The organism is Exiguobacterium sp. FSL W8-0210, assembly GCF_038006045.1.
Taxonomy (GTDB): domain Bacteria; phylum Bacillota; class Bacilli; order Exiguobacteriales; family Exiguobacteriaceae; genus Exiguobacterium_A.
Genome location: NZ_JBBOUK010000001.1, coordinates 40,001 through 97,671 on the forward strand (window position 1 = coordinate 40,001; position 57,671 = coordinate 97,671).

47 protein-coding genes, 8 tRNA genes and 8 rRNA genes (2 of these 63 running past the window's edge) are annotated in these 57,671 nt (G+C 49.4%); 62 read left to right on the plus strand and 1 reads right to left on the minus strand.

From position 1 onward, the window contains the following. The 11 genes from MKY22_RS00230 to rsmI form a co-directional block, all read left to right on the plus strand. Positions 1-1,819: ribosomal RNA gene (locus tag MKY22_RS00230) — 23S ribosomal RNA — on the plus strand; it begins 1,095 nt to the left of the window's first position. A gap of 47 nt (positions 1,820-1,866) precedes the next feature. After that, positions 1,867-1,982: ribosomal RNA gene (rrf, locus tag MKY22_RS00235) — 5S ribosomal RNA — on the plus strand. 69 nt (positions 1,983-2,051) lie between these two features. Continuing rightward, a complete protein-coding gene (locus MKY22_RS00240; RefSeq protein ID WP_290779542.1) occupies positions 2,052-3,470 on the plus strand; it encodes an aminotransferase class I/II-fold pyridoxal phosphate-dependent enzyme in 1,419 nt (472 codons plus the stop codon). Then, positions 3,467-4,105 (plus strand): dTMP kinase, encoded by a 639-nt coding sequence (tmk, locus tag MKY22_RS00245; RefSeq protein ID WP_029343042.1) that lies wholly within the window; start codon positions 3,467-3,469, stop codon positions 4,103-4,105. Before MKY22_RS00240 ends, tmk begins: the two co-directional genes overlap by 4 nt. Then, positions 4,102-4,431: a cyclic-di-AMP receptor gene (locus tag MKY22_RS00250; protein ID WP_023466519.1), complete on the plus strand. Its 330-nt coding sequence runs from the start codon at positions 4,102-4,104 to the stop codon at positions 4,429-4,431. Before tmk ends, MKY22_RS00250 begins: the two co-directional genes overlap by 4 nt. Continuing rightward, the gene (locus tag MKY22_RS00255; RefSeq protein ID WP_290779549.1) at positions 4,431-5,423 is read left to right on the plus strand and encodes a DNA polymerase III subunit delta'; all 993 of its coding nucleotides are present in this window, start codon (positions 4,431-4,433) and stop codon (positions 5,421-5,423) included. Before MKY22_RS00250 ends, MKY22_RS00255 begins: the two co-directional genes overlap by 1 nt. 6 nt (positions 5,424-5,429) lie before the next feature. Then, a complete protein-coding gene (locus MKY22_RS00260) occupies positions 5,430-6,260 on the plus strand; it encodes a PSP1 domain-containing protein (protein WP_029343044.1) in 831 nt (276 codons plus the stop codon). 8 nt (positions 6,261-6,268) lie between these two features. Then, complete coding sequence (yabA, locus tag MKY22_RS00265; RefSeq protein WP_119182633.1) at positions 6,269-6,619, plus strand: DNA replication initiation control protein YabA; 351 nt, start codon at positions 6,269-6,271, stop codon at positions 6,617-6,619. A 51-nt stretch (positions 6,620-6,670) separates the two neighbouring features. Next, positions 6,671-7,408, plus strand: a complete 738-nt coding sequence (locus MKY22_RS00270; RefSeq protein WP_064301041.1) for a tRNA1(Val) (adenine(37)-N6)-methyltransferase — start codon at positions 6,671-6,673, stop codon at positions 7,406-7,408. After that, a complete protein-coding gene (locus MKY22_RS00275; RefSeq protein WP_035413209.1) occupies positions 7,401-7,655 on the plus strand; it encodes a GIY-YIG nuclease family protein in 255 nt (84 codons plus the stop codon). Before MKY22_RS00270 ends, MKY22_RS00275 begins: the two co-directional genes overlap by 8 nt. Then, positions 7,652-8,509 carry a 16S rRNA (cytidine(1402)-2'-O)-methyltransferase gene (gene rsmI / locus MKY22_RS00280; protein WP_290779553.1) on the plus strand — a complete coding sequence of 286 codons (858 nt, stop codon included), beginning with the start codon at positions 7,652-7,654 and terminating at the stop codon, positions 8,507-8,509. Before MKY22_RS00275 ends, rsmI begins: the two co-directional genes overlap by 4 nt. A gap of 35 nt (positions 8,510-8,544) precedes the next feature. Here rsmI and MKY22_RS00285 read toward each other — a convergent pair whose 3' ends face one another. Continuing rightward, positions 8,545-8,841 carry an AbrB/MazE/SpoVT family DNA-binding domain-containing protein gene (locus tag MKY22_RS00285; protein ID WP_023466531.1) on the minus strand — a complete coding sequence of 99 codons (297 nt, stop codon included), beginning with the start codon at positions 8,839-8,841 and terminating at the stop codon, positions 8,545-8,547. A gap of 324 nt (positions 8,842-9,165) precedes the next feature. Here MKY22_RS00285 and metG point away from each other — a divergent pair, with 324 nt between their 5' ends. From metG to clpC, 51 genes are all read left to right on the plus strand, one after another. Then, the gene (gene metG, locus MKY22_RS00290; RefSeq protein ID WP_290779556.1) at positions 9,166-11,145 is read left to right on the plus strand and encodes a methionine--tRNA ligase; all 1,980 of its coding nucleotides are present in this window, start codon (positions 9,166-9,168) and stop codon (positions 11,143-11,145) included. Positions 11,146-11,204: 59 nt separating this feature from the next. Then, complete coding sequence (locus tag MKY22_RS00295; protein WP_023466535.1) at positions 11,205-11,972, plus strand: TatD family hydrolase; 768 nt, start codon at positions 11,205-11,207, stop codon at positions 11,970-11,972. Beyond that, complete coding sequence (locus tag MKY22_RS00300) at positions 11,969-13,240, plus strand: 3D domain-containing protein (RefSeq protein ID WP_290779559.1); 1,272 nt, start codon at positions 11,969-11,971, stop codon at positions 13,238-13,240. The genes MKY22_RS00295 and MKY22_RS00300 overlap by 4 nt, the downstream gene beginning before the upstream one ends. Positions 13,241-13,306: 66 nt before the next feature. Next, positions 13,307-13,864: a ribonuclease M5 gene (gene rnmV / locus MKY22_RS00305; RefSeq protein ID WP_023466539.1), complete on the plus strand. Its 558-nt coding sequence runs from the start codon at positions 13,307-13,309 to the stop codon at positions 13,862-13,864. Next, the gene (rsmA, locus tag MKY22_RS00310; protein ID WP_341085804.1) at positions 13,861-14,739 is read left to right on the plus strand and encodes a 16S rRNA (adenine(1518)-N(6)/adenine(1519)-N(6))-dimethyltransferase RsmA; all 879 of its coding nucleotides are present in this window, start codon (positions 13,861-13,863) and stop codon (positions 14,737-14,739) included. Before rnmV ends, rsmA begins: the two co-directional genes overlap by 4 nt. A gap of 84 nt (positions 14,740-14,823) precedes the next feature. After that, a complete protein-coding gene (locus tag MKY22_RS00315; protein WP_012368950.1) occupies positions 14,824-15,063 on the plus strand; it encodes a Veg family protein in 240 nt (79 codons plus the stop codon). A gap of 95 nt (positions 15,064-15,158) precedes the next feature. Continuing rightward, on the plus strand, positions 15,159-16,019 hold the full coding sequence (gene ispE / locus MKY22_RS00320) for a 4-(cytidine 5'-diphospho)-2-C-methyl-D-erythritol kinase (RefSeq protein WP_023466542.1): 861 nt from the start codon (positions 15,159-15,161) through the stop codon (positions 16,017-16,019). Between the two features lie 69 nt (positions 16,020-16,088). Continuing rightward, positions 16,089-16,928, plus strand: a complete 840-nt coding sequence (purR, locus tag MKY22_RS00325; RefSeq protein ID WP_023466544.1) for a pur operon repressor — start codon at positions 16,089-16,091, stop codon at positions 16,926-16,928. Positions 16,929-17,086: 158 nt separating this feature from the next. Further along, positions 17,087-17,398, plus strand: coding sequence for a septation regulator SpoVG (gene spoVG / locus MKY22_RS00330; RefSeq protein WP_290779562.1), 312 nt, complete (start codon positions 17,087-17,089; stop codon positions 17,396-17,398). 167 nt (positions 17,399-17,565) lie between these two features. After that, positions 17,566-18,915 (plus strand): bifunctional UDP-N-acetylglucosamine diphosphorylase/glucosamine-1-phosphate N-acetyltransferase GlmU, encoded by a 1,350-nt coding sequence (glmU, locus tag MKY22_RS00335; protein WP_290779564.1) that lies wholly within the window; start codon positions 17,566-17,568, stop codon positions 18,913-18,915. Between the two features lie 55 nt (positions 18,916-18,970). Beyond that, positions 18,971-19,927 carry a ribose-phosphate diphosphokinase gene (locus MKY22_RS00340; protein ID WP_012368955.1) on the plus strand — a complete coding sequence of 319 codons (957 nt, stop codon included), beginning with the start codon at positions 18,971-18,973 and terminating at the stop codon, positions 19,925-19,927. A gap of 88 nt (positions 19,928-20,015) precedes the next feature. Next, the gene (gene pth / locus MKY22_RS00345; protein WP_023466549.1) at positions 20,016-20,573 is read left to right on the plus strand and encodes an aminoacyl-tRNA hydrolase; all 558 of its coding nucleotides are present in this window, start codon (positions 20,016-20,018) and stop codon (positions 20,571-20,573) included. Positions 20,574-20,629: 56 nt separating this feature from the next. Continuing rightward, a complete protein-coding gene (mfd, locus tag MKY22_RS00350; RefSeq protein ID WP_341085812.1) occupies positions 20,630-24,145 on the plus strand; it encodes a transcription-repair coupling factor in 3,516 nt (1,171 codons plus the stop codon). After that, positions 24,142-25,689, plus strand: coding sequence for a putative polysaccharide biosynthesis protein (locus MKY22_RS00355; RefSeq protein ID WP_056062004.1), 1,548 nt, complete (start codon positions 24,142-24,144; stop codon positions 25,687-25,689). Before mfd ends, MKY22_RS00355 begins: the two co-directional genes overlap by 4 nt. Beyond that, positions 25,686-27,116 (plus strand): nucleoside triphosphate pyrophosphohydrolase, encoded by a 1,431-nt coding sequence (gene mazG / locus MKY22_RS00360; RefSeq protein ID WP_290779574.1) that lies wholly within the window; start codon positions 25,686-25,688, stop codon positions 27,114-27,116. Before MKY22_RS00355 ends, mazG begins: the two co-directional genes overlap by 4 nt. Next, positions 27,113-27,385, plus strand: coding sequence for an RNA-binding S4 domain-containing protein (locus tag MKY22_RS00365; RefSeq protein WP_023466556.1), 273 nt, complete (start codon positions 27,113-27,115; stop codon positions 27,383-27,385). Before mazG ends, MKY22_RS00365 begins: the two co-directional genes overlap by 4 nt. Positions 27,386-27,451: 66 nt before the next feature. Beyond that, positions 27,452-27,829, plus strand: coding sequence for an FtsB family cell division protein (locus tag MKY22_RS00370; protein ID WP_035413247.1), 378 nt, complete (start codon positions 27,452-27,454; stop codon positions 27,827-27,829). An 83-nt stretch (positions 27,830-27,912) separates the two neighbouring features. Next, positions 27,913-28,428: a S1 domain-containing RNA-binding protein gene (locus MKY22_RS00375; protein WP_023466558.1), complete on the plus strand. Its 516-nt coding sequence runs from the start codon at positions 27,913-27,915 to the stop codon at positions 28,426-28,428. 153 nt (positions 28,429-28,581) lie between these two features. Next, positions 28,582-28,658: transfer RNA gene (locus tag MKY22_RS00380), tRNA-Met, on the plus strand. A gap of 9 nt (positions 28,659-28,667) precedes the next feature. Next, a tRNA-Glu gene (locus MKY22_RS00385) sits at positions 28,668-28,739 on the plus strand. A gap of 68 nt (positions 28,740-28,807) precedes the next feature. Next, complete coding sequence (tilS, locus tag MKY22_RS00390) at positions 28,808-30,040, plus strand: tRNA lysidine(34) synthetase TilS (protein WP_290779577.1); 1,233 nt, start codon at positions 28,808-28,810, stop codon at positions 30,038-30,040. Between the two features lie 33 nt (positions 30,041-30,073). Continuing rightward, a complete protein-coding gene (hpt, locus tag MKY22_RS00395; RefSeq protein ID WP_023466560.1) occupies positions 30,074-30,619 on the plus strand; it encodes a hypoxanthine phosphoribosyltransferase in 546 nt (181 codons plus the stop codon). A gap of 120 nt (positions 30,620-30,739) precedes the next feature. Further along, positions 30,740-32,743 (plus strand): ATP-dependent zinc metalloprotease FtsH, encoded by a 2,004-nt coding sequence (gene ftsH, locus MKY22_RS00400; RefSeq protein WP_223041102.1) that lies wholly within the window; start codon positions 30,740-30,742, stop codon positions 32,741-32,743. A gap of 180 nt (positions 32,744-32,923) precedes the next feature. Beyond that, entirely contained in the window at positions 32,924-33,685 is a 762-nt protein-coding gene (locus MKY22_RS00405) for a type III pantothenate kinase (RefSeq protein WP_029343061.1), read from the plus strand. Between the two features lie 10 nt (positions 33,686-33,695). Next, positions 33,696-34,619, plus strand: a complete 924-nt coding sequence (hslO, locus tag MKY22_RS00410; protein WP_023466563.1) for an Hsp33 family molecular chaperone HslO — start codon at positions 33,696-33,698, stop codon at positions 34,617-34,619. 12 nt (positions 34,620-34,631) lie between these two features. Beyond that, the gene (locus MKY22_RS00415; RefSeq protein WP_023466564.1) at positions 34,632-34,943 is read left to right on the plus strand and encodes a hypothetical protein; all 312 of its coding nucleotides are present in this window, start codon (positions 34,632-34,634) and stop codon (positions 34,941-34,943) included. An 80-nt stretch (positions 34,944-35,023) separates the two neighbouring features. After that, positions 35,024-35,968 carry a cysteine synthase A gene (cysK, locus tag MKY22_RS00420; protein WP_023466565.1) on the plus strand — a complete coding sequence of 315 codons (945 nt, stop codon included), beginning with the start codon at positions 35,024-35,026 and terminating at the stop codon, positions 35,966-35,968. Between the two features lie 87 nt (positions 35,969-36,055). Next, the gene (locus MKY22_RS00425) at positions 36,056-37,441 is read left to right on the plus strand and encodes an anthranilate synthase component I family protein (protein ID WP_290779587.1); all 1,386 of its coding nucleotides are present in this window, start codon (positions 36,056-36,058) and stop codon (positions 37,439-37,441) included. Next, positions 37,438-38,019 (plus strand): anthranilate synthase component II, encoded by a 582-nt coding sequence (locus tag MKY22_RS00430; RefSeq protein ID WP_341085823.1) that lies wholly within the window; start codon positions 37,438-37,440, stop codon positions 38,017-38,019. The genes MKY22_RS00425 and MKY22_RS00430 overlap by 4 nt, the downstream gene beginning before the upstream one ends. After that, on the plus strand, positions 38,003-38,842 hold the full coding sequence (locus MKY22_RS00435) for an aminotransferase class IV (RefSeq protein ID WP_341085824.1): 840 nt from the start codon (positions 38,003-38,005) through the stop codon (positions 38,840-38,842). The genes MKY22_RS00430 and MKY22_RS00435 overlap by 17 nt, the downstream gene beginning before the upstream one ends. Then, positions 38,839-39,624, plus strand: a complete 786-nt coding sequence (folP, locus tag MKY22_RS00440; protein ID WP_149426600.1) for a dihydropteroate synthase — start codon at positions 38,839-38,841, stop codon at positions 39,622-39,624. Before MKY22_RS00435 ends, folP begins: the two co-directional genes overlap by 4 nt. 2 nt (positions 39,625-39,626) lie before the next feature. After that, positions 39,627-39,998, plus strand: coding sequence for a dihydroneopterin aldolase (gene folB / locus MKY22_RS00445; RefSeq protein ID WP_023466572.1), 372 nt, complete (start codon positions 39,627-39,629; stop codon positions 39,996-39,998). Then, positions 39,995-40,510, plus strand: coding sequence for a 2-amino-4-hydroxy-6-hydroxymethyldihydropteridine diphosphokinase (folK, locus tag MKY22_RS00450; RefSeq protein ID WP_290779597.1), 516 nt, complete (start codon positions 39,995-39,997; stop codon positions 40,508-40,510). The genes folB and folK overlap by 4 nt, the downstream gene beginning before the upstream one ends. Next, the gene (gene dusB, locus MKY22_RS00455; RefSeq protein ID WP_341085830.1) at positions 40,510-41,502 is read left to right on the plus strand and encodes a tRNA dihydrouridine synthase DusB; all 993 of its coding nucleotides are present in this window, start codon (positions 40,510-40,512) and stop codon (positions 41,500-41,502) included. Before folK ends, dusB begins: the two co-directional genes overlap by 1 nt. Positions 41,503-41,664: 162 nt before the next feature. Further along, positions 41,665-43,146 (plus strand): lysine--tRNA ligase, encoded by a 1,482-nt coding sequence (gene lysS, locus MKY22_RS00460; RefSeq protein ID WP_087682563.1) that lies wholly within the window; start codon positions 41,665-41,667, stop codon positions 43,144-43,146. Between the two features lie 381 nt (positions 43,147-43,527). Next, positions 43,528-45,089 (plus strand): 16S ribosomal RNA (locus MKY22_RS00465). A 167-nt stretch (positions 45,090-45,256) separates the two neighbouring features. Next, positions 45,257-48,170 (plus strand): 23S ribosomal RNA (locus MKY22_RS00470). Between the two features lie 100 nt (positions 48,171-48,270). Beyond that, positions 48,271-48,386, plus strand: a 5S ribosomal RNA gene (gene rrf / locus MKY22_RS00475). A 9-nt stretch (positions 48,387-48,395) separates the two neighbouring features. Continuing rightward, positions 48,396-48,471 (plus strand) — tRNA-Val (locus MKY22_RS00480). Between the two features lie 14 nt (positions 48,472-48,485). Further along, positions 48,486-48,561, plus strand: a tRNA-Thr gene (locus MKY22_RS00485). Positions 48,562-48,623: 62 nt separating this feature from the next. Further along, positions 48,624-48,710, plus strand: a tRNA-Leu gene (locus tag MKY22_RS00490). Positions 48,711-48,748: 38 nt separating this feature from the next. Further along, positions 48,749-48,822, plus strand: a tRNA-Arg gene (locus MKY22_RS00495). A gap of 4 nt (positions 48,823-48,826) precedes the next feature. Next, a tRNA-Pro gene (locus MKY22_RS00500) sits at positions 48,827-48,903 on the plus strand. A 22-nt stretch (positions 48,904-48,925) separates the two neighbouring features. Then, positions 48,926-49,001, plus strand: a tRNA-Ala gene (locus MKY22_RS00505). 125 nt (positions 49,002-49,126) lie between these two features. Further along, positions 49,127-50,688: ribosomal RNA gene (locus tag MKY22_RS00510) — 16S ribosomal RNA — on the plus strand. A 167-nt stretch (positions 50,689-50,855) separates the two neighbouring features. Next, positions 50,856-53,769: ribosomal RNA gene (locus MKY22_RS00515) — 23S ribosomal RNA — on the plus strand. 47 nt (positions 53,770-53,816) lie between these two features. Further along, positions 53,817-53,932 (plus strand): 5S ribosomal RNA (rrf, locus tag MKY22_RS00520). Together the 16S, 23S and 5S rRNA genes with 6 tRNA genes alongside form the textbook arrangement of a ribosomal RNA operon. Before the next feature lie 131 nt (positions 53,933-54,063). Further along, entirely contained in the window at positions 54,064-54,519 is a 456-nt protein-coding gene (locus MKY22_RS00525; RefSeq protein ID WP_023466578.1) for a CtsR family transcriptional regulator, read from the plus strand. A 25-nt stretch (positions 54,520-54,544) separates the two neighbouring features. Further along, the gene (locus tag MKY22_RS00530; protein WP_029343073.1) at positions 54,545-54,973 is read left to right on the plus strand and encodes a hypothetical protein; all 429 of its coding nucleotides are present in this window, start codon (positions 54,545-54,547) and stop codon (positions 54,971-54,973) included. Then, on the plus strand, positions 54,966-56,039 hold the full coding sequence (locus MKY22_RS00535; RefSeq protein WP_023466586.1) for an ATP--guanido phosphotransferase: 1,074 nt from the start codon (positions 54,966-54,968) through the stop codon (positions 56,037-56,039). The genes MKY22_RS00530 and MKY22_RS00535 overlap by 8 nt, the downstream gene beginning before the upstream one ends. Further along, positions 56,039-57,671, plus strand: the 5' portion of a protein-coding gene (gene clpC, locus MKY22_RS00540) for an ATP-dependent protease ATP-binding subunit ClpC (protein ID WP_023466588.1). The gene runs 815 nt beyond the window's last position; the window shows 1,633 of its 2,448 coding nt (coding positions 1-1,633); it begins with the start codon at positions 56,039-56,041; the stop codon falls past the right edge of the window. The genes MKY22_RS00535 and clpC overlap by 1 nt, the downstream gene beginning before the upstream one ends.

Here is a 57,671-nt window from a genome sequence, read left to right on the forward strand (position 1 = left end):
AGCTAGGATGTTGGCTTAGAAGCAGCCACCATTCAAAGAGTGCGTAATAGCTCACTAGTCGAGTGGCGCCGCGCCGAAAATGTAACGGGGCTAAACATACCACCGAAGCTGCGGATTCCGTAAGGAATGGTAGGGGAGCGTTCCAAACCGCTGCGAAGCTGTACCGGAAGGAGCAGTGGAGCGTTTGGAAGTGAGAATGCCGGTGTGAGTAGCGAAAAGAGGGGTGAGAATCCCCTCCGTCGAAAGCCCAAGGTTTCCTGAGGAAGGCTCGTCCGCTCAGGGTTAGTCTGGACCTAAGCCGAGGCCGAAAGGCGTAGGCGATGGATAACAGGTTGATATTCCTGTACCGCCGATCCACCGTTTGAACAATGGGGGGACGCAGGAGGATAGTGACGCATGCGGATGGAAGTGCATGTGCAAGTTTCAAGACCGTCTGATTGGCAAATCCGTCAGGCACCAAAGTCAAGGAACGACGCGGAGTCCCGTAGGGACGTAGGTCACGATTTCACACTGCCAAGAAAAGCCTCTAGTGAGGGGGAAGGCGCCAGTACCGTAAACCGACACAGGTAGGCGAGATGAGAATTCTAAGACGCGCGGGATAACTCTCGTTAAGGAACTCGGCAAAATGGTCCCGTAACTTCGGGAGAAGGGACGCTCTACATGAGTAGAGCCGCAGTGAATAGGCCCAAACGACTGTTTAGCAAAAACACAGGTCTCTGCTAAATCGCAAGATGACGTATAGGGGCTGACGCCTGCCCGGTGCTGGAAGGTTAAGGGGATGGGTTAGCGCAAGCGAAGCTTTGAACCGAAGCCCCAGTAAACGGCGGCCGTAACTATAACGGTCCTAAGGTAGCGAAATTCCTTGTCGGGTAAGTTCCGACCCGCACGAAAGGCGTAACGATTTGGGCACTGTCTCAACGAGAGACCCGGTGAAATCATAGTACCTGTGAAGATGCAGGTTACCCGCGACAGGACGGAAAGACCCCATGGAGCTTTACTACAGCCTGATATTGAGGCTTTGTGCATGATGTACAGGATAGGCGGGAGACGTCGAGCCCGGAGCGCCAGCTTCGGAGGAGTCACCCTTGGGATACCGCCCTTCATGCATAGAGTCTCTAACTCGCAGCCGTGATCCGGCTGGAGGACCGTGTCAGGCGGGTAGTTTGACTGGGGCGGTCGCCTCCTAAACAGTAACGGAGGCGCCCAAAGGTTCCCTCAGAATGGTTGGAAATCATTCGTAGAGCGCAAAGGCAGAAGGGAGCTTGACTGCGAGACCTACAAGTCGAGCAGGGACGAAAGTCGGGCTTAGTGATCCGGTGGTTCCGCATGGAAGGGCCATCGCTCAACGGATAAAAGCTACCCTGGGGATAACAGGCTGATCTCCCCCAAGAGTCCACATCGACGGGGAGGTTTGGCACCTCGATGTCGGCTCATCGCATCCTGGGGCTGGAGTAGGTCCCAAGGGTTGGGCTGTTCGCCCATTAAAGCGGTACGCGAGCTGGGTTCAGAACGTCGTGAGACAGTTCGGTCCCTATCCGTCGTGGGCGCAGGAAATTTGAGGAGAGCTGTCCTTAGTACGAGAGGACCGGGATGGACGCACCGCTGGTGTACCAGTTGTTCCGCCAGGAGCATCGCTGGGTAGCTACGTGCGGACGGGATAAATGCTGAAAGCATCTAAGCATGAAGCCCCCTCCAAGATGAGATTTCCCTTTGAGTAATCAAGAAAGACCCCTCAGAGACGATGAGGTAGATAGGTCACGGGTGGAAGCATGGCGACATGTGGAGCTGAGTGATACTAATCGGTCGAGGCCTTGTTCTAGCAGATGCTTGTTGATGACTTCAGTTTTGAGGGCGCGAGCCCGATCGTCTGGTGACGATAGCCAAGTGGTCACACCCGTTCCCATGCCGAACACGGAAGTTAAGCACTTGAACGCCGAAAGTAGTTGGGGGCTTCCCCCTGTGAGGATAGGACGTTGCCAGGCACTTGACCGATCTGCAGATTGCAGGTCGGTCTTTTTGTGTAATCATTTTAGAGGAAAAGGAGTTTTTTCATGAAACATGAACTTCCTATTGTACATGCACTTCAACGTCACTTAGATCGAACGCCCATCTCATGGCATGTTCCTGGTCATAAGAATGGAACATTGACACCTCTTCCTGACTTCTTTAAATGGGACGTCACAGAATTACCTGGTCTAGATGATTTTCATCATCCGGAAGAGGCCATTGCAGACGCGATAGCTTTGCTGCAAAAAGTCTACGGTGCAAAAGCGAGTCATTTCCTTGTGAATGGTTCGACCGTTGGGAACTGGGCGATGCTTGCCGCTACAGCAGCAAGAGGAGAGCGTGTTTATGTACAGCGTAATTCGCATAAATCCGTGTTCAATGCGTTAGAATGGCTGGGGATCGAACCCATCTTTCTTGAACCAGACATCCATGAGGAAACGGGAATCAGTGGACATGTTTCACGTGAAACATTAAAGGAAGCGTTTACGAAATATCCAGGAGGAGTCGGCGTGTTTATCACTTCACCGACATATTACGGGGAAGCGGCTAACATCACGTCACTCGTTCAGCTCACAGCGTCGCATGAACTCCCTTTATTAGTGGATGAAGCACATGGTGCACACTTCGGTGAAGCATTTGGTGTACGCTCTGCATTTGAATTAGGAGCAACTGCTGTTGTCCAGTCTGCCCATAAAACACTTCCAGCACTGACGATGGGAGCATGGATGCATGAGCGATTTTCGGAAAAGATGAGAAGAAAGTTACAGCGAGCGCTTCAAGCGTTTCAGACCTCAAGTCCTTCATATTTACTGCTGGCTTCATTAGACTATGCCCGTTCCTACCGTGAACAATGGACAGTTAAAGGTATGTCAGATATTCAGGCTAGTCATGATACATTCATCGAAGCACTTCAACGGTTCGATCATATGACGGTCCTTCGCTTCGATGATTGGTCACGGATGACATTAACGTATGAGGGATATTCAGGAGATGCGTTGCTGCACGCGTTACGAGCTGTTCAACTCGATGCGGAATTTGCTCTAGGAGATCACGTCGTCTGTATTTTGCCACTTCGTCCGCTAGCAAAGTCTGAGCAGAATGACTGGGTCCATCGTGTCGAACGAGCCATTCAAATGATGAAATCAGAAGGAATTCCTTTGAAAAGGTATATCGAGCAACCAATTATGGGTAAAATACAGGTATCTGCTTTATCTTGTTCTTATGAACAGTTAGAACAAGCAACAGGTACGTTCCGTCAGCTGGATGAGTGTATCGGTCATGTTTCACTCGAAACGATTATTCCGTACCCGCCAGGCATTCCGTTGATCGTCAGAGGAGAACGCATTACGGCGGAACAGGTATTACGTTTACGACATTATCAAACCGTAGCCGTTCATTTGCAAGGAGGCGAACAATTGCAACGAGGAGCGTTACGCGTCATAGAGGAAGGGTTTGAAGAATGAAAGGTACGTTCATTACTGTCGAAGGACCGGATGGTGCCGGTAAAACGACACAACTACAATTGCTTGGCGATGTGTTAAAAGAAAAGGGCTATAACGTCATGACGACCCGCGAGCCAGGTGGCACACGCGTTGGAAATGAAATTCGTTCGTTGATTTTGAATCCTGATTTTGAAGAGATGAAAGAGATGACGGAAATTCTGCTGTATGCAGCGTCTCGTGCCCAGCATGTCGAGGAATTGATTCGACCAGCGTTAGAGGCAGGCACAATCGTTTTATGTGACCGATTCGTTGATGCGTCACTTGCGTATCAAGGATATGGTCTTGGACATCCGATTGATCTCGTGCGTCAAATCAATGATTCTGCAACAGGCGGGTTGGCGCCAGACCGGACGTATTTGTTTGATTTAACGGTAAAAGATTCTAAAAAACGAATGATGGACCGGGGAGCACTTGATCGAATCGAGCAGCGAGATGATGCGTTTCGTGCCCGCGTCTATGATGGTTTTCAGCAGATTGCGGCGTCGGATCCAGAACGGGTACAGATCGTACAGGCCAATCGATCGATTGAAGCGATTCATCAGGACTTAGTGGAAGATGTCATTACGTATTTAGAAGAAAAGGAGAGATTCTCATGAAAATGGTCATTACGATCGTCCAAGATAAAGATAGCTTACGTTTGGCGGAAGCACTTGTCGAGCATGATTTCCGAGCAACGAAACTGGCAACGACAGGTGGTTTTCTTAAAGAAGGGAACACGACGTTCATGATTGGTGTACAGAGTGAGCGTCTCGATGATTTGTTACGATTGATCAAAAAGAACTGTTCGAGCCGCGAACAGATGGTCTCTCCAATCTCACCAATGGGTGGTCATGCCGATTCTTATATCCCGTATCCCGTTGAAGTCCAGGTAGGCGGGGCAACGGTCTTCGTCTTGCCAATCGAAGGGTTTCATCAATTCTGATGCAGACGTTTCATGAACTGGAACAGACACAATCGGTCATTTCGACGATTCTTCAAAATTCGTTACGGAACGATCGAATCAATCACGCTTATATCTTTACCGGAGACTATGAGCCGCTTCTACTTGAAGCGGCTCACTTGTTCGCGAAAAGCCTTTTTTGTGAGGCACCGGTCGATGTAGAGCCGTGTGGTGTCTGTCGTAGCTGTCGGCGGATGGAAAGTGGCAACTTGGTCGATTATTATGAAATCGAACCAGATGGCGCGACCATCAAAAAAGAACAGATTCAACAATTGATGCATGATCTCTCACTCCGAGGACTCGAAGGCGATCGTCAGATTTATGTCATTACCCAGTCCCATAAGATGACTCCGCAGGCAGCGAACAGTTTGCTGAAGTTCTTTGAGGAACCAGGAGAAGGAAAAGTGGCCTTATTGTTGACGAATCAACCTCAACTCCTTTTACCGACAATTCGATCGCGGGGACAGTTATTAAGTTTTCGCCCAGCGGATCGTCAAATGATTGGCGAGGTTTTATCTGAAAAAACGGGACGGGACCACGAGTTGACGCAACTGGCAGCGCGTGTCTATCCAAAAGTCGAGGATGCGGAAGAAGCATTACTCGAAGACTGGTTTGTAAATGCGCGAGCGTCAGTGTTACAATTGATGGAGGAATTAGCGAATCGTCCGGCTGATTTACCGCTGTTCGTACAAGAGAAATGGATGGGACAATTCAAGAACCGTCAGGATGTCCGAATCGGTCTTGAACTCGTCACCTGTTTCTTCGAGGATGTCTTACGCCTGAAACTGAATCCGGCGTGGGAAGGTATGACCTATACGAATAGTAAACCCCGACTTGAACAGATGGGGTCCAAGAGCCAGACGACGATCACCCGCTGGTTGCAAGCTGTGCTTGCTGCAGTCCGACGGGTCGAAGCGAATGTTAATCCCCAATTAACAGTTGAGCGTCTCATGTTTGACTTACAGAAAGGGTAGAGCGACATGCTAGAAGTAGTAGGCGTTCGCTTTAAAGAAGCGGGCAAAATTTATTATTTTGCACCTGGACAAGAGTCATTATCACGAGGACAAGCAGTCATCGTTGAGACGGTACGGGGCATTGAATATGGCGAAGTGGTCATCGCCGATAAACAAATGGACGAAGAAGATGTGGTGTTGCCACTGAAATCCATTCTTCGAATTGCTGACGATAAGGATGCAATGATCGTCCGCGAAAATAAAGTCGCAGCGCTTGATGCGCATGCGGTATGTGTTGAAAAAATCCGTGAACATAAACTCGATATGAAATTGGTCGATGTCGAGTATACGTTTGACCGCAATAAGGTCATCTTCTACTTCACGGCAGAAGGACGTGTCGATTTTCGTGAGCTCGTCAAAGATTTAGCGGCGGTCTTCCGGACACGCATCGAACTCCGTCAAATCGGTGTTCGGGATGAAGCGAAGTTACTGGGAGGCATCGGTCCGTGTGGTCGTGTCTTATGTTGTTCATCTTTCCTCGGTGAGTTCGAACCGGTTTCGATCAAGATGGCAAAAGATCAAAATCTGTCGTTGAATCCGACGAAGATTTCAGGAGTATGTGGTCGTTTGATGTGCTGTCTGAAATATGAGAACGATACGTATGAAGAAATGCGCCGTGATTTGCCGGACTACGGAAAACGTTTGACAGTACCTGAAGGCGAAGGACGCGTCGTTGGTTTGAACATCCTCGATCAAGTCGTTCAAATCGAACTGAAGGATCGTTCCCGCGTCTTGACGTACTCAATGGAAGAACTATTATCCGTTGGTGCCGTAAAACCAAAACGACCAAAAGAATAACGGGGTGCATACGCGTGGAGAGAGTCGATAAAAAAGAAATCATTACGCGTGTCGATGCGATTGAGCAACAGATTCATTTGCTGACTGAGCATCTGAGCGTGTTAAAGGATCAGCTGGCTTACATGATGGAAGAGAACCAACATCTGTATCTGGAGAATCATCACCTTCGGGAAAAAGTCGAACGCGACGAACAGCAGCCGGTCACGGAAGCGGAAGAAGCGGAAGCGGGCGTCGGTGCGGGCTACGATAATCTCGGACGATTGTACCAGGAAGGGTTCCACATCTGTAACTTGCATTATGGACAAGTACGAAAAGACGGCGATTGTCTCTTTTGCTTATCCATGTTAACGAAACATTGAGAGGCTGACTTCTACATGAGTCAGTCTTTTTTTCGGAAAGGAAGGCACGACATGTTTGAACTATTACCAGACGAACGACTTGATTATCTCTTAGGACAGGAAGGGAAAATCATTCAAAGTCCATCCGTCTTCTCGTATTCACTCGACGCGGCACTGCTCGCACGATTTGCGTGGGTCCCGATTCAACAGGGGCGGATTGCCGATCTCTGCTCAGGAAACGGTGCAATTCCACTCTTTTTATCCTACCGGACGAAAGGGCAGATCACGGGTCTTGAAATCCAGCCGCGACTAGCGGAGATGGCACGACGGAGCGTCACCTTGAATGAACTGAACGACCGGATTGAGATGATTGAAGGGGACGTCAAAGAGGCGGGTACGCGTCTTGGATACGGAATCTATGATGCTGTCACCTGTAATCCGCCTTATTTTTTAGCAAACGAGACATCGAACCAAAACCAAAGTGAACATTATACGATTGCAAGACATGAAGTTCTCTGTACCCTTGAAGACTGCATTCGAGGTGCATCTGATTTGTTGAAACAAGGCGGAAAAGCAGCGTTCGTCCATCGACCGGAACGACTGCTCGATATCGTTACCTTGATGCGGACGTATCGCTTGGAACCGAAACGGATGCAGCTGATTTATCCGAAAGCAGGGAAGGAAGCAAACATGCTGTTGATCGAGGGGATCAAGGATGCAAAACCTGGACTGAAGGTGCTTCCCCCGTTCATCGTCTATGAAGCGAACAACTCGTATGCGGCTCAGATGAAGGAACTGTTCAATGTCTGAGCATGCAGTCTATATCGTTCGTTGCCAAGATGATACGTATTATACGGGTTACGCGGTAGACGTCACGCAACGCATCGCGACACATAACGCAGGCAAGGGGGCGAAGTATACACGTGCCCGTCTACCGGTCGTCCTCGTTCATGAGGAAATTTTCGCGACAAAATCAGAAGCGATGAAGCGGGAATACGCGATTAAACAATTGACACGTTCACAGAAAGAGCGTTTGATTCAAGGAGGAACCTCATGAAAGCGACAAGTAGCTATCAACAGCAAGGAGTCGGTCTCTATATCGTCCCGACACCAATCGGCAATTTAGAAGACATGACGTATCGAGCTGTCCGGATCTTACAGGAATCCGATATCGTCGCAGCAGAAGATACCCGGCAGACGATGAAATTGTTTCGGCATTTTTCGATTGAGACGAAGCTGGTCAGTTACCACGAACACAATAAACAAACAAGTGGCGAACGACTACTCGCTGATTTAGAGGCGGGAAAGCAAATTGCCCTCGTCTCCGACGCCGGGATGCCCGGTATTTCGGACCCGGGAAGCGACTTGATCCGCCAAGCGATCGCAGCAGATATTCCTGTCATCGTTCTTCCGGGTGCGAACGCTGCATTGACAGCCCTTGTCGCGTCCGGTCTGTCGACAGAACGCTTTTTGTATTATGGTTTTTTGCCACGAAAGAAAAAAGAACGCCGCGAAGCGTTAGAGCAATTGAAATACGAATCAGGAACACTCATCTTTTATGAAGCACCGCATCGATTGAAAGAGATGTTGCAAGGGATCGAAGAAGTACTTGGTGATCGCCAGGTGACGTTAGCCCGAGAACTAACGAAACGGTATGAAGAGTATATTCGTGGAAGTGTGAGTGAATTACGCGCTTGGGCAGCAGAAGACGTTCGAGGTGAGTTCGTCGTCCTTGTCGAAGGATCAAACGAAGAACGACCGGATGCCGTCATTCAAGACAGTGATCCGCTCGAGCAAATCCGTCGGTATATCAAAGAGGGCGAAAAGCCGAATGCAGCGTTGAAGCGTGTCGCAAAAGAACGAGGACTGGATCGTCAGGAATTGTACCTCGCGTTTCACGAAGCAGATTAAAAAAAGAAGCCCCGTTAAGGAGCTTCCTTTTTTGTTTATTCGTTGCTTGCGTAATGACGATCGAGGAAATCTTTTAATTCAACGAGAACGCGTTGTGCGCCATCTGGTGAAAGAATCAATTTACCATCAGCCAATTTGAAGTTATCTTCTGATACTTCACCTGTCACTTGGCAAGTCATGTTTGGTTTATATTTTTTAAGGATGATCTGTTCGTTGTCGACATAAATCTCGAGGGCATCCTTTTCTGCGATTTGAAGTGTACGGCGCAATTCGATTGGAATTACGACACGACCGAGCTCGTCTACTTTACGTACAATACCTGTTGATTTCATTTTGTTGTTCCTCCTTTGATGTCATGGATCTCTTTTTCTTTTGAAAAATCGTCAAAATTCGACATCGTTTCTATAGAATGTAGAATACTAGACTTTCCAAAAGTAGTCAACCAATCTGAATAGTTTGAAATCAAAATGTCATTTATTTCTCAAAAAACCCATATTTGAAACGATTTATTAATGTATTTTCCCTTTTTAAAGGAAATGAAACTATAGAGTGTGTTTTTTTGTAATTTGATGTCTGATGTTAAAAAATGTTTCGATTCGACAAAAAGTGAATTTCGACATCAGTCCCGTAACAGCGTATAATAGCCTATAATGAAGATGGAAATAAGAGAACGGAGGAATAACATGGCAAAGACATTTTATATCACGACCCCGATTTATTATCCAAGTGCAAAACTACATATCGGTCACGCGTATACGACGGTGGCTGGAGATGCAATGGCACGGTACAAACGACTTCAAGGATTCGACGTCCGGTATTTGACAGGTAGCGATGAGCACGGTCAAAAGATCCAGGAAAAAGCAGCAGAAGCAGGTATTTCGGAACAGGCATTCGTCGATGGTGTCGTCGAGCAGATTAAAGTCTTATGGGATCGTCTCGACATCTCGTACGATGATTATATCCGGACGACAGAACCACGTCACAAGAAAGTCGTCGAAAAAGTGTTCGAGACACTTCTTGAATCAGGCGATATCTACCTAGGTGAATACGAAGGGTGGTATTCGATTCCGGATGAGACGTACTATACGGAATCACAACTCGTCGACGGAAAGAGCCCCGATAGTGGACACCCAGTCGAACTCGTTCGCGAAGAATGTTACTTCTTCCGGATCAGCAAGTACGCGGACCGTCTGCTTGAGTACTTTGAAGCGAATCCGTCATTTATCTTGCCAGAATCACGTAAACACGAAATGATCAATAACTTCATTAAACCGGGTCTCCAAGACTTAGCGGTCTCACGGACGACATTCAACTGGGGTGTACAAGTCCCATCGAATCCGAAGCACGTCGTCTACGTCTGGATCGATGCGTTGACGAACTATATCTCGTCACTCGGTTATGGTACGGACGATCATGGTAATTTCGATAAGTACTGGCCGGCAGATGTTCATCTCGTCGGAAAAGAAATCGTTCGTTTCCACACGATCATCTGGCCGGCACTCTTGATGGCACTTGATCTCCCATTACCGAAGAAAGTCTTCGCACACGGTTGGTTGTTGATGAAAGACGGAAAAATGTCGAAATCAAAAGGGAACGTCGTTGATCCGATCCCATTGACGGATCGTTACGGTCTCGACGCTCTTCGTTACTACCTCTTACGGGAAGTGCCATTCGGTTCGGACGGTATGTTCACACCTGAAGCATTCGTTGAGCGGATGAACTACGATTTAGCAAACGACCTTGGGAACTTACTCAACCGAACGATCGCGATGGTCACGAAATACTTTGACGGTGAGATCCCGGCCTATACAGGCAATGTGACACCGTTTGATGCGACACTCTCGGATCTTGCAAAAGAAACGGTCACGAAAGTCGAAGCATCGATGGAACATATGGAATTCTCTGTCGTGCTATCGAACATTTGGCAATTAATCAGCCGTGCCAATAAATACATCGATGAGACACAACCGTGGGTGCTTGCAAAAGACGAATCCAAAACGGCGGAACTCGGTTCGGTCATGGTGCATCTCGTCGGCGTCTTACGTCACGTGGCGATCATGTTGCAACCGTTCATGACGCGTTCACCAAAAGAGATCTTCGCGCAACTGGGTCTCTCTGGACAAGCGATGAACTGGGCAGCGCTCGAGAAATTCGCAGACATCGCACCAGGAACGAAAGTCGGTACAGCGACACCAATCTTCCCACGTCTCGACGTCAAAGAAGAAGTCGAAGCAATCGTCGACATGATGCGTCAAGCTTCTGCAGCACGTGTTGAGGAAGAAGAAGTTGAAGAAGAAGACGAAGATATTCGTCCAGAAACGACAATCGATGTCTTTGACCAGATCGAATTACGTGTCGGTGAAGTCGTGACGGCTGAAAAGATCAAAAAGGCGAAAAAACTATTGAAGCTACAAGTCGATATGGGCAAAGAAACACGCCAAATCGTCTCTGGTATCGCTCAGTGGTATGAGCCGGAAGATTTAGTCGGACGAAAAGTCATCGTCGTGGCGAACTTAAAACCGGTCACGTTACGTGGCGAACTCTCACAAGGAATGGTCCTTGCTGCTGAAAAAGCAGGAAAACTTGAACTAGCGACGGTCCCGTCAACGATGGCGAACGGCGCAAGCGTAAAATAAAACCGATGCCTGTGGACTTCATGTCACAGGCATTTTTTTAAAGAAGGAGTCGAACAGCTATGTTAATCGATACACACACTCACTTGAATGCAGACCAATTTGCGGACGACGTCCACGAGACGATCGAGCGGGCACGCGCGAACGGTGTCTCACCGATGATCGTCGTCGGATTTGATCACAAGACGATTGATCGTGCGATGGAACTCGTCGAAGCGTACGATGATCTTTATGCGGTCATCGGCTGGCATCCCGTCGACTCGATTGATTTTGACGAGGAAGCGTACCAAAAGGTCGAACGGTTGATGGATCACGAAAAAGTCGTTGCGCTCGGAGAAATTGGGCTCGATTATCACTGGGATACGTCACCGAAAGATGTGCAGCAAGAAGCTTTCCGCAAACAGATCCGTCTCGCGAAGCAGAAGAAAAAACCGATCGTCATCCATAACCGGGAAGCGACAGAAGATACGTTACGGATCCTTGAAGAAGAGGATGCAAAAGAAGTCGGAGGGATTCTGCATAGCTACAGCATGAGTGCTGAATTATTACCACGATGCCTGGCGATGAACTTCTACATTTCACTCGGAGGTCCCGTTACGTTCAAGAATGCGAAGATGCCGAAACGTGTCGCGCAGGAAGTCCCGCTCGATCGTCTACTCGTTGAGACGGATTGTCCGTACCTGACACCGACACCGCACCGCGGTAAACGCAACGAACCGGCTTACGTCCGATTCGTCGCCGAAGAGATCGCGCAGCTCCGTGGCATGATGTATGCTGACGTCGAAGCAGCGACGACGGAAAATGCAAAACGAGTCTTCCGTTTGCCATGATGCGTTCGTTGACGTTCATTACGATCGGGTGCAGCCTGCTACTTGCGGCAGCACTCGTCTATGGGATGATGGATCATCCACAAACCGTGACTGTCTTGATTGATGGTCAAGAACAGCAAATTGAAACGACAGCTGACTCTGTCTATGGAGCACTTGAAGAAGCCGGTATTACGACGCGTGACAATGATGTGATTGAACCAGCACTTAGTGCCGACCTGCCGAAAAAACGATTAATCGTCATTCAGCGGGCGAAAGAAATCACGCTGATCATGGGATATGGTGAGTCTCGTCGCGTTCGAACGCAAGCACGCCAAGTGAAGGATTTGCTGGCAGAACGCGGCATCAAAAAAGCGGAGACGGATGATATCTATCCGTCCTCTGACGCTGTGTTGACGAACGGAATGACCGTTCGGTACCGGGAAGCTTTTCCCGTTGATCTCGTCGTTGGTGGAAAAGCCCGACAAATCTACACGTATGAGACGTCAGTTCGGGAATTGTTAGCACGGGAAGGAATCCGTCTGCAAAAGGAAGACCGGGTCGCTCCGGATCCCGATACCCGCGTGACGGAAGGAACGTTGATCACGGTCAACACGACACGTCGTGCGACGTTGACGCAAGAACAGCTCGTGCCGTTTGAGATTGAAGAAGTCGAGGATCCAACTCTACCGGAAGGCGAACAACTCGTGACGGCATCAGGTCGTCCGGGTGTCCGAACGAAAAAGTATCAATTGACGTTAGCTGACGGTCTTAGCAAAGAGAAGAAACTGATTGATGACCAAGTGACACGGACACCGATCAAACAAGTCGTCAAGGTCGGAACAAAACCAATCGAGACGCCTACTGAAGCACCCGTCTTTAACGAAGAGCAGGCGACGAATCCACTAACTGAAACACCGAAAGCCGATGCGGACCTTGATTTTTCGAGTGCGAAGAGTTTGATGGTCGAAGCGACGGCGTATACGAACGACCCAGCTTCGAACGGCAGTCGTTTGTACAACGGACGTGCCTTGACCGCGACCGGGTATGACGTGACGGATACGATCACCTATCAAGGGATGCCGATCATCGCGGTTGATCCGAAAGTCATTCCGCTTGGAACGAAGGTCTACGTCGAAGGAGTGGGTCTTGCGATCGCCCTCGATACCGGTGGAGCCATCAAAGGAAATAAGATCGATGTCTTGGTCGATGGAGAACAAAAAGCGAAGACGTTCGGTCGAAAACAACTGCAAGTCTGGGTCATTCCTAGTGCAACGGAAGCGGACACGTGACGCTTCCTTGTTTTTTTCGTGGAAACAGGTACAATTACGAGAGTGTTTGAAGAAGGTGGAGAGATCATGCGGAAACGCTTAAAAGAAGTCATAGTCGTCGAAGGACGGGATGATACGACACGATTACAAGAAGTCTTTGATGTCGATACAATTGAAACGAACGGTTCAGCCGTTAATGAACAAACGATGCAACGCATCGAGAAGGCACTGGAACGACGCGGTGTCATCATCTTCACGGACCCTGATTTTCCAGGAGATCGTATCCGTGCCCGAATCAATGAACGCGTACCAGGCTGTAAACACGCCTATCTTCCTCGTGCCCAAGCAAAAGATAAGCGAGGGAAAATTGGTGTGGAGCATGCCTCACCTGCCGCAATCGAAGAGGCGCTCGCTGCTGTCTATGAGACGGAAGAAGCACCGGTTGCCGAAGTGACACGTGAGATGATTCTAGCAGCCGATTTGATTGGTGGACCAGCAGCCTCAATCCGTCGTCGTCGTCTCGGTCAGATTCTTGCGATTGGTGAACCGAATGCAAAACAACTCGTCAAACGCGTCGCATCGATCCGAATCACGCGGGCGGAATGGGAAGCGGCATTGAAACAATTAGAGGAGGAAGAAGTTTGAAAGACATTGCTACATTGCACCGGACTAAAGAAATTTTAGCGAAACATGGCTTTTCGTTTAAAAAATCGTTGGGACAAAACTTTTTAATCGATTTAAACGTATTAGGAAACATCGTCGGGGCAGCTGGATTAACGCCTGAAAGCGGCGTACTCGAGATCGGACCAGGAATCGGCTCATTGACGGAACAATCGGCGAAACAGGCGAAAAAAGTCGTCGCTCTTGAAATCGATCAGCGGTTGCTACCGATTCTTGACGATACACTTTCACCGTATCCTCATACGAAGGTCATTCACGGCGATGCTCTTGAACTTGATCTTTCGACGATCGTCGCAGAAGAGTTCACGCAAGAAGGCATCACTGATATTGCCGTCGTCGCGAACCTCCCGTATTACGTCACGACACCGATCATCATGCGGATTCTCGAAGCGAAAGCACCGTTTCGGACGCTCGTCATGATGATTCAAAAGGAAGTCGCTGAACGAATCGGTGCAAAACCGGGCACGAAAGCATACGGTTCTCTATCGATCGCGATTCAGTATTATGCGGAAGCTGAAGTCTGCTTCACGGTTCCAAAACAAGTCTTCATTCCGGCACCAAATATCGATTCAGCAGTCATCCGTTTGAACATTCGAAAAGAGCCGGCGGTACAGACACAGGATGAGGCATTATTCTTCGAAATCGTCCGAGCAAGTTTTGCACAACGCCGGAAAACGATTTTGAACAACTTGACGACACACTTCGGGAAGACGGAAAAGGCGGCGGTCGAAGCGGCATTGTTGGAAGCTGGAATCGAACCACGTCGTCGCGGAGAAACGCTCAGCCTGCAGGAATTCGCACAGTTAGCGGATGCACTTTTGCCAATTAAAAAACGTTGACGGATACGATTAGAACAGATATAATATTTCCCCTTTCTAATATTTATTTAATATGCTATAATAAATATTAGTGAGGTGAAGCGTATGCCAAAGACGTTGAACGAAATCAGACATGTTTTCGAAACACATGTTGGTGAAAGACTGACGCTAAAAGCAAGCGGCGGTCGTAAAAAGGTCGTAACCCGAATCGGAACGCTCGTTGAGACGTATCCTTCGGTGTTTGTAGTCAAGCTAGACGCAGAGCGCCACAATGTCGAGCGAGTTTCTTATAGCTACGCCGACGTGCTAACAGACTCCGTACAAATCGAATTTGCGAATTCGTAAACTTACCTTCCGAAGCGGACAAAATGTTCGCTTCTTTTTTTGTGGAAAGGTTGATACAATTCCTACAGGAAACGAACTAGAGGAGGAACGGCACGATGACGATTATTGTAAAGGCTCCGGCCAAGATCAACCTAGTCCTGGATGCGACGGCAAAGCGCCCGGACGGCTATCACGATGTACATATGGTGATGACGACAGTCGATTTGGCAGACCGTCTAGAATTGACGGAGCTGCCGTCAGGAGAAATTCGAATGAATGCCCAGCACGCTTACGTTCCGAACGACGAACGTAATCTTGCGTATAAAGCAGCAGCAATCTTAAAAGAAAAATACGACGTCAAGACAGGGGTCGAAATCTTCTTAGAGAAACACATCCCGGTCGCAGCGGGACTTGCAGGTGGTTCTAGTGACGCAGCAGCGACATTACGTGGTTTGAACGAGTTATGGCAACTCGGTTTGACGCTGGAAGAGTTGGCGGAAGTCGGCGCGGCGGTTGGTTCTGACGTACCGTTTTGTGTCATGGGAGGAACAGCGATCGCAACGGGTCGCGGAGAGAAGCTAGAAAAACTTGTCTCACCACCCCCGTGTTGGGTCGTTCTTGCCAAACCGACGATCGGTGTATCGACGGCTGACGTCTATGGTGCCCTTGACTTGAACACGGCAAAACGTCCGAACGTCGAAGCGATGATCGATGCGGTGAAGGCGCAAGATTTCCAAGGTATTTGCCAGTCACTTGGGAATGTTCTCGAATCGGTCACGTTGCCGATGCACCCGGAAGTCGAGCAAATCAAGGAATTCATGGCGAGTTGTGGCGCAGAAGGCGTCTTGATGAGCGGAAGTGGTCCGACGGTCTTTGCATTGACGGAACACGAGAATCGGGCACAACGTCTCTATAATGGATTACGCGGCTTTTGTAACGAAGTCTACGTCGTTCGTCTTTTAGGCGAAAACCATTGATAATATCCGTATGAAAATGATATATTCACTATTGAATATTCGGAATTACGGAGAGGTGGAACAAAACAAATGAAAATTCGGAGAAGTGGTCGATTGGTCGACATGACGCGGTACTTGCTTGACCATCCCCATCATCTCGTCTCATTGACGATTTTTGCAGAACGTTATAAATCGGCGAAATCGTCGATCAGTGAAGATTTAGATATCGTCAGCGAGATGTTAGAGCATGAGGGAACGGGTCGTCTCGTCACGGTACCAGGTGCTGCGGGTGGCGTCATGTTCATCCCGACGTGGAGCAGTAAGAAGGCGTTACCGTTCATCGACGATCTATGTGAACGTGTCGCACGTCCAGATCGACTGTTGCCAGGGGGATACCTTTATTTGACGGACTTACTCGGGGATCCGAAGATGGTCAAACAAATGGGGCAAGTGTTTGCATCTGTCTTTAGCCAAAAGAAAGTCGATGTCGTCATGACAATCGCGACGAAAGGGATTCCACTTGCTTATGCGGTCGCTGAGCAACTTGGTGTGCCGTTCGTTATCGTGCGTTCGGATAGTCGCGTGACAGAAGGTTCAACGGTCAGTATCAACTATGTCTCAGGTTCTTCAAAAGCGATTCGGACGATGGCACTTGCGCGCCGGAGTTTACCACGTGGGGCGAACGTCTTATTGATCGATGACTTCATGAAAGCCGGCGGAACGATTCGCGGAATGATGAGTCTCTTGAGCGAGTTCGAAGCAAAGGTCGCAGGTGTGGGTGTCTTGATCGAGGCAGAGGGTGCCGAGAAGAAGATGGTTAACGAATACGTCAGCTTAATGAAATTAGCGGACGTCGACGTCGATCTTGGTCAAATTCAAGTCAAGCGTGGAAACGTCGATCACTATTTCTCGGAAGCAGAGACTACCTGAAATTGACAGCCGCATGGATTGTAACTATACTGTAATTATCAAACTTTTGGAAATTATGCGTAAAAAGATTGGGAAAGACTAAACCTTTGTTTGTTTTAAGCCGTAAGTAGAAGTAGACAACGAAGAGTTGTGACAACGGTTAAAGGGGTGCGGACAAAATGAACGTTACGGACGTTAAAATTCGTCGCGTCGTGGCAGAGGGTCGAATGAAAGCACTTGCCTCTATTACGCTCGACCATGAATTCGTGGTACATGATTTGCGTGTGATCGAAGGGAACAGTGGTCTCTTCGTCGCCATGCCAAGCAAACGAACGCAAGAAGGTATCTTCCGGGATGTCGCTCATCCAATCAATGCATTAATGCGAAAAAAGGTCGAAGATTCAGTACTCGAAGCCTATGCGGCACGTGAGGATCAAGAAGAAGGTCTCGGTTACGAAGTCTCTTCTGCCCAAACGACAAATCAAGCATAAGAAAAAGACAGGTTTTCTCTTCTTGGGAAAACCTGTCTTTTTTCTCGTTTTTTCCTCGATTCCGCTTCGTCCCATCATTGAATAACGATGCCATTTTCGTTATAGTTGGAACGAGTGTACTATTTCAGAACGAAATCAACACTAATTTACGTGGAGGAGCGACAAGGATGAATCATTTCGCGGTAATTCTAGCAGCGGGTAAAGGAACTCGGATGAAATCGAAGCTTTACAAAGTACTTCACCCAGTCGCTGGGAAACCTATGGTACAGCACGTCGTCGATCAATTAGCGACGCTCGGCGTCAAGCGACAGGTCGTCATCGTCGGTCACGGTGCGGAATCCGTCAAAGAAGTGCTTGGCACATCGGTGGAATACGCACTTCAAAGTGAGCAGCTTGGCACAGGTCATGCTGTTCAAATGGCAGAACCCGTACTCGGGAACGAACAGGGAGCAACACTCGTCGTCTGTGGCGATACACCACTCTTGACGAGCGAGACACTGTCTTCATTGTTACAACATCATACGGATACGAACGCAAAAGTGACTGTCTTGACGGCACTCGCTGACGATCCGACAGGTTACGGACGAATCGTGCGTGGCGAAGATGGAAACGTCTCGAAAATCGTCGAGCACAAGGATGCGAATGCAGAAGAACTTGCACTTCGGGAAATCAATACCGGTACGTATGTATTTGATAACGAGATGTTGTTCGCAACGCTGAAGCAGGTCAAGAACGATAACGCGCAAGGTGAGTATTACTTACCAGACGTGATTGAGATTGCTAAAGCAGCAGGCGAAACGATCGCAGCGTATGCGGCACCTACGTTCGAAGAGACAATCGGTGTCAACGATCGCGTCGCACTTGCGCAAGCGGAAACATCGATGCGTAAGCGGACGAACGAGTACTGGATGCGTCAAGGTGTCACGTTCGTTGACCCGTCTTCGACGTATATCGGACCGGACGTCACGATTGGTTCAGATACTGTTCTTTATCCGGGAACACAATTACTCGGTCACACGGTCATTGGTTCAGAATGTACGATTGGTCCGAACTCGGATATCCGCAATAGTGAAGTGGCAGATGGCGCCACTGTTCGTCAATCCGTCGTCACGGATAGCAAGGTTGGTCCTGCGGCACAAGTCGGTCCATTCGCGCATTTACGTCAGCAAGCGGTTCTCGGTGCGAACACACGCGTCGGAAACTTCGTTGAGATCAAAAAATCAACATTTGGCGAAGGTAGCAAATCAGCACACCTGAGCTATGTCGGAGATGCGACGATCGGAGAGAACGTCAACCTCGGTTGTGGATCGATCACGGTCAACTACGATGGAAAAAATAAATTCCAGACGATCATTGAGGACGATGCCTTCATCGGCTGTAACGTCAACTTGATCGCACCGGTCACGGTCGGCAAGAATGCCCTTGTTGCTGCCGGATCAACCGTCACGGATGATGTGCCGGAAAACGGTCTCGCGATCGCACGGGAACGTCAAACGACGAAACCCGATTATCGTTAATTCATTACTTGTCGCTCTACTCGTCTAAACCCAAACAAATGGAGGCCACCTACACATGTCTACTGTCTTAGAACATGAAATTCGTATTTTCGCACTCAACTCGAACAAACCACTGGCAGAGGAAATCGCTAAAGTCATCGGAATCCCGGTCAGCGAAAGTTCAGTCAAACACTTCAGTGATGGCGAAATTTCGATGAACATCGAAGAAAGTGTCCGAGGGGATGATATTTACATCATTCAATCGACAAGCCAACCAGTCAACGAAAACCTGATGGAACTTCTCATCATGATCGATGCACTGAAACGGGCGTCTGCACGGACAATCAACGTCGTCATTCCATATTACGGTTATGCGCGTCAAGACCGCAAAGCACGTTCACGTGAGCCAATCACGGCGAAACTCGTTGCGAACTTGCTTGAAGTAGCAGGGGCGACACGCGTCGTGACGATGGATCTCCATGCAGCACAAATCCAAGGGTTCTTCGATATTCCAGTAGATCAATTGATGGGTGTACCGCTTCTCGCTTCATACTTCGAGAAAAAGAACATCGATCCAAACGAACTCGTCATCGTTTCTCCAGACCATGGCGGTGTCACACGGGCACGTAAATTAGCAGAACAATTAAAAGCACCGATCGCGATCATCGACAAACGCCGTCCGAAACCGAACGTCGCAGAAGTCATGAATATCGTCGGTCAAGTCGATGGCAAGATTGCCATCATCATCGATGACATCATCGATACAGCGGGTACGATCACACTTGCAGCGAACGCTTTGATCGAAAACGGAGCGAAACAAGTCTATGCATGTTGTACACACCCTGTTCTTTCGGGTCCAGCAATGGAACGGATCGAGAACTCAGCGATCGAAGAACTCGTCGTCTTGAATACGATCGACTTGACACAACGCGAATGTGCAAGCAAAATCAAACAAATCTCTGTGGCACGTTTGCTTGCAGAAGCAATCATCCGTGTACACGAACAGAAATCAATCAGCCCGCTCTTCAGCTGATTGCTTGATGCATACGAACGACGTGGTCCGGTTTATTGAAATCGGACCCTTGTTCGTTTACTTTTTTTAATAGAAATGAGGAATCGATATGAAATGTATCGTCGGATTAGGGAATCCTGGTGCGAAGTATGCGAATACGCGCCACAACATCGGTTTTCTTGCGATTGATGCCTTAGCGGAGAAGCACGGGATCAAGCTTTCAGAATCGAAGTTTAAAGCCCTCTTCGGAACGGGAATGATAAACGGAGAACGTGTCGTGCTCGTCAAGCCATTGACGTATATGAACTTATCAGGTGAAGCGGTGCGACCGTTACTTGATTTCTATAAAATCGCGGTCGAAGATGTGCTCGTCATCTATGACGATCTGGACTTGCCGCTTGAGAAACTACGGTTGCGTTCAAAAGGCAGTGCAGGCGGTCATAACGGCGTCAAGTCGTTGATCCAGCACCTCGGTACGCAGGAAATCAAGCGCCTTAAGCTCGGCGTCGGTCGACCACCGGCACCCATCCAAGTCATTGACTGGGTGTTAATGAATTTTTCGAAGGCGGAGCAAGGAAGTCTGCAACATGTACTCAATGCGTCTGTCGATGTAGCGACGGACTTCATAGACACACCGTTTCTCGCTTTAATGAATCGGTATAACTGAACGCAACGCTTTGGGGTTCCAAAGCGTTTTTGCTGTCGTGTTTTAGGAGGAAGAAGATGAAACAATTACAAGAACTCTTACTAGCGATTCCTGAAATCAAGACGGTTCGGGAACGTTTCCGGGACGGTGTCAACGCTCAGTTGATCACCGGTCTGATGAACAGTGGGAAAGCATTGTTCGTAGCCGGGATTTATCAGGAGACGAAACGTCGATTCGTACTCGTGACACATAATATGTTCCAAGCACAAAAACTGTACGATGATTTGATTGAACTCGTACCGGAAGAAGACGTCATGCTCTATCCGGTCGATGAGACGTTAGCAGCAGAACTTTCTTATGGCGCAAGTCCAGAACTGCGGGCGACGCGGATTGAGACCCGTCATCGTTTACTGACGACGGACGACGGAATTTTGATCATTCCGCTCGTCGGTTTACGTCGATATGTTCCGGATGCACAGACGTTCCTGTCACACGTCAAACAAGTGAAGCCGGGCGACATCTTATCGATTCCGGACTTCGTTCAAGATTTAGTCGATGCGGGGTACGAACGGACAGCGACCGTGACGACGCCTGGTGAGTTTGCTGTTCGCGGAAGTATCATCGATATTTATCCGCTTACGGTCGAACGCCCATACCGGCTCGATCTATTCGACGAGGAAGTCGACTCGATCTATACATTCGATGCGGAGACACAACGTTCGCTCGGTGTCGTCGCAGAAGCATGTTTGATGCCAGCGGCGGAACACTTCGCGACGAAGGATCAGTTGAAGGACGCGGGTGAAAAAGTCCGTCGTCTTTATGAGGCGACGAAAGAGCGCGTCCAAAGTACGGAAGTCCTCGCGGCACTTGAAGAGGGAATCGCCTATGACGTCGAGTTGTTAGAAAATGGCGATTGTCCGAAACAGTTCGCGAAGTATGCACCGATCCTCTACACGTCGACGTTACGTCAAGACGTGACGGGAAGCGTCTTGATCGTCGATGAAGTCGCACGGGTCGAAGAAGCGGCGGAAGTCCAGGATGCAGAGGAAGCAGAATGGATGGCGTCTCTCATTGAACGCGGACAAAGCGTCAGTGATTACGTCCTGTCCGTTCCGATGGCACATGTCTTTGAAGGACAACCATTGTTGTATCTCTCGCTCCTACCGACCCGCCGGAGTGGGGTACCGGAAAGTGCGGCAATCCATTTCAGCATCAAACCGATTGCACCGTTCCATGGTCAGATGGAACGCCTGAAGCAAGAAGTCGAGCGATATCGTCGCGCTGACATGTGGATGGTTTTCTTAGCGAGTAACCGAGAACGTGCCGAGCGGATGCGTCAGACGTTATCCGATTATGGGGTCGAAGCCTCGATCGTAACGAAAGAAGGCATCACTCGTGGTCAACCAGCGATCCTGATTGGGGGAATTCATGGTGGATTCGAGATGACGAATGCGCGTCTCGTCGTCATCACGGAAGAAGAAGTCTTCAAGCAACCAGCGCGTCGCCGGAAGCAAACGACGAAGCTGACGAACGCTGAACGGATCAAGAGCTACCAAGAATTGAAGACAGGCGATTACGTCGTTCATATTCATCATGGGATTGGACGATACCACGGCATCAAGACGATTGATGTAGCCGGTAATCATCAGGATTATCTCCATCTCGTTTACGCGGGAGAGGACTCGTTGTATGTTCCTGTCGATCAGATCGACTTGATTCAAAAGTATGTCGGCGCTGAAGGAAAAGAGCCGAAGATTTATAAACTCGGCGGGACGGAATGGAAAAAGGTCAAAGCGAAGGTCCAGAAATCGGTCGAGGATATCGCTGATGAATTGATCAAGCTCTATGCGGCTCGTGAAGCTGCCGTCGGTTTTGCGTTCCCAGAGGACGACGATAACATGCAAGCGTTCGAGGCTTCGTTCCCGTATGAGGAAACGGTCGATCAATTGCGATCGATTGCCGAGATCAAGAAGGATATGGAACGTCCGCGTCCGATGGATCGTCTATTATGTGGCGACGTCGGGTATGGGAAAACGGAAGTTGCGATTCGAGCGGCGTTCAAAGCGGTCATGTCTGGAAAACAAGTCGCGTTACTCGTACCGACGACCGTCCTTGCGCAACAACACTACGAAACGATGCTTGAGCGATTCAGTGAATGGCCGATTCGAGTGTCGGTCATGAGCCGGTTCCGTTCGCCAGCAGAATTAAAGGCGACGAAACAAGGGTTAAAAGAAGGAACGATCGATGTCGTCGTTGGGACACACCGTGTGCTGTCGAAAGACGTCCAATTCGCTGATATCGGATTGTTGATCATTGATGAAGAGCAACGATTCGGTGTTAAACACAAAGAACGTCTGAAACAGTTGAAGACAAACGTCGATGTCTTGACGTTGACAGCGACACCGATTCCGCGGACATTGCACATGTCGATGATCGGAATCCGTGATCTCTCGGTCCTTGAGACACCACCGGAAAACCGTTATCCGGTCCAGACATACGTCATGGAATACGACGGAATCGTCATGCGGGAAGCACTCGAACGGGAACTCGGACGTGGTGGACAAGCATTCTTCCTCTACAACCGTGTCGAGGGCATCGAGCGAAAGGCAGAAGAGATTCGCGCCCTCGTACCGGAAGCACGAATTGTCACGGCTCACGGTCGAATGACGGAAACCGAACTCGAAAGTCAGCTAATCGCCTTCTTCGAAGGAGATGCCGACGTCCTTGTCAGTACGACGATCATTGAGACGGGGATTGATATCCCGAACGTCAATACGTTGATCGTTCATGACGCCGATCAAATGGGCTTATCACAGCTTTATCAATTACGTGGTCGTGTCGGTCGTTCAAGTCGCGTCGCCTACTCGTACTTTACGTACCGTCCGCAAAAACGATTGACGGAAGTGGCAGAAAGTCGTCTGCAGGCGATCAAGGAGTTCACGGAGCTCGGTAGCGGTTTTAAAATCGCAATGCGTGACCTGTCGATTCGCGGTGCCGGGAACTTACTCGGTTCGCAACAATCTGGATTCATCGATTCTGTTGGTTTCGATCTCTATTCGCAGATGCTTGCAGAAGCAGTCGAGGAGCGGAAAGAACGGATGAAAGGTAAAAAACGCATCCAGAAATTCGTTCCTGAGTTCACATTCAGCCTTGATGCCTATATTCCATCGCACTACATGACAGACTCCGAGCTGAAAATCGAGTTCTACAAACGTTTGAAATATGTTGATACCGTCGATAGTCTCGAACAACTCGAAACGGAAATGCTTGAACGATTCGGTGAGTTTCCGGATGAGGTCGCGCGTTTGATCCAGTTGACGCGAATGCGCATTTTCGCTGAACGGGCGCGTGTCGAGCGTGTTAAACAAACCGATCCGAAAATTGAGATCGTCTTATCGCTCCAATCGACACAACAACTCGATGTGGCGGACTTCGTTAAATGGACTGTTCCACTGGGACGTGGTCTTGGAATGGGACAACAAGAGGAGAAACTCGTCTTAACCCTCAACCGCAACAAACAGTCGACGCAACAGATGACGATGCAGGCAGAACAATTATTGGCGGAACTTGATCGCCGGCTCGTCGGGCGATGAATAGACGAACGATTGCGCAAGGCGCAGCACTGCTTGCGATCTCTAGTTATATCTCAAAATTGCTCAGCTTCTTTTACCGGATTCCGTATCAGAACCTCGCTGGTGATTTCGGATTGTACGTCTATCAGACCGTCTATCCATTATTTGCGATTGCGGCAGCGCTCGGCATTTATGCGCTGCCTGTCATCGTGGCGAAGTTGACGCTTCACCACCCGGATGAGAAACGAGAAGTTCTCTGGTCGATTTTTTATGTCTTACTTGCCATGACCGTCTTTTTCGGTCTGCTCGGATGGTGGATCGCCCCGACGCTCGCTGGGTGGTTCGGGGATGCAAAACTGGTTGTGCCCCTGCGTGCGGTAACATGTACGTTTTATTTACTACCCGTGATTGCTGTTCTACGAGGAATGTTCCAAGCAGATCTTGAGATGCGACCGACGGCTGTATCCCAAGTCTCTGAAAATGCCGTCCGTGTCGGACTATTGTTGCTTGTGACGTATATCGGTGTCTCGATGCAGGCGGACCCCTACTGGATTGGTGCGAGCGCTCATTTAACGGCGATTGGCGGCAGCATCGTTTCGTTATTCGTCCTGTTACGCTTTGCGAAAGGGAAAATCGGTCGTCCGGTATTTTCGAGTATTCATATAAGACGTGTCGGAAAAGTGCTGGTGACAAGCGGTGTAGCAGTTAGTATCGCGTCACTTGCCTTGTTGCTGATGCAATTGATTGATGGATTAACGTTCGTCAATCTACTTGGCAATACGACGGAAACAAAAATCGAAAAAGGAATACTCGACCGTGGGTATCCGTTACTGCAATTTGCGATTCTGTTTGCGACGTCGATGAGCCTTGCGAGTGTGCCAGCCTTGTCGACCGCATACCGGAAACACGATCCACAGATGATGCGTCAACAACTCGAGACATTACTCCGTTCCGGTTTATTGATTGCCGCTGCAGCGACGATCGGGCTAATGGGTGTGATGCGTCCGCTCAATATTGCGTTATATCAAAATGATCAAGGAACAGCGGGATTGATTTGGCTCGCAGCGACGGCATTTGCCGCATCGATCGCGATGATGATCGTCTCTTGTCTCCAGTCGGTTGATGCCGAGAAGTATGCGCTTGTTGGTGTTCTTATCGGATTAGGGGCGAAGCTTACTCTGAACCTCTATTTCATTCCCCGATATGGTATGATCGGGGCGGGTATGGCGACATTTGGCGGTTTTGCCGTCATGGCGGCAGCACAATGGATTTTATTGAACCGGAAGTTCGGTCGTGTATCTGCGGGAACTGTTTTTTATCGAAGACTGGTCTTACCTGTGCTTACCATGGGTGTGTTTCTGTATCTGATCGAGACGTTTTTCCAGCTGTTTGAGCTTGAGACACGAATCGGTGCGGCACTCGAAGTCGGCGTTCTTGTCGTCGGTGGTGCCATCATTTATGGCAGTATGGCGTTACGCTTTCGTGCCTTATCAGAACAAGAGTGGGCGTTATTGCCTTTAGGAGATAAGTTATATCAGATGTACCAACGTAGGAGGAGCATATGACACACCGAATTACGATCGTCGGCCTTGGCGTCGGCGAACTCGAACAATTGCCGTTTGGCATCTATCGATTATTAAAAAACACGACACAACCTGTCTATTTGCGGACAGTGGATCATCCAGTCGTTTCAGAACTTGCAGCAGAGGGAATGAACTTTACATCATTTGACTCAGTTTATGAACGACATAGTCGGTTTGAAGACGTATATACAGAAATCGTCGAGGAATTGCTTCGTCTTTCTGAAACGACAAATATCATCTATGCCGTTCCAGGACATCCATTAGTCGCTGAGAGTACTGTGCAACAGTTGTTGCAACGGACAGACAATGTCGATGTCGTAGGGGGACAAAGTTTTCTTGATCCGATGTTCGCTGCACTTGGCGTGGATCCGATTGAAGGATTCCAGTTACTTGATGCAACGGCATTTGCTGTCGATGAAGCACAGATTCGTCAACATTTGTTGATTGGACAAGTCTATGATGCGCTCGTCGCCGGTGACTTAAAGGTTCAGCTGATGGAACGTTATCCGGACGAACATCTTGTCACTTTGGTCACGGCAGCGGGTACAAGCAAACAAACTGTCCAAAGCGTGCCGTTATATGAACTCGATCATGTGACGACGCTCAGTAACTTAACGACGGTCTATGTACCACCGGTTACGGATGAGCAGACGTTGAATCGTGACTTCGCGACTTTAAAAGAGATTATCGCGCGATTACGCGGTGAAGGTGGTTGTCCGTGGGATCAAGAGCAGACGCATGAGTCCTTAAAACGACATTTAATCGAAGAATCTTACGAATTACTGGAAGCAATCGACCTTCAGGACGATAACTTAATGATAGAAGAACTAGGAGACGTCCTCTTACAGGTTATGCTCCACGCACAAATTGGTCTAGATGAAGGGTATTTTGATATTCGAGACGTCATCGGAAGCGTCAGCGATAAGATGATTCGTCGCCATCCCCATGTCTTCGGGGAAACGACTGTTGATTCTTCAGCAGACGTTGTGTCGAACTGGCAAGACATCAAAGCACAAGAAAAACCGGAGCGGACTTCTTTACTTGATGGTGTGACAAAAGGAGCACCTGCTTTGATGCGCGCAGAAGACATTCAAAAGAAAGTGGCGAAAGTCGGTTTTGAATGGAGTGACGTCGAGGGGGCACTTGAAAAAGTGATCGAAGAGTTACATGAATTGAAAGAAGCAGCCCCAGAAGAACGACTCGGAGAATTTGGAGACGTCCTGTTCTCGATAACACTCGTCGGAAAATACCTCGGTCTATCGGCAGAAGAAGGATTACAACGAACGAATGATAAATTTATTCGCCGTTTTACACGGATGGAACAACTAGCGGATCGACCGCTCGTTGAGATGACGCTTGAAGAGCAAGATTCACTCTGGCATCAAGCGAAGCAGGAGGAACAGTCATGAGACTTGATAAATTTTTAAAAGTATCGCGTCTGATCAAACGACGGACGCTTGCGAAAGAAGTCGCCGATCAAGGTCGGATTACGATCAATGGTAATGTAGCGAAAGCAAGTAGCACGGTAGCAGCAGGTGATGAGATGACGATTCGGTTCGGAAATAAGATCGTGACAGTTGCGATTTCAAGCATTAAAGAACATGCGAAAAAAGAAGAAGCGTCTGATATGTATGAAATCATCCGTGAAGAAAAGGTGAATTCCGAAGAATCGATGTAATTTACCGGAAAAAGGAAGTATACTAAAGAGTGTCAGGGATGACCACTCAGAAAGAGGAGGGATGATATGCCAACACCGCTCGAATCAGGGCGTCAAACGCCAAAGATCAAGCCGCTCAATGACCGTAAGAAGCAATTGAGTCAGAATGCTATTGAAAACCGTCGACGTCTCAAAAATCGCTTTTTCTTGTGTCTGACCGTCTTTTTGCTCATCTTTTCCCTCATGGGGTGGTCATACATGGAAAAACGGCAATTGATCGCAGAACAAAAGCAGTCATTTCAAGTAGCTGAACAAGAGCAGACGAAAGCGAAAAAAGAGACCGCCCGTCTGAAGGAAGAAATCAATCGTCTCAATGATAAAGAGTATGTAGCGAACTTAGCTCGGAGCGAGTTGCTCTATTCGAAAAAAGGGGAAACGATCTTCTACTTTTCACCGGAAGACTAATTGAAGGTTGCCGATTGATTGAAAAAAGAATGAATCACTCGTATAATAAGAAACGAATCAACTAAAAAGGAGCAATACAATTTATGTCGATTGAAGTAGGCAGCAAAGTGCAAGGGAAAGTAACAGGCATCACGAATTTCGGAGCGTTCGTTGAGTTACCAACAGGGAAAACTGGTCTTGTTCACATCAGTGAAGTGGCAGATTCTTACGTTAAAGACATCAATGATGTGTTGACGGTTGGTCAAGAAATCACCGTCAAAGTCTTAAGTGTTGAAAACGATGGTAAGATCGGTCTTTCCATCAAAAAAGCCGTCGATCGTCCAGAAGGCGAACGTCCTCGTCCTGCACGTCAGTTCGACCGTGGACCACGTCCAGCAGGACAAGATCGTGGACCACGTTCGTTCGATAACAAAGGACCACGTGGAGGCGGTAACCGTGGAGGCTTCAACAAAGGCGGCCGTGGTACACCACCACCGCGCAAAGAACAATCGTTCGATACGCTGATGTCTAGTTTCCTGAAAGATAGTGAAGATCGTCTTGCTACGTTGAAACGTCAAACGGATTCAAAACGTGGCGGACGCGGCGCAAAACGTCAATAACTTGCTGACCTGTTCTCTATAAGAATAGAGATGGAATGACGCCGTTCATTCCATCTTTTATTTTTTTGAAATTATTTTTAGAAAAAGCGTTGACTTTCATTTGACCTGCCCGTATTATAGAAAATGTGCTTAAGACGCACGAGTTAAAAATATGGCGGTGTAGCTCAGCTGGCTAGAGCGTACGGTTCATACCCGTGAGGTCGTGGGTTCGACTCCCTCCGCCGCTACCATATTTTTTTGGCCCGTTGGTCAAGCGGTTAAGACACCGCCCTTTCACGGCGGTAACACGGGTTCGAATCCCGTACGGGTCATTCTCAAAAGCTATCTCTATTATATAGAGATAGCTTTTTTTAGGTTTTAACGGAAAGGGGAAATCGTTATGGAAGGTGTGCCGTTCGAACCACTTTTAGTAGGTGTTTCGGGAGGTTGTGATTCGATGGTACTCGTCGATCGGTTGTACAAAGAAGGTTACGATATCGCGATTGCGCATGTGCATCATGGATTACGAGAGGCGTCCGACGAAGAAGCGTGCTTTATTCAGGAGTGGGCAACGGCCCGAAAGATATCTTTTTTCATGACGCGTTTAGAATGGACAGGACGTACGAGCTCTCAAGCAGCTTGTCGCGAAGAGAGATATGCGTTTTTTGAACGAATCATGGAAGAGACCGGGCGCTCGCGTCTGATTCTCGCCCATCATCAAGACGATCAAATTGAGACGCTACTCATTCAGCTCATTCGTGGAGAAGCGCAGGTTGATGGTATTCCCGTCGTTCGTCCGTTTGGTAACGGTTGGTTGCATCGACCGTTGCTACATGAATCGAAGCAAACATTACGCGAGTATGCATTGCAACATGAAGTTCCGTGGCGAGAAGATGCGTCAAATGCAGAAACTACTTATTTGCGTAATCAAATCCGGCATACGATTGTGCCGCCACTCCGAGAAATTCGTCCAGAGTTTGAACAAGCAACAGCAGCGGCAGCGCATGCGCGACAGCAAATCATGCGTGAGCAGGCGACATTCGTCGCGACCTATCTCGACCGGTGTAAGGAAGCAAACGGAATTCCGATAGCACGTATTTTAGAATTACCGACGGATTTACAGCGGCTTGTCTTGCCGACACTAACGGGAGAAACGTTTTCTTCAGAAACGATTCGTCACTTCATCATGTGGCTTCGGGTGGATAAGGGCTCGGACGAAGTGTATTATGGAAACTGGAGGATGCGACGTGCATATGGCTTTTTGATGCAGGATCGTGTGATACGGTCAATGAATGACGATTTACCGTTTCAAGTAGGGGAGAATTTGGGAACGTATCATTATGGTGGACAAATGGTTCGCTTCTCAATCGGAAACCAAGGTATCCCGCTGGACGCGATTGCGTTCCCGTTGACGGTGCGTCCGCCACGTCCAGGAGATCGAATCCAGCTTGCCGTAGGTTCGAAAAAAGTCAGTCGAATTCTGATTGATGCTAAGGTTCCACGTTATCTCCGAGAACAGGTTCCGGTCGTCGTCGATGCAAATGGAGTGATTTTAGCCGTCATTGGACATCGAATTGCAATATTCGGGTCATTTGAACTCCTCGCAAAATCTTATTTAATGATAGAATGGTAATGTAGTGTTTATTATGGAGGAGGAATACCTAGCATGACCTTGATGAACGATATGGAAAAAGTACTGATTTCAGAAGAAGAGATCCAAAATAAAGTGGGCGAACTCGCCGGCGAATTGACAGCGGATTATCACGATCGTTTTCCGTTGCTTGTGTGTGTCTTAAAAGGCGCAATGCCGTTCATGTCTGATCTTGTCAAAAAGATGGATATGCACCTTGAAATGGACTTCATGGACGTTTCAACGTATCACGGTGGGACAACATCAACAGGTGAAGTCAAGATTGAAAAAGATTTGAACACATCGGTAGAAGGACGCGACATCTTGATTGTCGAAGATATCATCGACAGCGGATTAACGCTTGGCTACCTCGTCGACCTCTTCAAGTACCGGAAAGCGAAGTCCGTTAAGATCGTGACGTTGCTCGACAAACCAACAGGACGGAAGAATGACTTGCACGCAGATTACAGCGGCTTCGTCATTCCACACGAATTCGTCGTCGGTTATGGTCTGGATTACGAAGAGAAATACCGTAACCTTCCGTATGTAGGTGTCTTGAAACCTGCAGTCTACGGCGGCTAATTATTTTTAATCTCGTCTGTCCCATGATAAGATGAAACCAATTACAAAGCGCGCCCTGTCGCGCCAGGATTCGTATTCATCCATTAGAAAAACGAGATGGATGCGGAGAGGAGGCATAAGATGAACCGAGCAGTGAAGAATACCCTCGTGTTTGGGGTCATTTTTCTAGCTTTGATCTTGTTTCTGCAATACTTGCAGAGTCCAGTGAACAAAAGCAAAGAAATCAATTACACACAGTTTGTCGAGTCTGTTGAAAAAGGTGAAATCAAGACGGCTACCTTCCAATATGAAGGGCAGACGTATAATGTGACAGGAGATTTGCGTGAAAAAGATTCAACGTATGAGACGGTCGTACCGGCTGTTGATACGGAACTAACGGATCTCTATACGCAACTCAGAAGCCAAGGAGTCAAATTGGACTTCAAGGCAGCAGAAACGAATGGTGGTTGGATCGCGTTACTGACGACGATCGTTCCATTCATCATCATCTTCATCCTCTTCTTCTTCTTGATTAATCAAGCACAAGGTGGCGGTGGTGGCGGTCGCGTCATGAACTTCGGGAAATCGAAGGCACGCCTCTATGATACAGAGAAGAAAAAGATCACGTTTGATGATGTAGCCGGCGCAGACGAGGAGAAACAAGAACTCGTCGAAGTCGTCGAATTCTTGAAAGATCCGCGTAAATTCGCGAAACTCGGTGCCCGTATTCCAAAAGGGGTCCTCCTCGTAGGTCCTCCAGGTACAGGTAAGACGTTGCTCGCACGTGCCGCAGCTGGTGAAGCTGGCGTACCATTCTTCTCGATTTCAGGTTCTGACTTCGTTGAGATGTTCGTTGGTGTCGGGGCATCGCGTGTCCGTGACTTGTTCGAAAACGCGAAGAAAAATGCACCATGTATCATCTTCATCGATGAAATCGATGCTGTTGGTCGTCAACGGGGCGCAGGTCTCGGTGGTGGACACGATGAGCGTGAGCAAACATTGAACCAACTTCTCGTTGAGATGGATGGATTCAGTGAAAACGAAGGCATCATCATGATCGCAGCAACGAACCGTGCTGATATTCTTGACCCAGCCTTACTCCGTCCAGGTCGTTTTGACCGTCAAATCACGGTTGACCGTCCAGATGTCGTCGGTCGTGAAGCAGTCTTGAAAGTTCACGCGCGGAACAAACCACTTGATTCAACGGTTGATTTGAAAGCCATCGCACAACGAACACCTGGATTCTCAGGTGCGGATCTTGAAAACCTTCTAAACGAAGCAGCACTTGTTGCCGCTCGTGCAGATCGTGATAAAGTCTCAATCGTTGACCTCGAAGAAGCGATTGACCGCGTCATTGCTGGACCAGCGAAGAAGAGCCGGATCATCTCGCCGAAAGAGAAAAAGATCGTCGCATGGCACGAAGCTGGACATACGATCATCGGTGTCACGCTCGACGATGCGGATGAAGTACACAAGGTAACAATCGTTCCTCGCGGAAACGCGGGCGGATATGTCGTCATGTTGCCAAAAGAAGATCGTTACTTCATGACGAAGCCGGAACTCGAAGATAAGATTACTGGATTGCTCGGTGGTCGCGTCGCAGAGGACATCGTCTTCGGAGAAGTCTCGACTGGGGCAAGCAATGACTTCCAGCGTGCGACAGGTCTTGCACGGAAAATGGTCATGGAGTTCGGGATGAGTGAAAAACTCGGACCACTTCAATTCGGATCAGGTCAAAGCGGTAACGTCTTCCTCGGCCGTGATTTCCAAAACGAACAGAATTACTCGGATGCAATCGCACACGAGATCGATACGGAAATCCAAGCGATCATCAACCGCTGTTACCAAAAAGCGAAAGATATCCTGACTGAGAAGCGCGATCAGCTCGACTTGATTGCAACGACGTTGCTTGAAGTTGAAACACTTGATCAAAAACAAATTCACCATCTCCTAGAGACAGGCGAATACAAAAAACATGAACCAGAAGCAACGACTCCAAAAGCAGAAGAGAAAGCACCGGAATCGACAGATGCAACTGTTGATCAACCGACAGAGTCTCCAACGCAAATGGGTTCAGTCGTTGACGAAGGGAAAAATGTAGATACGGATACACCAGATACGCCGCGTCGCGACGATCAAGTGTAAACGGATGGAACGGATTCGATTGATATCGAATCCGTTCTTTTTTGTGGCAGACCGAGCGAATACACATCGGTAGGTGTGACCATACGAGCATGGTATAATCACAACGTATATAGTTCCGATCGTGAAACAACGGAATACAATAGAAGCATGAAAATTGAGAAGAAGCGGGGAAATAAGCAAATGATTTTAGTCATCGATGTCGGAAATACGAATATCGTCTTAGGTGTCTATCAAGGACAAGAGTTGATTGAGCATTGGCGGATTGCGACAGACCGAACACGGACGACGGACGAATACGGTATGCTCGTCAAAGCGTTGTTCCGTGACGCAGAGCTAAACGTGGAAGAAATCGAGGGAATCGTGTTATCATCTGTCGTACCCCCCGTCGTGTTTCCGCTAGAAAATATGTGTGTGCGTTACTTTAAACGCCGTCCGTTCTTGATTGGACCAGGAATCAAGACAGGACTGGATTTAAAAGTCGATAATCCACGGGAAGTGGGAGCCGATCGAATCGTCAACGCAGTAGCGGCGACGGCGAAATACGAGGGACCGATGATCATCGTCGATTTCGGAACAGCGACGACGTATTGTTACATCGATGCACAAAAACGGTATTACGGCGGCATCATCTCACCCGGTGTGATGGTTGCAACCGAGGCACTCTATAATAAGGCAGCAAAATTGCCACGAATCGAAATCGCGAAACCGCAGTCAGCCATCGGACGGAATACGATTCATGCGATGCAGTCGGGGACCTATTTCGGATATGTGGCACAGGTGGACGGACTCGTTCACCGGATGAAAGAAGAAATGGGAGAAGCGAAGGTCATTGCGACCGGCGGCTTAGCCCGATTAATCAGCGAGGAATCCACGATGATTGAGGTCGTCGATCCATTCTTGACGTTAGATGGATTACGGATTATCTACGAACGAAATAAGTGAGGGAATCAAGATGAAACGTGAAGAATTATTAGCACAATTAAAAGATGACTATTTAGTACGGGCGTTAGGCTTCAATGGAGAAGTCCGTGCGTTTGCAATCCGTTCGACGAAGACGGTCTATGAAGCACAACTGCGCCACCAGACGACACCTGTCGTCACAGCAGCGCTCGGTCGGACACTGACGATCGGTGCAATGATGGGTACGATGCAAAAAGGCGATACACGTGTCACATTAAAAGTCGAAGGCGATGGACCGATTGGGAAAATCATCGTCGATGCCGACGCAAAAGGTGTCGTACGTGGATATGTGAGTCGTCCCCGCGTCGAGATGGATACGTATGTCAATGCAGATGGTCTGACGAAACTAAAAGTCGGTGAAGCGGTCGGTCGCGGAAACATCTCTGTCATCAAAGACCTCGGGTTGCGTGACTTCGTCGGTGGTCAATCGCCGATTCAAACAGGTGAGATCAGCGAAGACTTCACGTATTACTTCGCTGTATCGGAACAAAGCCCATCGGTCGTTGGGGCTGGCGTTCTCGTTTATCCAGAAGACGAATCAGTCATCGCAGCAGGTGGCTTGATCGTTCAATTGATGCCAGGTGCATCGGAAGAGACGATTGCAGCACTCGAAAAACGTGTTGGAGCCCTAAAACCGATCTCGATTCTCGTCGGTGAGGAAAAAACACCAGAAGAAATGTTAGAACTCGTTCTCGGTGACTATGAACATCTTGATACGATTCCAGTATCATTCGAATGTACGTGTGACCGTGACAAATTAGCGACAGCGATCATCGCTCTTGGACCAGATGAGATTCAAGCGATGATTGATGAAGATGGTGGTGCGGAAGCTGTTTGTCACTTCTGTTCAGAGCATTATCACTATGATGTTCCAGAATTAGAGGAACTTCGCGAAAAATCACTCGAAAGAGCATAAGAGGGATCTAATATGGGGAATGTACAACCTAAGTACTTGTGGATGTTGATCTTCATCTTAATGTTGACGAATTTCATGACCGGTGCTTACGCCTTCATGGGTGAGCTCCCAAAGGTCGATTCTCCTAAAATCGTTCAAGACAGCATCGGTGGTCCGCTCGAGGATGTCGTCGCCGAAGTCGGTGATGAGAAAATCACGCGCGCGATGGTCTATCAGACGATGCGAACGGAACAGGAAAAACAGACGATTGATCGTTTGATTCAAGAAGCGGTCGAACGCCAGACGAAGGATGGAAAAAAGCCGGAAGTCAAACGCTTTGATTGACAGATTTCATCCAGTCCGCTGATAATTAGTTTATCGGATTACTTGGAATTCAAGCGGTTCACTAATGAGGAGGAATGGTCATGCGTATTGCGAATTCAGTATTAGATTTAGTCGGTCGGACCCCGATCGTCAAGTTACATCATCTAACGGGTCCTGAGGATGCAGATGTGTATCTGAAATTGGAGTACATGAACCCTGGATCAAGCGTAAAAGACCGGATCGCGCTATCTATGATTGAGGCCGCAGAAGAAGCGGGTCAACTCAAAGAAGGAGACACGATCATCGAGCCGACGAGTGGAAACACAGGGATCGGACTAGCGATGGTCGCTTCGGCGAAAGGATATCGCGCCATCCTCGTCATGCCAGAAACGATGAGCATGGAGCGCCGGACGTTGCTTCGCGCCTATGGTGCGGAATTGATTCTGACTCCGGGTCCTGAAGGGATGAAGGGTGCGATCGCTCGCGCGACAGCGGAAGCGGAAGAACACGGTTACTTCATGCCGCAACAATTCAATAACGGTGCTAATCCAGTCGTCCATGAAAAAACGACAGGTCCTGAAATCGTCGAAGCGTTCGAAGGCATGCAACTCGATGCGTTCATCGCGGGAATTGGAACGGGCGGAACGATCACCGGTGCTGGTAAAGTGTTACGCGATGCTTTCCAAGGTATTGAAATCATTGCCGTCGAACCAACGGATTCACCGGTCTTATCAGGTGGTAAACCGGGACCACACAAACTGCAAGGAATCGGTGCTGGGTTCGTGCCGTCGATTCTCGATACAGAGATTTATGATGGTGTTGAGCAAATCACGACGGAAGAAGCATTCGATCACGCACGCCGAGCAGCGAAGACGAATGGTGTCTTAGGTGGTATCTCGTCAGGTGCTGCGATTGCAGCGGCGCTCAAGACAGCGAAACGTCTCGGTAAAGGGAAAAACGTTCTCGCAATCATTCCTTCGAATGGGGAGCGGTACTTAAGTACACCGCTGTATCAAATCGAGGAAGAAGCAGACCAATCGAAGTAATCAACTGGACGTACACGGAAGTCATTCGGCTTCCGTGTACTTTTTTGCGTATAATGAGAGCAGAATAATGTGAAGTGGGGGACGCGTATGCGACAGACGAAATACAAAGCAGTACCATGGACGAAAGAACAATTCTACAATCGATATGTTGAACAGACGAATGGCACAACGGGACACGTCTGGCTCGAAAGCGGTCGAATCGGCCGGTATACGATGGCGGCGACTCGTCCTGTCGGATACGTCCGGACAAAAGACGGAACGACGACGATTGAGACAGATGGAAAAGTCGAGACATCGACGGCGAATCCGTTTGATGTACTCGAACAGCTCCGCGTCGACCGTGAATCAGTCCGACCGGATGGAATGCCACCGTTCTTTGGTGGGTTTGCCGGATACGTCAGTTATGATGCCGTCCGTTATTTAGAAAAGCTAACGGAACAAGCGATGGATGATCTGCAAACACCCGATCTATCATTTTACTGGTACGATGAAGTCGCCGTGTTTGATGAGGAAACGAAGCAGTTGTTCATTGCCGTGACACGAGACACGGCAGAAGAAGCAGAGCGAGTTCTTGAAACGGAAGTCGCGCGTTGGTGCATCGAGACGGATGCACCTCGATTTACAGCGACTGGTTCATCAGGTGAGCGAGAACGGGCTTTCGGGCAGGAAGCGTTCATGACAGCAGCACACCGGATTAAATCCTATATTGAGGACGGTGACGTTTTCCAAGTTAATTTGTCCGTCCGTCAACAAGAACCGCTTGGGACGACAGCGGAACATTTGTATGATGTATTACGACAAGTCAATCCTTCTCCATACATGGGTTACTTTGCGGATGAAGATTTAACACTCGTGTCTGCCTCACCCGAGTTGCTCGTCGAAAAAATCGGTGATGCGTTAGCGACACGTCCGATTGCCGGAACACGGCCGCGCGGGAAGGATGAAGCGGAGGATTTACGACTTGCGAAAACCTTACTCGATAATGAAAAAGAACGGGCAGAGCATGTGATGCTCGTTGATTTAGAGCGGAATGATTTAGGACGCGTCAGTCGTTATGGTACGGTTCATGTCGATGAGCTGATGGTGATCGAAAAATACTCGCACGTACAACACATCGTCTCAAACGTCAGAGGGGAAGTAGCTCCGGAACACTCGGGGAGTCAGGTGCTCGCTGCGATGTTCCCAGGTGGTACGATCACTGGCGCACCAAAAATCCGGACGATGGAAATCATTGAAGAACTGGAGCCGGTCCGGCGCGGTATCTATACTGGGTCGCTTGGCTTCATCAGTTGGGCGGATGATGTCATTTTCAACATCTTGATCCGGACACTCGTCGCAAAAGACGGGATGGCATATGTTCAAGCAGGTGCTGGAGTCGTCACAGATTCGGACGCAGCACGTGAATACGAAGAGTCACTTAGTAAAGCCAAAGCGTTATGGGTGACAAAAGAAACAGCGGAGGGAACGCAATGATTGTATTGATTGATAACTATGATTCCTTTACGTACAACTTAGTCCAGTATTTCGGCGAACTTGGGCAAGACATCCGGGTATTTCGCAACGACGCGATCACGCTTGCGGAAATCGAAGCGTTACAACCGGATCATCTGGTCATCTCACCGGGCCCCTGTACACCGAATGAAGCGGGGATCAGTCTAGAAGCGATTGCTTATTTTGCTGGAAAGGTGCCGATACTAGGGGTCTGCTTAGGTCATCAAGCGATTGGGCAAGTATTCGGTGGTAAAGTCGTCCGCGCGAAGGAATTGATGCACGGAAAAGTCTCGCCACTGACGCATGACGGACAAGGCATCTTTGAACGGATACCACAAGCGACGCCGGTGACACGTTATCACTCGCTCGTCGTTGAACGCGAGACATTCCCGGAAGTGCTCGAAGTGACGGCGGAAGCCGGTAGAGAGATCATGGCACTCCGTCACCGGACGTTGCCGATTCTCGGTGTCCAGTTCCATCCGGAAGCGATTTTGACGCGAGACGGTAAGCAGATGTTAAAAAATTTCTTGGAGTTGACGCATTATGTATCTCTGGCATGACGGAACCATTAAACGAGAAGAAGAAGTACGCATCTCCCCGCTCGATCACGGATTCGTCTACGGGATGGGTGTATTCGAGACGTTTCGGACCTATAACGGACATCCGTTTTTGTTCGATGATCATATTGAACGCTTACGGATGAGTTGTGTCGCACTCGGAATCCAGCTAGCATATGATCGGGAAGCCTTACGGCAAGCGATCCAAGATTTATATGCAGCATATGAGGCGAACGATTTATACATTCGGTTGAACGTCTCGGCTGGTCCACGCGAGATTGGTTTATCAATCGATCCTTACGATACGCCGACCGTGTTGATCTATGCGAAACCAATCGCTCCGCGAAAACGGGCGGAACGTGCACTCGAGACGATTCGTTTACCGCGCAGTACGCCGGAGACGACTTACCGCTTGAAGTCACATCATTACATGAACAATCTAGTGGCGAAACGACAATTGTTCAATCCGGAAGCAGAAGGGCTGTTTTTAACGAAGGAAGGTCATGTCTGTGAGGGCATTACGTCAAACATCTTTTGGCGTTACGGAAGTACATGGTATACGTCATCGCTTGAAACCGGTGCACTGAACGGGATTACCCGTCAGTTTCTCATGCAACATGTACCGGTCGAAGAACGCTTGGCTTATTTACCGCAGCTCGAAGAAGCAGATGAGATCATCTATACGAATTCCGTTCAGGAAGCGGTCGCGATTTCGTCACTTGACGGACGCCCTTTCCCTGGAATCAACGGAACAGGATATGCACAAATCATGACGCTGTTCGATCAATCCGTCGAACAGGTGACGACAAGGAGAGAACAACGATGACTTACATCATGGGTATCTTGAACGTGACACCGGACTCCTTTTCGGACGGTGGACAATATGTCGATGTCGAGCAAGCGATGCGGCAAGCGCGTCAGCTCGTCGCGGATGGAGCAGATGCGATCGATGTCGGTGGAGAATCAACACGACCGGGGGCAGCATTCGTATCAGTCGAAGAAGAACTCGCCCGTGTTTTACCGATCATCAAGCGCATCAAACGAGAGCTGAACGTCCTCGTATCGATCGATACGTACAAACCGGTCGTCGCAGAGGCTGCTATTGAAGCGGGAGCAGATATCATCAACGATGTTTGGGGCTCGAAGTGGGGCGACCGTTCGATGGTCAACGTTGCTGCGCAGTATAAAGTACCCATCATTTTGATGCATAACCGGGAGACGGCGCATGGGACAGATATGCTGGCAGAAGTCCGGGCTGACCTTGAGGAATCCATTCGGTTAGCAAAACAGGCAGGGGTAGCGGAAGAACACATTTGGCTCGACCCTGGGATTGGATTCATGAAGACGCATGAAGAGAACTTGTACCTGATGCGTCATCTATCGATCGTAACGGACTTCGGGTATCCGGTTTTACTCGGGACATCCCGTAAATCGATGATCGGACTCGCGCTCGGATTACCGACAGAAGAACGACTCGAAGGAACGATTGCGACGGTGTGTTACGGGATTCAACAAGGATGTGACTGGATGCGTGTGCATGACGTCAAAGAAGTCAAACGGGCAGCGCAGATGATGGACATCATGTTGGCTGCGACGAAGGGGGAATAACGATGGATCGAATTCATGTAACAGGCATGCGTTTTTATGGGTATCACGGTGTATTCGCAGAAGAGACGAAACTCGGTCAACGCTTCAATGTCGATTTATCGATCGGACTTGCATTGGCAGAAGCCGGTCGGACGGATGATTTGACGAAAAGTGTCAATTACGCCGAATTGTATGAAGCGACGAAACGTGTCGTCGAAGGAGAACCGCTCCAACTCGTCGAAGCCTTGGCGGACCGTATTGCAAAAGCAGTTTTTGCGTTGGATGAACGAATTCAAGAAGCGTCGATCAAGGTCATCAAGCCGGATCCGCCAATTGCCGGTCATTATGAACATGTGGCGGTCGAAATCAATCGCCTTCGGGAGGACTATGCATGAAGCAAGCTTACATTGCACTCGGCTCGAACATCGGCGATAAAGCGGCTCACTTAAAAGTAGCGATTGCTCGCCTGAGAGCATTACCGTCCGTTCATGATGTGAAGACCTCTTCCATTTATGAGACGGTACCTGTCGGATATCTCGATCAGGATTTATTCTATAATATGGTCGTCGCAATTCAAACGACGGATGAGGCATCTGTCTTACTTGGGCGACTGCAGGAAATTGAACAGCTAGAAGGACGCGAGCGTCTGTTCAAAAATGGACCACGAACGCTTGACTTAGATATTTTGCTATATGAGGAAGAACGCATTGATCTCGAAGGATTAACCGTTCCGCATCCGCGGATGCAAGAGCGGGCATTCGTCCTCGCACCATTACGTGAACTCGCAGCAACATGCGTCATACCCGGTCTTGGACAAAGCGTCGAGCAGTTGTATCAGCAGTTACCAGAGACAGAACGAAACGGTGTACGACGGTTAGGTGGGCTTTTAGAAGCGGAGGAACAATAATGGAATTTAACATTGGTGATGTCAAACTGAAGAATCAAGTCATCTTGGCACCGATGGCAGGCGTCTGTAATCCGGCGTTTCGGTTAATTGCAAAGGAATTCGGTGCGGGACTCGTCTGTGCGGAGATGGTCAGCGATAAAGGGATCTTGTACGAGAACGAACGAACGCTTCAGATGCTGTACGTAGATGAACGGGAAAAACCGCTCAGCCTTCAAATCTATGGCGGTTCAAAAGAGACACTCGTTCAAGCGGCACGATATGTCGAGGCGAACACGAATGCCGATATCATTGACATCAACATGGGCTGTCCGGTCCCGAAAGTCACGAAAAGTGATGCTGGAGCGAAATGGTTGCTTGATCCGGATAAGGTATATGAGATGGTCCATGCGGTGACGCAAGCGATCGATAAACCCGTTACTGTTAAGATGCGGACCGGCTGGGACAGTCATCACATCTATTGTGTTGATAATGTCAAAGCGGCAGAAGCGGGTGGTGCGAAAGCCGTTGCCATCCACGGGCGGACACGTTCGCAAAAGTATGAAGGGGTCGCAGACTGGAACATCATTGGCAAAGCGAAAAAAGCGGTCAACATTCCGATCATCGGAAATGGAGATGTTCAGACGCCGCAAGATGCAAAGCGGATGATTGATGAGATCGGCGTCGACGGTGTCATGATCGGACGGGCAGCTCTCGGGAACCCGTGGATGTTGTATCAGACGATCCAGTATCTCGAATCAGGAACGCTTCCAGCAGAACCGACGGCGCGTGAGAAGATTGATATCTGTCTCTTACACGCCACACGACTAGTCGCGCTAAAGGGAGAAGAACTCGCCGTACGCGAAATGCGGACACATGTCGCCTGGTATTTGAAAGGAATGAAGGGGAACGGTCGCGTTCGCAATGCGTTATTCAATATCGACACACACGCAGGACTCGTCGAACTGTTACAGCAGTACTTGCAGACACTCGAAGAAGACGTAGCATATGCCTAACAGGTAAAGTATAGTCGGACAGAGTCGTTTTGTGGTACGCTAGTTGCATTGAAGATGAGCGTATCGGTTTTCTAAAAGGGCTGTCGGTCATTCCGACAGCTTTTTATTCGAGAGAATCGTCGTGAACCATTATTAAAAGGAGTGAAGACAGTGAGTCAGGATATGGAAATGAACGATCAAATGCAGGTGCGTCTCGGTAAGATGAACGCCATGCGTGAACAAGGTCTCGATCCATTCGGCGCACGTTTTGAACGTTCGACGGATACTGCGAGCATTCGTGCATCATTTGGTGAACATACAAAAGAAGAATTGGCTGAACTGAAACCGGAAGTTGCCATCGCGGGACGTGTCATGACGACACGTCGTAAAGGGAAGGTTGGCTTTACGAATGTTCAGGATGTACAAGGTCAAATTCAGTTGTATGTCCGTAAAGATGACGTCGGCGAAGAGGCGTATGAGATCTATAAGACATGTGACTTAGGTGACATCGTCGGGATCCAAGGATATGTGTTCAAGACGAATGTTGGTGAACTTTCTGTTCACGTCACAGCATTTACGTTATTAACGAAAGCATTACGTCCGCTTCCGGATAAATATCACGGATTAAAAGATATCGAGCAACGCTACCGTCAGCGTTACCTCGACCTTATTACGAACCAAGAATCACGTGAGACATTCATCGCGCGGAGTAAAGTCATTCGTGGAATTCGTCAATATCTCGATAACCTCGGATACTTGGAAGTCGAAACACCAATGTTGCATACGATTGCGGGTGGAGCATCGGCTCGTCCGTTCATCACGCATCATAATGCGCTCGACATGACGCTTTACATGCGGATTGCGATCGAGCTCCATTTGAAACGTTTGATCGTCGGTGGACTTGAGAAAGTCTACGAAATCGGTCGTGTGTTCCGTAATGAAGGAATTTCAACACGCCATAACCCAGAGTTTACGATGATCGAACTCTATGAAGCGTATGCGGATTATAAAGACATCATGAACTTAACAGAGAATCTGATCGCTCACGTCGCACAAGAAGTACTCGGTACGACACAAGTCACTTACGGAGAAGACGTCATTGATCTATCTGTCGGTTGGAAACGAGCACACATGGTAGATCTCGTTAAAGAAGCGACAGGTGTTGACTTCTTTGAACAGATTTCAAACGAACGTGCCCTCGAACTAGCACATGAACACGGTGTTGAAGTTCAGTCACACATGACGACGGGACATATCTTGAATGAGTTCTTCGAACAAAAAGTAGAAGAAACACTCGTTCAACCAACATTCGTCTATGGTCATCCTGTTGAAGTGTCACCGCTTGCGAAGAAAAATCCAGAGGATCCACGCTTTACGGATCGCTTTGAATTATTCATCGTTCGTCGTGAGCATGCGAATGCCTTCACGGAATTGAACGATCCAATCGATCAACGTGAACGCTTCGAAGCACAACTCGTCGAAAAAGAAGCAGGCAACGATGAAGCACATGAAATGGATACAGACTTTATCGAAGCACTCGAGTACGGTATGCCGCCAACGGGTGGTCTTGGGATCGGGATCGATCGTCTCGTCATGTTGTTGACGAATGCGCCATCGATTCGTGATGTATTACTCTTCCCAACGATGCGTCACCAACAAAATTAATGAGTGGAGCTCCGTTCTTTCTATATTGTATAGAAGGAACGGAGCATTCTTTTTGAAGTCAACATAGGGATAAACGAGTCGAAAAACGGGTAAATAAAAGTTTTTAAATGTTTTTCTAATAAAATGCTTGTACGATTCAAAAAGCCATGGTATATTACTTCTTGTGCCGCGAATGGTCGTGACACACAAAAATAAATATCAAAAAAGTTGTTGACAATCGGGTTGATAACTTGTTAAGATATTAAAGTCGCTGAAAACGACACGACGAACTTTGAAAACTGAACGATGAGGCAAAAATCGTATTCTACGGAATACAAAAACGAATGAAGCGCAAGCTTCGTCAATCGTGACTTCGGTCACAAAAACGAGCAAGTCAAACACTTCATGGAGAGTTTGATCCTGGCTCAGGACGAACGCTGGCGGCGTGCCTAATACATGCAAGTCGAGCGCAGGAAACTGACGGAACTCTTCGGAGGGAAGGCAGTGGAATGAGCGGCGGACGGGTGAGTAACACGTAAGGAACCTGCCTCAAGGATTGGGATAACTCCGAGAAATCGGAGCTAATACCGGATAGTTCATCGGACCGCATGGTCCGTTGATGAAAGGCGCTCCGGCGTCACCTTGAGATGGCCTTGCGGTGCATTAGCTAGTTGGTGGGGTAACGGCCCACCAAGGCGACGATGCATAGCCGACCTGAGAGGGTGATCGGCCACACTGGGACTGAGACACGGCCCAGACTCCTACGGGAGGCAGCAGTAGGGAATCTTCCACAATGGACGAAAGTCTGATGGAGCAACGCCGCGTGAGTGATGAAGGTTTTCGGATCGTAAAACTCTGTTGTAAGGGAAGAACACGTACGAGAGGAAATGCTCGTACCTTGACGGTACCTTACGAGAAAGCCACGGCTAACTACGTGCCAGCAGCCGCGGTAATACGTAGGTGGCAAGCGTTGTCCGGAATTATTGGGCGTAAAGCGCGCGCAGGCGGCCTTTTAAGTCTGATGTGAAAGCCCCCGGCTCAACCGGGGAGGGCCATTGGAAACTGGAAGGCTTGAGTACAGAAGAGAAGAGTGGAATTCCACGTGTAGCGGTGAAATGCGTAGAGATGTGGAGGAACACCAGTGGCGAAGGCGACTCTTTGGTCTGTAACTGACGCTGAGGCGCGAAAGCGTGGGGAGCAAACAGGATTAGATACCCTGGTAGTCCACGCCGTAAACGATGAGTGCTAGGTGTTGGGGGGTTTCCGCCCCTCAGTGCTGAAGCTAACGCATTAAGCACTCCGCCTGGGGAGTACGGCCGCAAGGCTGAAACTCAAAGGAATTGACGGGGACCCGCACAAGCGGTGGAGCATGTGGTTTAATTCGAAGCAACGCGAAGAACCTTACCAACTCTTGACATCCCATTGACCGCTTGAGAGATCAAGTTTTCCCTTCGGGGACAATGGTGACAGGTGGTGCATGGTTGTCGTCAGCTCGTGTCGTGAGATGTTGGGTTAAGTCCCGCAACGAGCGCAACCCCTATCCTTAGTTGCCAGCATTCAGTTGGGCACTCTAGGGAGACTGCCGGTGACAAACCGGAGGAAGGTGGGGATGACGTCAAATCATCATGCCCCTTATGAGTTGGGCTACACACGTGCTACAATGGACGGTACAAAGGGCAGCGAGACCGCGAGGTGGAGCCAATCCCATAAAGCCGTTCCCAGTTCGGATTGCAGGCTGCAACTCGCCTGCATGAAGTCGGAATCGCTAGTAATCGCAGGTCAGCATACTGCGGTGAATACGTTCCCGGGTCTTGTACACACCGCCCGTCACACCACGAGAGTTTGCAACACCCGAAGCCGGTGAGGTAACCGTAAGGAGCCAGCCGTCGAAGGTGGGGTAGATGATTGGGGTGAAGTCGTAACAAGGTAGCCGTATCGGAAGGTGCGGCTGGATCACCTCCTTTCTAAGGAAAACGTCCCTTACGGGACATGCCCATCGTTCAGTTTTGAGAGCTCGTCTCTCAGTCTCGTAAGAGACACTCGCACCTTGAAAACTGAAGACATCAACAAGACATCAAACTTTTAATTAACCATGTCATTTAAGACGTGTGTTCTTAGAATACCAACGCTAGATCAAGGTATGAAGGGCGTACGGTGGATGCCTTGGCACTAGGAGCCGATGAAGGACGCGACGAACAGCGATATGCTTCGGGGAGCAGTAAGTATGCTTTGATCCGAAGATTTCCGAATGGGGGAACCCACCATCCGTAATGGGATGGGACATGTTACGTGAATACATAGCGTAGCGTGAGGCAGACCCGGGGAACTGAAACATCTAAGTACCCGGAGGAAGAGAAAGCAAATGCGATTCCCTGAGTAGCGGCGAGCGAAACGGGAACAGCCCAAACCGGAGAGCATGCTCTTCGGGGTTGTAGGACACTCTATACGGAGTCAAAAAGGAAGACAGTAGGTGAAGGACCTGGAAAGGTCGGCCGAAGAAGGTGACAGCCCTGTAGCTGAAACTGTTTTCCCTCCAGAGTGGATCCTGAGTACGGCGGGACACGTGAAACCCCGTCGGAATCCGGGAGGACCATCTCCCAAGGCTAAATACTCCCTAGTGACCGATAGTGAACCAGTACCGTGAGGGAAAGGTGAAAAGCACCCCGGAAGGGGAGTGAAATAGATCCTGAAACCGTATGCCTACAAGTAGTCAGAGCCCGTTAACGGGTGATGGCGTGCCTTTTGTAGAATGAACCGGCGAGTTACGATAACGCGCGAGGTTAAGCCGATGAGGCGGAGCCGTAGCGAAAGCGAGTCTGAACAGGGCGTTCAGTGCGTTGTCGTAGACCCGAAACCAGGTGATCTACCCATGTCCAGGATGAAGGTCAGGTAACACTGACTGGAGGTCCGAACCCACGCACGTTGAAAAGTGCGGGGATGAGGTGTGGGTAGCGGTGAAATGCCAATCGAACCTGGAGATAGCTGGTTCTCCCCGAAATAGCTTTAGGGCTAGCCTCGAGGTTGAGAGTTCTGGAGGTAGAGCACTGATTGGACTAGGGGCCCCCACAGGGTTACCGAATTCAGTTAAACTCCGAATGCCAGCAACTTATACTCGGGAGTCAGACTGCGAGTGATAAGATCCGTAGTCAAGAGGGAAACAGCCCAGACCGCCAGCTAAGGTCCCAAAGTGTATGTTAAGTGGAAAAGGATGTGGCGCTGCCTAGACAGCTAGGATGTTGGCTTAGAAGCAGCCACCATTCAAAGAGTGCGTAATAGCTCACTAGTCGAGTGGCGCCGCGCCGAAAATGTAACGGGGCTAAACATACCACCGAAGCTGCGGATTCCGTAAGGAATGGTAGGGGAGCGTTCCAAACCGCTGTGAAGCTGTACCGGAAGGAGCAGTGGAGCGTTTGGAAGTGAGAATGCCGGTGTGAGTAGCGAAAAGAGGGGTGAGAATCCCCTCCGTCGAAAGCCCAAGGTTTCCTGAGGAAGGCTCGTCCGCTCAGGGTTAGTCTGGACCTAAGCCGAGGCCGAAAGGCGTAGGCGATGGATAACAGGTTGATATTCCTGTACCGCCGATCCACCGTTTGAACAATGGGGGGACGCAGGAGGATAGTGACGCATGCGGATGGAAGTGCATGTGCAAGTTTCAAGACCGTCTGATTGGCAAATCCGTCAGACATCAAAGTCAAGGAACGACGCGGAGTCCCGTAGGGACGTAGGTCACGATTTCACACTGCCAAGAAAAGCCTCTAGTGAGGGGGAAGGCGCCAGTACCGTAAACCGACACAGGTAGGCGAGATGAGAATTCTAAGACGCGCGGGATAACTCTCGTTAAGGAACTCGGCAAAATGGTCCCGTAACTTCGGGAGAAGGGACGCTCTACATGAGTAGAGCCGCAGTGAATAGGCCCAAACGACTGTTTAGCAAAAACACAGGTCTCTGCTAAATCGCAAGATGACGTATAGGGGCTGACGCCTGCCCGGTGCTGGAAGGTTAAGGGGATGGGTTAGCGCAAGCGAAGCTTTGAACCGAAGCCCCAGTAAACGGCGGCCGTAACTATAACGGTCCTAAGGTAGCGAAATTCCTTGTCGGGTAAGTTCCGACCCGCACGAAAGGCGTAACGATTTGGGCACTGTCTCAACGAGAGACCCGGTGAAATCATAGTACCTGTGAAGATGCAGGTTACCCGCGACAGGACGGAAAGACCCCATGGAGCTTTACTACAGCCTGATATTGAGGCTTTGTGCATGATGTACAGGATAGGCGGGAGACGTCGAGCCCGGAGCGCCAGCTTCGGAGGAGTCACCCTTGGGATACCGCCCTTCATGCATAGAGTCTCTAACTCGCAGCCGTGATCCGGCTGGAGGACCGTGTCAGGCGGGTAGTTTGACTGGGGCGGTCGCCTCCTAAACAGTAACGGAGGCGCCCAAAGGTTCCCTCAGAATGGTTGGAAATCATTCGTAGAGCGCAAAGGCAGAAGGGAGCTTGACTGCGAGACCTACAAGTCGAGCAGGGACGAAAGTCGGGCTTAGTGATCCGGTGGTTCCGCATGGAAGGGCCATCGCTCAACGGATAAAAGCTACCCTGGGGATAACAGGCTGATCTCCCCCAAGAGTCCACATCGACGGGGAGGTTTGGCACCTCGATGTCGGCTCATCGCATCCTGGGGCTGGAGTAGGTCCCAAGGGTTGGGCTGTTCGCCCATTAAAGCGGTACGCGAGCTGGGTTCAGAACGTCGTGAGACAGTTCGGTCCCTATCCGTCGTGGGCGCAGGAAATTTGAGGAGAGCTGTCCTTAGTACGAGAGGACCGGGATGGACGCACCGCTGGTGTACCAGTTGTTCCGCCAGGAGCATCGCTGGGTAGCTACGTGCGGACGGGATAAATGCTGAAAGCATCTAAGCATGAAGCCCCCTCCAAGATGAGATTTCCCTTTGAGTAATCAAGAAAGACCCCTCAGAGACGATGAGGTAGATAGGTCACGGGTGGAAGCATGGCGACATGTGGAGCTGAGTGATACTAATCGGTCGAGGCCTTGTTCTAGCAGATGCTTGTTGATGACTTCAGTTTTGAGGGCGCGAGCCTTTAAAAAAATGAAAAAAAGTCTTGACGTTATGTGAACATAATGTTAAGATAATAAATGTCTGGTGGCGATAGCCAAGTGGTCACACCCGTTCCCATGCCGAACACGGAAGTTAAGCACTTGAACGCCGAAAGTAGTTGGGGGCTTCCCCCTGTGAGGATAGGACGCTGCCAGGCGATACATATGGAGGATTAGCTCAGCTGGGAGAGCACCTGCCTTACAAGCAGGGGGTCGGCGGTTCGATCCCGTCATCCTCCACCATTTTTATTACACTTGCCGGTGTAGCTCAGCTGGTAGAGCAACTGACTTGTAATCAGTAGGTCGCGGGTTCGACTCCTGTTGCCGGCACCATTTTTATCTTCAATGATCACCAGAATTCAATTATGAATGAAGGTTCTACCTTTTATATCCCTGCCGGGGTGGCGGAACTGGTAGACGCACAGGACTTAAAATCCTGCGGGGGTTTCCCCGTGCCGGTTCGATTCCGGCCCTCGGTACCATTTTCATTTTGATGTTTGCTGTTTGATCCTTATATTCCGCACCCTTAGCTCAGCTGGATAGAGTACTTGACTACGAATCAAGGGGTCGGGAGTTCGAATCTCTCAGGGTGCATTTTCGGGAAGTAGCTCAGCTTGGTAGAGCACTTGGTTTGGGACCAAGGGGTCGCAGGTTCGAATCCTGTCTTCCCGACCATCTTCAATTTCATCCCTTTAATGGGGCCTTAGCTCAGCTGGGAGAGCGCCTGCCTTGCACGCAGGAGGTCAGCGGTTCGATCCCGCTAGGCTCCACCATTTTTATGACGAACTTTGAAAACTGAACGATGAGGCAAAAATCGTATTCTACGGAATACAAAAACGAATGAAGCGCAAGCTTCGTCAATCGTGACTTCGGTCACAAAAACGAGCAAGTCAAACACTTCATGGAGAGTTTGATCCTGGCTCAGGACGAACGCTGGCGGCGTGCCTAATACATGCAAGTCGAGCGCAGGAAACTGACGGAACTCTTCGGAGGGAAGGCAGTGGAATGAGCGGCGGACGGGTGAGTAACACGTAAGGAACCTGCCTCAAGGATTGGGATAACTCCGAGAAATCGGAGCTAATACCGGATAGTTCATCGGACCGCATGGTCCGTTGATGAAAGGCGCTCCGGCGTCACCTTGAGATGGCCTTGCGGTGCATTAGCTAGTTGGTGGGGTAACGGCCCACCAAGGCGACGATGCATAGCCGACCTGAGAGGGTGATCGGCCACACTGGGACTGAGACACGGCCCAGACTCCTACGGGAGGCAGCAGTAGGGAATCTTCCACAATGGACGAAAGTCTGATGGAGCAACGCCGCGTGAGTGATGAAGGTTTTCGGATCGTAAAACTCTGTTGTAAGGGAAGAACACGTACGAGAGGGAATGCTCGTACCTTGACGGTACCTTACGAGAAAGCCACGGCTAACTACGTGCCAGCAGCCGCGGTAATACGTAGGTGGCAAGCGTTGTCCGGAATTATTGGGCGTAAAGCGCGCGCAGGCGGCCTTTTAAGTCTGATGTGAAAGCCCCCGGCTCAACCGGGGAGGGCCATTGGAAACTGGAAGGCTTGAGTACAGAAGAGAAGAGTGGAATTCCACGTGTAGCGGTGAAATGCGTAGAGATGTGGAGGAACACCAGTGGCGAAGGCGACTCTTTGGTCTGTAACTGACGCTGAGGCGCGAAAGCGTGGGGAGCAAACAGGATTAGATACCCTGGTAGTCCACGCCGTAAACGATGAGTGCTAGGTGTTGGGGGGTTTCCGCCCCTCAGTGCTGAAGCTAACGCATTAAGCACTCCGCCTGGGGAGTACGGCCGCAAGGCTGAAACTCAAAGGAATTGACGGGGACCCGCACAAGCGGTGGAGCATGTGGTTTAATTCGAAGCAACGCGAAGAACCTTACCAACTCTTGACATCCCATTGACCGCTTGAGAGATCAAGTTTTCCCTTCGGGGACAATGGTGACAGGTGGTGCATGGTTGTCGTCAGCTCGTGTCGTGAGATGTTGGGTTAAGTCCCGCAACGAGCGCAACCCCTATCCTTAGTTGCCAGCATTCAGTTGGGCACTCTAGGGAGACTGCCGGTGACAAACCGGAGGAAGGTGGGGATGACGTCAAATCATCATGCCCCTTATGAGTTGGGCTACACACGTGCTACAATGGACGGTACAAAGGGCAGCGAGACCGCGAGGTGGAGCCAATCCCATAAAGCCGTTCCCAGTTCGGATTGCAGGCTGCAACTCGCCTGCATGAAGTCGGAATCGCTAGTAATCGCAGGTCAGCATACTGCGGTGAATACGTTCCCGGGTCTTGTACACACCGCCCGTCACACCACGAGAGTTTGCAACACCCGAAGCCGGTGAGGTAACCGTAAGGAGCCAGCCGTCGAAGGTGGGGTAGATGATTGGGGTGAAGTCGTAACAAGGTAGCCGTATCGGAAGGTGCGGCTGGATCACCTCCTTTCTAAGGAAAACGTCCCTTACGGGACATGCCCATCGTTCAGTTTTGAGAGCTCGTCTCTCAGTCTCGTAAGAGACACTCGCACCTTGAAAACTGAAGACATCAACAAGACATCAAACTTTTAATTAACCATGTCATTTAAGACGTGTGTTCTTAGAATACCAACGCTAGATCAAGGTATGAAGGGCGTACGGTGGATGCCTTGGCACTAGGAGCCGATGAAGGACGCGACGAACAGCGATATGCTTCGGGGAGCAGTAAGTATGCTTTGATCCGAAGATTTCCGAATGGGGGAACCCACCATCCGTAATGGGATGGGACATGTTACATGAATACATAGTGTAACGTGAGGCAGACCCGGGGAACTGAAACATCTAAGTACCCGGAGGAAGAGAAAGCAAATGCGATTCCCTGAGTAGCGGCGAGCGAAACGGGAACAGCCCAAACCGGAGAGCATGCTCTTCGGGGTTGTAGGACACTCTATACGGAGTCAAAAAGGAAGACAGTAGGTGAAGGACCTGGAAAGGTCGGCCGAAGAAGGTGACAGCCCTGTAGCTGAAACTGTTTTCCCTCCAGAGTGGATCCTGAGTACGGCGGGACACGTGAAACCCCGTCGGAATCCGGGAGGACCATCTCCCAAGGCTAAATACTCCCTAGTGACCGATAGTGAACCAGTACCGTGAGGGAAAGGTGAAAAGCACCCCGGAAGGGGAGTGAAATAGATCCTGAAACCGTATGCCTACAAGTAGTCAGAGCCCGTTAACGGGTGATGGCGTGCCTTTTGTAGAATGAACCGGCGAGTTACGATAACGCGCGAGGTTAAGCCGATGAGGCGGAGCCGTAGCGAAAGCGAGTCTGAACAGGGCGTTCAGTGCGTTGTCGTAGACCCGAAACCAGGTGATCTACCCATGTCCAGGATGAAGGTCAGGTAACACTGACTGGAGGTCCGAACCCACGCACGTTGAAAAGTGCGGGGATGAGGTGTGGGTAGCGGTGAAATGCCAATCGAACCTGGAGATAGCTGGTTCTCCCCGAAATAGCTTTAGGGCTAGCCTCGAGGTTGAGAGTTCTGGAGGTAGAGCACTGATTGGACTAGGGGCCCCCACAGGGTTACCGAATTCAGTTAAACTCCGAATGCCAGCAACTTATACTCGGGAGTCAGACTGCGAGTGATAAGATCCGTAGTCAAGAGGGAAACAGCCCAGACCGCCAGCTAAGGTCCCAAAGTGTATGTTAAGTGGAAAAGGATGTGGCGCTGCCTAGACAGCTAGGATGTTGGCTTAGAAGCAGCCACCATTCAAAGAGTGCGTAATAGCTCACTAGTCGAGTGGCGCCGCGCCGAAAATGTAACGGGGCTAAACATACCACCGAAGCTGCGGATTCCGTAAGGAATGGTAGGGGAGCGTTCCAAACCGCTGTGAAGCTGTACCGGAAGGAGCAGTGGAGCGTTTGGAAGTGAGAATGCCGGTGTGAGTAGCGAAAAGAGGGGTGAGAATCCCCTCCGTCGAAAGCCCAAGGTTTCCTGAGGAAGGCTCGTCCGCTCAGGGTTAGTCTGGACCTAAGCCGAGGCCGAAAGGCGTAGGCGATGGATAACAGGTTGATATTCCTGTACCGCCGATCCACCGTTTGAACAATGGGGGGACGCAGGAGGATAGTGACGCATGCGGATGGAAGTGCATGTGCAAGTTTCAAGACCGTCTGATTGGCAAATCCGTCAGACATCAAAGTCAAGGAACGACGCGGAGTCCCGTAGGGACGTAGGTCACGATTTCACACTGCCAAGAAAAGCCTCTAGTGAGGGGGAAGGCGCCAGTACCGTAAACCGACACAGGTAGGCGAGATGAGAATTCTAAGACGCGCGGGATAACTCTCGTTAAGGAACTCGGCAAAATGGTCCCGTAACTTCGGGAGAAGGGACGCTCTACATGAGTAGAGCCGCAGTGAATAGGCCCAAACGACTGTTTAGCAAAAACACAGGTCTCTGCTAAATCGCAAGATGACGTATAGGGGCTGACGCCTGCCCGGTGCTGGAAGGTTAAGGGGATGGGTTAGCGCAAGCGAAGCTTTGAACCGAAGCCCCAGTAAACGGCGGCCGTAACTATAACGGTCCTAAGGTAGCGAAATTCCTTGTCGGGTAAGTTCCGACCCGCACGAAAGGCGTAACGATTTGGGCACTGTCTCAACGAGAGACCCGGTGAAATCATAGTACCTGTGAAGATGCAGGTTACCCGCGACAGGACGGAAAGACCCCATGGAGCTTTACTACAGCCTGATATTGAGGCTTTGTGCATGATGTACAGGATAGGCGGGAGACGTCGAGCCCGGAGCGCCAGCTTCGGAGGAGTCACCCTTGGGATACCGCCCTTCATGCATAGAGTCTCTAACTCGCAGCCGTGATCCGGCTGGAGGACCGTGTCAGGCGGGTAGTTTGACTGGGGCGGTCGCCTCCTAAACAGTAACGGAGGCGCCCAAAGGTTCCCTCAGAATGGTTGGAAATCATTCGTAGAGCGCAAAGGCAGAAGGGAGCTTGACTGCGAGACCTACAAGTCGAGCAGGGACGAAAGTCGGGCTTAGTGATCCGGTGGTTCCGCATGGAAGGGCCATCGCTCAACGGATAAAAGCTACCCTGGGGATAACAGGCTGATCTCCCCCAAGAGTCCACATCGACGGGGAGGTTTGGCACCTCGATGTCGGCTCATCGCATCCTGGGGCTGGAGTAGGTCCCAAGGGTTGGGCTGTTCGCCCATTAAAGCGGTACGCGAGCTGGGTTCAGAACGTCGTGAGACAGTTCGGTCCCTATCCGTCGTGGGCGCAGGAAATTTGAGGAGAGCTGTCCTTAGTACGAGAGGACCGGGATGGACGCACCGCTGGTGTACCAGTTGTTCCGCCAGGAGCATCGCTGGGTAGCTACGTGCGGACGGGATAAATGCTGAAAGCATCTAAGCATGAAGCCCCCTCCAAGATGAGATTTCCCTTTGAGTAATCAAGAAAGACCCCTCAGAGACGATGAGGTAGATAGGTCACGGGTGGAAGCATGGCGACATGTGGAGCTGAGTGATACTAATCGGTCGAGGCCTTGTTCTAGCAGATGCTTGTTGATGACTTCAGTTTTGAGGGCGCGAGCCCGATCGTCTGGTGACGATAGCCAAGTGGTCACACCCGTTCCCATGCCGAACACGGAAGTTAAGCACTTGAACGCCGAAAGTAGTTGGGGGCTTCCCCCTGTGAGGATAGGACGTTGCCAGGCACTTGACCGATCTGCAGATTGCAGGTCGGTCTTTTTGTGTTTTCTAAAAAGCCTTATCAGTTGCATTTCTTTTTTTAGATGATTACTATTAAATCAAACAATAGTCAAAGATGGTCAGAGAGGTGGTGCCAATGCAAAACATCACAGATATCATCGAAGCCTATTTAAAGCAAATTTTACACGACGAAAAGACGATTGAAATCAAACGTCAAGAAATTGCACAACGTTTTGACTGTGTTCCATCACAAATCAATTACGTCATTAATACTCGTTTTACGGTCGAAAAGGGTTATTTTGTTGAAAGTAAGCGGGGCGGCGGTGGATACATTCGGATTCAAAAAATCGTTGTGCTCGATAGTCACGATCTATTAGACGAAGTCAGTTCATGGATCGGTGATCATTTGACGGAACAAGCTGCAGAAGATTATTTGATTCGTTTGATGAACGAACAATTACTGACGCGGCGGGAAGCTATTTTGATTCAATCGCTGTTGCAAAAAGAGAGTTTGCCAATGGCGGTCGAAGATCAACACCGGATGCGTGCCCACTTGATGCGGACGCTTCTTCAAACCATGAAGCGACTCTAGTCGTCGGACATTGGAGGAATGCACGATGCGTTGTCAACGATGTGGCGAACGAGAAGCAATCGTCCGTGTCAAACTCCCACAAGAGTCAGAAACCGATGAGAAGTTCTTATGCTCGGTTTGTGTACGGGAGTTAGCACGTGAATATCAAGGGACGGCGTGTCCGTCTTGTGGTATGACCCGTCAACAATTGCTTCATCTTCGTAAAGTCGGTTGCCCGACTTGTTATTCATTTTTTAAAGACGAAGTCGACGGCATGGTTCGTCAGTTCCAACACGGTCATACGCAACATTATGGCTCACGGCCTGATGAGGAATCCGTTGAAAAACGATTAAACCAGCAGCTCAGTCGATTGAAAGAACAACTTAACCGCAAAATCTTAGCAGAAGATTATGAAGAAGCAGAAATCATAAAACAACAGATTGAGAGTGTCGAGGAGGATTTGCGTCATGTTTGAAGAGTTGCTCCAACACCCTTTAAGCGAATCGATGAATCAATCTTCTCCCTTTGACGACATCGTCGTTTCGACACGGATCCGGTTGGCGCGTAATACGACACGTTATCCGTTCTCAACGATGTTGTCAGAAGCACAAGCGAATGCGCTCATTGAAGAGACCGAACGCCAACTAAACGGGATGAAAGGGTTCCGGTTTGGTCGCGTCGATCAAGCAGATGTTCTGACGCGAACCGCTTTAGTGGAAAAGCATCTGATCAGTCCAGCGTTAGCAAGTCATCCACGGACAGGACTCTTCATTAGTGAGGATGAGCAGATCAGTGTCATGGTAAACGAAGAGGATCATTTTCGAATCCAGACATTATTACCTGGGCTACAGCTTGAAGAAGCGTTTCGGATTGCAAAACAAGTCGATCGCTTGATCAGTGAACGATTTAAAATTGCTTTTGATGATACGCTTGGTTATTTAACGACATGTCCGAGTAACGTCGGAACAGGTCTTCGTGCTTCCGTGATGTTGCACTTACCGGGACTGGTCCTGACGAATCAGATTCAAGGCTATATCAAACACTTACGACAGCTCGGATTCGCGATTCGTGGGCGTTACGGAGAGGGAAGCGATGCCTCTGGTCGCATGTTCCAACTTTCGAACCAACGGACGCTTGGGGCAAGTGAGGATATGCTGATCACGGACTATCAATTTGCCGTCGAAGCATTAATTGAAGCAGAACAGGCAGCACGAAAAGGATTATTGGAGATGTATCAAGAAGAACTAGAGGACAGACTATATCGTTCCTACGGTATCCTGACATCAGCTCGACTGATTACAGCGCGGGAAGCAACGGAACGACTATCGGATGTTCGCTTAGCAGACAGTCTGGGACTAGAGGTCAATCTGCCTCCAAATCTTTTTCATCAACTGCTCGTTTCATTACAAACAGGTTTTCTACAAAAGCATTTCGGGAAACAATTAACATCTAGAGAACGGGACATCGAACGGGCGAAACGAATCCGGACGATGTTAACCGAACAGACAAACAGGGATCACACACAAGGAGGTTTTGCATAATGATGTTTGGACGATTCACAGAACGTGCACAACGTGTATTGGCACTTGCTCAAGAAGAGGCAGTACGGTTGGGGCACCACAATATCGGAACAGAACACATTTTACTCGGACTTGTACGTGAAGGAGACGGAATCGCTGCGAAAGCCTTAACAGCACTCGGTCTCAGTTCAGATAAAATTCAGATGGAAGTCGAAGCATTAATCGGTCGCGGACAAGATGGAGCAACGACGATTCACTATACACCACGTGCGAAAAAAGTCATTGAGTTATCAATGGATGAGGCACGTAAACTAGGTCACTCTTACGTCGGGACAGAACACCTCTTGCTCGGATTGATCCGAGAAGGAGAGGGCGTTGCTGCTCGTGTCTTGAATAACTTAGGCATCAGTCTTTCAAAAGCCCGTCAGCAAGTACTCCAGTTGCTCGGGAACAGCGAAACGACAGCAAACGCGTCGCAAGCAGGTTCAGGTGTCGCAACACCAACACTTGATGGTCTTGCTCGTGATTTGACACAACAAGCGCGCGAAACACGTCTTGATCCAGTTATCGGTCGTGCGAAAGAAATTCAACGTGTCATCGAAGTCTTGAGCCGCCGTACGAAAAATAACCCGGTCTTGATCGGGGAACCAGGGGTCGGTAAAACGGCTGTCGTCGAAGGTCTCGCTCAACAAATAATCAACAATGAAGTACCGGAGACGTTACGCAATAAACGTGTTATGGTACTCGACATGGGGACACTTGTCGCTGGTACGAAATACCGTGGTGAATTCGAAGATCGTTTGAAAAAGGTCATGGATGAGATTCGTCAAGCGGGGAACATCATTCTCTTCATCGATGAGTTGCATACATTGATCGGAGCGGGTGGAGCAGAAGGTGCGATCGATGCATCTAACATCCTTAAACCATCGCTCGCACGAGGCGAACTCCAGTGTATCGGAGCAACGACTCTTGATGAGTACCGGAAATACATCGAGAAAGATGCGGCACTCGAACGTCGTTTCCAACCGATCCAAGTCGCAGAGCCAACAACGGATGAAGCAACACAAATCCTATTTGGTCTTCGCGATCGTTATGAAGCACACCACCGTGTGACGATCACAGACGAAGCGATTCAAGAAGCCGTCACATTGTCAGATCGATACATTTCGGATCGTTTCCTTCCGGATAAAGCAATCGATTTGATTGATGAAGCGGCATCGAAAGTTCGGTTGCGTTCATACACAGCACCACCGAACTTAAAAGAAGTCGAAGCAAAACTCGAAGGTATCCGTAAGGACAAGGACGAAGCGGTCCAAAGCCAAGAGTTCGAAAAAGCAGCAAGCCTCCGCGATACGGAACAAAAATTACGCGATGAGCTTGAGCGTTTGAAAGAGGAATGGCAGAATAAACAAGGCAACGAAAAACTTGAAGTCACAAAAGATGACATCGCACAAGTCGTTGCCAACTGGACAGGTGTACCGGTCACGAAGATCGCGGAAGAAGAGACGGATCGTCTCCTTCGCCTCGAAGAAATCCTTCACGATCGTGTCATCGGACAAAATGAAGCCGTTAAATCAATTTCAAAAGCCATCCGTCGCGCACGTGCTGGACTCAAAGATCCAAAACGTCCGATTGGTTCGTTCATCTTCCTCG

Bases quoted from the DNA above. Each gene is read 5' to 3' on its own strand.
- MKY22_RS00240 (WP_290779542.1), top strand. From the start codon at position 2,052: ATGAAACATGAACTTCCTATTGTACATGCACTTCAACGTCACTTAGAT.
- tmk (WP_029343042.1), top strand. From the start codon at position 3,467: ATGAAAGGTACGTTCATTACTGTCGAAGGACCGGATGGTGCCGGTAAA.
- MKY22_RS00250 (WP_023466519.1), top strand. From the start codon at position 4,102: ATGAAAATGGTCATTACGATCGTCCAAGATAAAGATAGCTTACGTTTG.
- MKY22_RS00255 (WP_290779549.1), top strand. From the start codon at position 4,431: ATGCAGACGTTTCATGAACTGGAACAGACACAATCGGTCATTTCGACG.
- MKY22_RS00260 (WP_029343044.1), top strand. From the start codon at position 5,430: ATGCTAGAAGTAGTAGGCGTTCGCTTTAAAGAAGCGGGCAAAATTTAT.
- MKY22_RS00270 (WP_064301041.1), top strand. From the start codon at position 6,671: ATGTTTGAACTATTACCAGACGAACGACTTGATTATCTCTTAGGACAG.
- MKY22_RS00275 (WP_035413209.1), top strand. From the start codon at position 7,401: ATGTCTGAGCATGCAGTCTATATCGTTCGTTGCCAAGATGATACGTAT.
- rsmI (WP_290779553.1), top strand. From the start codon at position 7,652: ATGAAAGCGACAAGTAGCTATCAACAGCAAGGAGTCGGTCTCTATATC.
- MKY22_RS00285 (WP_023466531.1), bottom strand. From the start codon at position 8,841: ATGAAATCAACAGGTATTGTACGTAAAGTAGACGAGCTCGGTCGTGTC.
- metG (WP_290779556.1), top strand. From the start codon at position 9,166: ATGGAAATAAGAGAACGGAGGAATAACATGGCAAAGACATTTTATATC.
- MKY22_RS00295 (WP_023466535.1), top strand. From the start codon at position 11,205: ATGTTAATCGATACACACACTCACTTGAATGCAGACCAATTTGCGGAC.
- MKY22_RS00300 (WP_290779559.1), top strand. From the start codon at position 11,969: ATGATGCGTTCGTTGACGTTCATTACGATCGGGTGCAGCCTGCTACTT.
- rnmV (WP_023466539.1), top strand. From the start codon at position 13,307: ATGCGGAAACGCTTAAAAGAAGTCATAGTCGTCGAAGGACGGGATGAT.
- MKY22_RS00315 (WP_012368950.1), top strand. From the start codon at position 14,824: ATGCCAAAGACGTTGAACGAAATCAGACATGTTTTCGAAACACATGTT.
- ispE (WP_023466542.1), top strand. From the start codon at position 15,159: ATGACGATTATTGTAAAGGCTCCGGCCAAGATCAACCTAGTCCTGGAT.
- purR (WP_023466544.1), top strand. From the start codon at position 16,089: ATGAAAATTCGGAGAAGTGGTCGATTGGTCGACATGACGCGGTACTTG.
- spoVG (WP_290779562.1), top strand. From the start codon at position 17,087: ATGAACGTTACGGACGTTAAAATTCGTCGCGTCGTGGCAGAGGGTCGA.
- glmU (WP_290779564.1), top strand. From the start codon at position 17,566: ATGAATCATTTCGCGGTAATTCTAGCAGCGGGTAAAGGAACTCGGATG.
- MKY22_RS00340 (WP_012368955.1), top strand. From the start codon at position 18,971: ATGTCTACTGTCTTAGAACATGAAATTCGTATTTTCGCACTCAACTCG.
- pth (WP_023466549.1), top strand. From the start codon at position 20,016: ATGAAATGTATCGTCGGATTAGGGAATCCTGGTGCGAAGTATGCGAAT.
- mfd (WP_341085812.1), top strand. From the start codon at position 20,630: ATGAAACAATTACAAGAACTCTTACTAGCGATTCCTGAAATCAAGACG.
- MKY22_RS00355 (WP_056062004.1), top strand. From the start codon at position 24,142: ATGAATAGACGAACGATTGCGCAAGGCGCAGCACTGCTTGCGATCTCT.
- mazG (WP_290779574.1), top strand. From the start codon at position 25,686: ATGACACACCGAATTACGATCGTCGGCCTTGGCGTCGGCGAACTCGAA.
- MKY22_RS00365 (WP_023466556.1), top strand. From the start codon at position 27,113: ATGAGACTTGATAAATTTTTAAAAGTATCGCGTCTGATCAAACGACGG.
- MKY22_RS00370 (WP_035413247.1), top strand. From the start codon at position 27,452: ATGCCAACACCGCTCGAATCAGGGCGTCAAACGCCAAAGATCAAGCCG.
- MKY22_RS00375 (WP_023466558.1), top strand. From the start codon at position 27,913: ATGTCGATTGAAGTAGGCAGCAAAGTGCAAGGGAAAGTAACAGGCATC.
- tilS (WP_290779577.1), top strand. From the start codon at position 28,808: ATGGAAGGTGTGCCGTTCGAACCACTTTTAGTAGGTGTTTCGGGAGGT.
- hpt (WP_023466560.1), top strand. From the start codon at position 30,074: ATGACCTTGATGAACGATATGGAAAAAGTACTGATTTCAGAAGAAGAG.
- ftsH (WP_223041102.1), top strand. From the start codon at position 30,740: ATGAACCGAGCAGTGAAGAATACCCTCGTGTTTGGGGTCATTTTTCTA.
- MKY22_RS00405 (WP_029343061.1), top strand. From the start codon at position 32,924: ATGATTTTAGTCATCGATGTCGGAAATACGAATATCGTCTTAGGTGTC.
- hslO (WP_023466563.1), top strand. From the start codon at position 33,696: ATGAAACGTGAAGAATTATTAGCACAATTAAAAGATGACTATTTAGTA.
- MKY22_RS00415 (WP_023466564.1), top strand. From the start codon at position 34,632: ATGGGGAATGTACAACCTAAGTACTTGTGGATGTTGATCTTCATCTTA.
- cysK (WP_023466565.1), top strand. From the start codon at position 35,024: ATGCGTATTGCGAATTCAGTATTAGATTTAGTCGGTCGGACCCCGATC.
- MKY22_RS00425 (WP_290779587.1), top strand. From the start codon at position 36,056: ATGCGACAGACGAAATACAAAGCAGTACCATGGACGAAAGAACAATTC.
- MKY22_RS00430 (WP_341085823.1), top strand. From the start codon at position 37,438: ATGATTGTATTGATTGATAACTATGATTCCTTTACGTACAACTTAGTC.
- MKY22_RS00435 (WP_341085824.1), top strand. From the start codon at position 38,003: ATGTATCTCTGGCATGACGGAACCATTAAACGAGAAGAAGAAGTACGC.
- folP (WP_149426600.1), top strand. From the start codon at position 38,839: ATGACTTACATCATGGGTATCTTGAACGTGACACCGGACTCCTTTTCG.
- folB (WP_023466572.1), top strand. From the start codon at position 39,627: ATGGATCGAATTCATGTAACAGGCATGCGTTTTTATGGGTATCACGGT.
- folK (WP_290779597.1), top strand. From the start codon at position 39,995: ATGAAGCAAGCTTACATTGCACTCGGCTCGAACATCGGCGATAAAGCG.
- dusB (WP_341085830.1), top strand. From the start codon at position 40,510: ATGGAATTTAACATTGGTGATGTCAAACTGAAGAATCAAGTCATCTTG.
- lysS (WP_087682563.1), top strand. From the start codon at position 41,665: ATGGAAATGAACGATCAAATGCAGGTGCGTCTCGGTAAGATGAACGCC.
- MKY22_RS00525 (WP_023466578.1), top strand. From the start codon at position 54,064: ATGCAAAACATCACAGATATCATCGAAGCCTATTTAAAGCAAATTTTA.
- MKY22_RS00530 (WP_029343073.1), top strand. From the start codon at position 54,545: ATGCGTTGTCAACGATGTGGCGAACGAGAAGCAATCGTCCGTGTCAAA.
- MKY22_RS00535 (WP_023466586.1), top strand. From the start codon at position 54,966: ATGTTTGAAGAGTTGCTCCAACACCCTTTAAGCGAATCGATGAATCAA.